This window comes from Paracoccus sp. NFXS7 (assembly GCF_040148865.1).
Taxonomy (GTDB): domain Bacteria; phylum Pseudomonadota; class Alphaproteobacteria; order Rhodobacterales; family Rhodobacteraceae; genus Paracoccus; species Paracoccus marcusii.
The window spans coordinates 1-55,002 of record NZ_JAKEKV010000002.1 but is presented as its reverse complement, the minus strand read 5'-3'; the positions used below and the strand labels follow the sequence as shown (position 1 = coordinate 55,002).

Sequence of the window (55,002 nt, the reverse complement as noted above, 5' to 3'; positions counted from 1 at the left end):
GAAACGCGGCGCCTTCAACCAGACCCACGGGGCCGTGCTGGCTGGCGCCACCGCCCGCGCCGTGGTCGAGCGTGCGGGCATCGACCCCGCGCTGATCGAGGACAGCATCTGGGGTTGCGGCTATCCCGAGGCCGCGACGGGCGGCAACATCGCCCGTCAGGCGGTGATCCGCGCGGGCCTGCCCGACAGCGTCGCGGGCGCCACGGTCAACCGCTTCTGCGCGTCGGGCCTGCAGGCGCTGGCGCAGGGCGCGCAGATGGTCGCCCATGAGGGTGCGCGCGCCGTGCTGGTCGGCGGGGTCGAGAGCATCTCGATGGTCCAGCCGCCCGTGCGCCATTCGCGCGAGGCGTGGATTGAGGCGAACCGCCCCGACCTCTACATGACCATGATCGAGACCGCCGACATCGTGGCGGCCCGCTATGGCGTCAGCCGCGAGGCGCAGGACGCCTATGCCGTCGAATCGCAGGGCCGCACGGCTGCCGCGCAGGCCGCCGGGATCTTCGACGACGAGATCATCCCGATGACGGTCACCATGTCCGTCACCGACAAGGCGACCGGCGAGACCGCCGACCGCGAGGTCACCATCGCCGCCGATGAGGGCAACCGCCCCGGCACCACGCTGGATGCGCTGGCCAAGCTGGAACCGGTGCGCGGCGCGGGTCAGTTCATCACCGCGGGCAACGCGTCCCAGCTGTCCGACGGGGCCGCGGCGCTGCTGGTGATGGAGGCCGACCTGGCCGCATCGCTGAACCTGGAACCGCTTGGTGCCTTCCGCGGCTTTGCCGTCGCGGGCTGCGCCCCCGACGAGATGGGCATCGGCCCGGTCTTTGCCGTGCCGCGCCTGCTGGAGCGCCACGGGCTGACGGTGGACGACATCGACCTGTGGGAGCTGAACGAGGCCTTCGCCAGCCAGTGCCTGTACAGCCGCGACACGCTTGGCATCGATCCGGCGAAATACAACGTGAACGGCGGGGCCATTTCCATCGGCCATCCCTTCGGCATGACCGGCGCGCGCACCGCGGGCCATCTGCTGCGCGAAGGCCGCCGCCGGGGCGCCAAATGGGGCGTCGTCACCATGTGCGTGGGCGGTGGCCAGGGCGCCGCCGGACTTCTGGAGATCTTCTGATGGACATGAGCTTCACCCCCGAGGAAACCGCCTTCCGCGACGACATCCGCGCCTTTCTGAAGGCCGAACTGGACCCCGCGCTGGCCCGCAAGGTGCGGCTCCATCACGACCTGACTAAGGCCGAGATGGAGGGCTGGCACGCCAAGCTGCAATCACGCGGCTGGCTGGCCGGGAACTGGCCCAAGGAGTTCGGCGGCGCGGGCTGGACCGCGATCCAGCGCCACATCTTCGAGGAGGAATCGGCCCGCGCGCACGCGCCGCGCATCGTGCCCTTCGGCATCGCCATGCTGGGGCCGGTCCTGCAGAAGTTTGGGTCCAAGGAACAGCAGGACTATTGGCTGCCCCGCATCCTGAACGGCGACGATTGGTGGTGCCAGGGCTATTCCGAACCCGGCGCCGGGTCGGACCTGGCCAGCCTGCGCTGCGAGGCCGTGCGCGACGGCGACCACTATGTCGTCAACGGGCAGAAGACCTGGACCACGCTTGGCCAGCACGCCAACATGATCTTCTGCCTGGTGCGCACCAATGCGACGGGCAAGAAGCAGGAGGGCATCAGCTTCCTGCTGATCGACATGGAGACGCCGGGCGTCACCGTGCGCCCCATCGTCCTGCTGGACGGCACGGCCGAGGTGAATGAGGTCTGGTTCGACAATGTCCGCGTGCCCGCCGCCAATCTGGTCGGCGAGGAGAACCAGGGCTGGACATATGCAAAATACCTGCTGACGCATGAGCGCACGAACATCGCGGGCGTGGGCTTTGCCACCGCCGCTCTGGACAATCTGAAACGTGTGGCCAAGGCACAGCGCCATCGCGGCCAGCCGCTGTCCGACGATCCGCTGTTCGCCGCCGAGATGGCGGGGGTCGAGATCGAGCTGATGGCCATGTCCACCACCAACCTGCGCATGCTGTCGGCGGCGGCCCAGGGCCAGGCGCCCGGCATCGAGAGCAGCATGCTCAAGATCAAGGGCACCCAGATCCGGCAGCGGCTGGATGCGCTGACGCGCCGCGCCTATGGCGGGCAGGCAATGGCCCTGACGCTGGAGGGCAACGAAGGCCCCGAGGGCGCCGACGAGGCCCTGGCCGCCAGCGCCACCTGGCTGAACAACCGCAAGCTGTCGATCTATGGCGGCTCGAACGAGGTCCAGCGCAGCATCATTTCCGGCGCGCTGGCGAAAGGATAAGCCCATGGACTTTCAGCTTTCCGACGACCACCGCATGCTGCAGGACAGCCTGCGCGGCATCCTGGCCCGCCATTCCGGCGAGGCGCTGATGCCCGCGCTGCTGGAGGCCGGCGTCCCCCAGGCCCTGCTGACCGAGGCCGAGGGCGGTTTCGACGGATCGGGCGCCGCCGTGGCGCTGATCTTTGAGGCCCTGGGCCGGGCGGGCGCGTCCCTGCCGCTGATCGGCACGATGATCGGGACGGCGGCCCTGGCGCAGGCGGGCCAGCCTGCCGATGACGGGGCCACGATCGCGTTTGCCGATGCCGAGCCCGGCACGCGTTACGACCGCGGCGTGGCGATCAGCGTCGATGGCGACCGCCTGACCGGGCGCAAGACCATGGTGGCGGGGGCCGACGGGGCGGCGGCGATCGTCGTCACCACCGCCGATGCGCTGTGGCGGGTCGCGCCCGACGCGGCAGGCCTGACGGTGCGCCCCTATCCGCTAATGGACGATCAGCGCGGCGCGGACGTGATCTTTGACGCCACCCCCGCCACGCGGCTTGGGGCCTTGGCCGATTTCGACGCGGTGCTGGCGCGGGGCGTCCTGGCCCATGCGGCCTATGCCTTGGGCACGCTGAGCGCGGCGGTCGATCTGACGCTGGACTATCTGCGCACCCGCAAGCAGTTCGGCCAGCCGCTGATCGCGTTCCAAGCCTTGGCGCATCGCGCCGCCGACCTGTCGGTCGAGGTCGAACAGGCGCGTTCCGCCGTCACGAATTTCGCGGGCCATCTGGACGCTGCGGCGCCGCTGCGCGACCGGCATCTGCAGGCCTGCAAGGTCACCCTGGGCCGGGTCGCGCGGCTGGTGGCCGAGGAATCGGTGCAGCTGCATGGCGGCATTGGCATGACCGAGGAATATGCGCTTGGCGGCATGATCCGCCGCCTGCTGGCCGCCGACACAGCCATGGGCGACGCGGATTTCCACCTGGAGCGCTTCGCGCGCGGCGAGCCTGCCTTCGCATGACCCTGATCCACGGGGAAACCGGCACCCAGTCCCTGATCGGCTATGTCCTGGACGTGGGCGACAGGGCGGGGGCGGTCTGCTGGCTGGATCTGGACGACCGCCATCTGAACCGTCAGGGCATCCTGCATGGCGGACTGGCCGCGACGCTTCTGGACAGCGCGATGGGGGCCACGGGCAGCCTGACGGTCGATGCCACGGGCCGCCATCCCTTCACCACGCTGTCGCTGACGGTGAACTATCTGGCCCCGGGCCATCCGGGACGCGTGACCGCCACGGGCCGCGTGACGGGCGGCGGGCGCGCCACCCTGTTCATCGAGGGCGCCTTGCGGCATGAGGACGGCACGCTGATCGCCACCGCGACCGGCGTCTTCCGCAAGACAAGGGCCGCCCCATGACCGATCTCACCAATCCGCATTGCGAAATCAGCGACCTGGGCGACCGCCTGGTGGTCGAGAACCGCAACGCCGCCCGCCGCAATGCGCTGACGCCCGATTTCTACAAGGGCCTGCACCGCGCGCTGGAGCTGGCCACCGACAACCCCCGCATCGGCGCCGTGCTGATCATGGGCGAGGGCGACTTCTTCTGCGCGGGCGGCGATCTGACCATGCTGATCAAGGCGCAGGAGATGTCCGAGGAGCAGCGCCGCGCCCGCATCGACTCGCTGAACGACCTGATGCGCGCGGTCGTGGCCTGCCCCCGCCCGGTCATCGCCGTGGTCGAGGGGGGCGCTGCCGGCGCGGGCCTGTCGCTGGCCCTGGCCTGCGACATGATCGTGTCGGCCCGCGATGCGCGTTACACGGCGGCCTATGTGAATGCCGGGCTTGTGCCCGATGGCGGGCTGACCGCGGCGCTGACCGCCTGCCTGCCGCCGCAGATGGCCGCGTCCATGGCCCTGACCGGCCAACCCGTGGGCGCCGAACGCCTGCACGCCCTGGGCGTCATCCATGAACTGACCGAGCCGGGAGAGGCCATCATGGCTGCCATGGCCCTGGCCGACCGCCTGGCCGCAGGTCCGGCCGAGGCGCAGGCCGCGATCAAGCATCTGCTGACCGGCGCCCGCGCCACCCTGCTGGAGGCGCAGCTGACCGCCGAACGCGACGCGATGGCCACGGCCCTTGCCTCGCGCGAGGCCGCCGAGGGCATCACCGCCTTTCTGGCCAAGCGCCCACCCGATTTCCGCCGCCTTCGCGAGGATTCATGACCCGTATCCACCAGCTGTTCGACGCCGCCCGCGCGGCCCATCCTGACCGCCCGGCCCTGACCGACGGAACGGGACGCACCCTGACCTATGCCGCGCTGGACGATCTGGTCCGGCGGACGCAGGCGGATCTGGCGGCGATGGGCCTGCGCCCCGGCGACCGGCTGCTGGTGGTGGCCGAGAACGCGGCCCCCGTGCCGGTCCTGCTGCTGGCCGCCAGCCGCATGGACGCGGTGCTGGTGCCTGTGAACGCGCGCATGACCGCGCCGGAGCTGGCCAAGATAGCGGCCCATACCGAACCGCGCCTGACCCTGTTCCTGTCCGATGTCAGCGAGCCTGCGCGGCTGCACGCGGGCGATGCGCGCGCCGTCACACTGGCCGGGGCGGCGCTGCATGTCGCGGGACCCTTCGACGCCGTGCCGGAGCAGGTCGAGCCGCAGGACGCGATGACGGCGGTGATCCTCTACACCACCGGCACGACGGGCACGCCCAAGGGGGTGATGCTGACCCACGGGAACCTGATCTTTGGCGGGGAAAGCTCGGCCCGGCTGCGGGGGATGCAGGCGGATGACGTCATCTGGGGCGTTCTGCCGCTGACGCATGTGTTCGGGCTGACCTCGATGCTGGCGGCGGGGCTGGCCACGGGCGCGCATATCCGGCTGGAGCCGCGCTTTTCCGCCGCGCAAACGCTGGCCGCGCTGCAATCGGACGTTACCGTCCTGCCCGCCGTGCCGCAGATGCACGCGGCCATCATGGCCGAGGCGCGGGCCCAGGGGTTGGAGCGTCTGGCCCGGCCCCTGCGCTATGTTAGCAGCGGCGCGGCGCCCCTGGACCCCGACTGGAAGCGGCGGGCCGAGGCGTTCTATGGCATCGCGCTGCAGAACGGCTATGGCATGACCGAGACGACGGCGGGGGTGACCGTCACGAACAACGCCATCGGCGACCCGGACCCGTCGGCGGGCCACCCGCTGCCAGGGGTCCAGATCGCGCTGGACGAGACCATCGGCCGCGAACCCGGCACGGGAGAGGTGCTGACGCGGGGTCCGCACATCATGCGCGGCTATTTCCGCAATGCGGAGGGGACGGCGCAGGTGCTGCGGGACGGCTGGATGCGCACCGGCGATCTGGGCCGGATCGACGCGCAGGGGCGGCTGCACATCGTGGGCCGTTGCAAGGAGCTGATCATCCGCGGCGGCTTCAACGTCTATCCCCCCGAGGTCGAGGCCGCTCTGAACGATCATCCGGCCGTCCTGCAGACCGCCGTGATCGGCCGCGCGCGCGAGGGGGGCGACGAGGATATCCTGGCCTTCTGTCAGCTGATTTCGCCGGATGCGGTGACGGCCGATGCGCTGGCGGCCCATGCGGCGGCGCGGCTGTCGGCCTACAAGCGGCCCACGCGGATCATCCTGACGGGCGCGCTGCCCGCGGCGGCGACGGGCAAGGTGCTCAAGCACCGCCTTGTCGCGCATTTCGCGGACCTGTTGGGTCTTTAGTCGTCCAGCACCAGGCGGTGCATCGGCGGATAGAACTGGCGGGCAAACGACACAGGCAGCGAATCCAGCGTGTTGACCCGCTCGATCGTCATCACCGGCGTGCCCGAATCGATGGTCAGGTTCACCGCACAGGATCCGCTGGCCCCTTCGGCCAGGATCGAAAAGCGACTTTGCGTGACGGGCAGGCTGCGGGCCAGCCATTCCTGCGGCGGTTCATGTGCGAACAGGTGGAAATCGGGCAGGGCCAGCGCGCGGGGGTTCAGCCAGATCGCCTCGCAGCAATGCGGGCGGTCGTCGGCCAGATAGCGCGACTTGACCAGCAGCATCATGTCGTCGGCATCGACCTGCAGCGCCTGCATCGCAGCGGGGCTGGGATTGCAGGGCAGGCATTCGGTCATCTGATAGGCATAGCGCGCGCCAAGCGATTCGATCTCGTCGCGCAGGACCGGCAGCGACAGGGTCGTGCGGCGGGACGTGGTGGCGGTCACGCGGGTGCCCACCTTGCGGCGGCGCTGGATGATGCCGCTGTCCGCCAGCTCACGCAGCGCACGGTTCACCGTGGCGCGCGCGCAGCCCATCTCGATCGACAGCATCTGTTCGGTGGGGATCAGGCTGCCCGGCGGCCATTCGCCTGATCTGATCCGGCCCAGCACATCCGCGCGGATCGCCTGCCATGTGTTGAGTCGCCGCCGTTCGGCGTCGACGCCGGAAGAGCGGATCGTAACGGACGAACCTTGGGACAACTTGGCCATTTTGAAGAACTCGTGACATATACCTGTCCCGATTTGATAAATGATACGCACAAGAATGGAAGCTGTCCAATTCGCCATGCGACATCCCGGCTTGCCGCGGGCCGGGGAAAAACCCCGGGCGGACGGGCGCGCGACGCTTTCCTTTCGCAGGATGTCTGATAAATGCAGATCGTGCAAGCATGATGGCGGATTTTCGATGCGCTCGACCACCCATCCCTCGGTGACACCCGGACCCGCGACGCTGACATCCTGGGGCGTGCTGATGGCGATCAGCCTTTGCCACATGATCAACGACGTGATGCAGTCGATGCTGGCGGCCATCTATCCGCTGCTGCAGGTCGAATTCGACCTGTCCTATGCCCAGATCGGCGTGATGACGCTGGCCTTCCAGGTCACCGCGTCGCTGCTGCAGCCGCTGATCGGGATGGCCACCGACCGCCACCCGCAGCCGCGGTCGCTGCCTTTCGGCATGGTCTCGACGCTGTGCGGCGTGCTGATGCTGGGCATGGCCGAGGGCTATGCCTGGCTTTTGTCGGGGGCGATGCTGATCGGCATCGGATCGGCCGTGTTCCATCCCGAAAGCTCGCGCGTGGCGCGGATCGCGTCGGGGGGGCGGTTCGGCACCGCGCAGTCGCTGTTCCAGCTGGGCGGCAATGGCGGGCAGGCGCTGGGGCCGCTACTGGCCGCGTTCATCGTGGTGCCGCTGGGCCGTCCGGCCGTGGCCTGGTTCGCGGTCGCCGCCGCCCTGGGCGCCGCGATCCTGTGGCAGGTCGGCACCTGGGCCGAGGATCGGCGCCGCGCCAGCACCGCCACCCCCGACCGTACCCTGCGCCTGCCGCGCGCGACGGTGATCCGCGCCATCGCGGTGCTGGCGGTGCTGGTCTTCACCAAGAACATCTATAGCGCCTCGATGAGCAGCTATTTCACCTTCTTCACGATCGACAAGTTCGGCCTGTCGACCCAAGGCGCGCAGATCATGCTGTTCCTGTTCCTGGCGGGCATGGCGGCGGGCGTCATGCTGGGCGGGGTGATCGGCGACAGGGTCGGGCCGCTGACGGTGATCTGGGTTTCGATCCTGGGCGCGCTGCCGCTGACGCTGGCGCTGCCGCATGTGGGGCTGGTGCCGACGGGCGTGCTGGCGGTGCTGATCGGGCTGGTGCTGGCATCGGCCTTTCCGGCCATCGTGGTCTTTGCGCAGGAGCTGGTGCCGGGCCGCACCGGCATGATCGCGGGGCTGTTCTTCGGCTTCTCGTTCGGCATGGGCGGGATATCGGCCGCGGCACTGGGGGTGCTGGCGGATGCGCAGGGGATCCGGTCGGTCTTCCTGCTGTGTTCGGTCCTGCCGGTGCTGGGGCTGCTGACGATCCTGCTGCCGCGCCGCAGCCTGGGCTGAGATGGGCCACCCGGTCGTCATCCATGTCGGCCCCGACGGCCCCATCGATGCGGCGCTGGCGCGGATGTTTCAGGCCAACGGCCATCGCGCGGTCTGCCACGACGGCGGGCGCCTGGCTGCGGACATCGTCTATGCGATGGGGCAGGGGACGCAGCCCTTGCGCGGCTGGCCCAACGCGCGGCTGATCGCCGGTCTGTACCGCGACCGGCCCCATTGGCGCCCGGCATTGCAGGCCTGGCGCTGCATCGCCTTTCTGCGCGACCGTCTGCCCGACGCGCTGTTCCTGCTGACCATCCCGCCCCGCCATCGCTGGCCCGAAGGGATGCAGGCGCATCTGGACGCGACGCGCGCCCTGTTCGCGGACGACACGCGGCTGATCATGCTGGACCTGACCGACACCACCCCCGCGGATCTGGCTGCACGGCTGCGGCCGATGCTGGTGCTGGACCGGGGGCTGCCCGACCACTGGCCCGACCCGGGCCCCGTTAAGGACCCGCCGCCGACGCCCAAGGCACCGCCGGGCTGGGCGCAGGATGTCGCGCGCTTCTGTCTTGCGGGCCTGCACCCCGGTGCGGCAGGCGGCGCGCAGGGGCTGTCGGGATTCGCCTGCCGTTGGGACGGCACCCTGTCGGGCAGCGGCGCGGTGACCGACGCGGCGGGTGCGCCGCGGCAGTTCACCCTTCTGACGCCCCCCGGCCACCGCCCCCTGGCCCTGGCGCGCGAGGGGCGTCCCTTCAAGCTGATCCGGGCCGAGGGGGTGATCAACGACATCCTGGCGCTGGACCGCCGCGATCCGGTCTGGATCGACATGGAGGACAGCCGCTGGTTCGGCAGCCCCCAGGGCGCGCCCCTGGATCGTCCGGTCCTGTGCCACAACCGGCGGGCGGGGGCGGTTAACGCGGTCCTGTGGCCCCTGCCGGACCAGCACGCGATCGGCCTGCCAGGGTTCGATCCCGCCGCGCCCGACGACGACATCTCCTGGGACGACAAGCAGGACCGGCTGGTGTGGCGCGGCATGATTTCGGGGTCGGAAATGCGCGAGGGGGTCAAGCCCGGTCCCGCCAGCCATGTCTGGCTGCAGCGTCTGGCCCAGGCCGCCACCCCCGCGGATCGCGAGGCCGCATGGCAGGGCTTGTGCCGCACGAACCGAATGGCCTTTGTCCGCCGGTTCCACGATCATCCCGATTTCGATGTGGGCATCGTCATGGCGCACGGTTTCCGCCAGCACGCCGACGACCCGCTGATCGCGCCCTATTGCCGCCCGCGCATGGGGTCGCGCGACTTTCGGGCCTATCGCTATCAGCTGTGCCTGTCGGGGTATGACCACGGGTCGAACTTCATCTCGGGGCTGGACCAGAACGGCGTGCTGCTGGCCGAGGATGACGGCTGGCAGGTGTTCTATTCGGGGCGCTTCCGGCCTTGGGAGCATTTCATCCCCGTCGCGCGCCACCTGACCGACCTGGAGGACAAGCTGGCCTGGGCCCGCGCCCATCCCGACGCCTGCCGCGCCATGTCGCGTGCCGCGCGCGCCGAGGCCGCGCATCTGCGCGACCCCGCCGCACGGGCGGACCTGATGCGTCTGATCCTCGACGGGCTGGCTGCGGCGCGCTAGAACACCGCCATGAGCACGATCCGCATCGAACCCCTGACCGCCGCCGCCTTCGCCCCCTTCGGCGAGGTGCTGACCCCGCGCGCGACGCCCGACCGCATGATCAATGCGGGCCGCTGCGAACGCCACCATGCCCTGGCCACCGTCGAACGCGGCGGCGGAGAGGCGATCATTTCCCTTTTTCGCAGCCAGGCTGTCAGCCTGCCCTATGACTGCACGCTGCTGGAACGCCACCCGCTTGGGTCGCAGGCGTTCATGCCGCTTGGCGACCGGCCGTGGCTGTCGGTGGTCGCGCCCGATGACGACGGCCGACCCGGCGCCCTGCGGGCGTTCCTGATCCCGGCGCATACCGGCGTGAACCTGCATGCGGGAACCTGGCACGGCGTGCTGACGCCCTTGGACCAGCCGGCCGATTTCCTGGTCGTGGACCGCGAGGGGCCCGGCACGAACCTTGAGGAGGTGACCATCCCCGCGGTGCGGATCACCGCATGACCCCCGATTACAGCGTCGAGACCCTGGCCATGGCCGGGGGCGCGCGTCGCGTGGCGGGCGTGGACGAGGCCGGGCGCGGGCCGCTGGCCGGCCCCGTCACCGCGGCGGCCGTGGTGCTGGACCCGCAGAACATCCCTGACGGCCTGAACGACAGCAAAAAGCTGACCGCCGCGCGGCGCGACGCGCTGGCCGCCTGGATCATGGCGCATTGCGACTGGTCCGTGGCCCATGTCGATCCGGTCGAGATCGACGCCCTGAACATCCTGCGCGCCAGCCATGTCGCGATGTGCCGCGCCCTGGCCGGGCTGCGCCAGCCGCCCTGCCACGTGCTGATCGACGGCAACATGCTGCCCCGCGATCTGACCCTGCCTGCGCAGGCGGTGGTCAAGGGCGATGCGCGCTGCCTGTCGATCGCCGCGGCCTCGATCGTGGCCAAGGTGTTGCGCGACCGCATCATGGTGGATTTGGCGCAACAGCACCCCGGATATGGCTGGGACGTGAATGCCGGATACCCCACGCCAGGCCACAAACGCGCCCTGCTAGATCTGGGGATAACCCCACATCATAGGCGGTCGTTCCGGCCAGTCCACAACATCTTGTGTAAAGCCCCTTTGGTAAGTGACTGATTCGAAAAAGAAATTGACGGCGATTCGCATCTGAATCATCTTTGGGGACATACCAGACCGGCAAAAGCCGGCATTTCCCGAAGGCAGAGCATGACGAAAACCAAGGACCAGCGCGCGGATTCCGCGCGGCCATTACCGCTGAACCAGATTCTGGGCGGGGATTGCATCGAGATCATGAACAGCCTGCCCGCGGGCAGCGTGGACCTGATCTTTGCCGATCCGCCCTATAACTTGCAGCTGAAGGGCGACCTGCATCGCCCCGACAACAGCCTGGTCGATGCGGTGGACGATCACTGGGACCAGTTTTCCAGCTTTGCCACCTATGACGCCTTCACCCGCGACTGGCTGGCCGCCGCCCGCCGCCTGCTGAAGCCGAACGGCGCGATCTGGGTGATCGGCAGCTATCACAACATCTTTCGCGTCGGCGCCGAACTGCAGAACCAGCAGTTCTGGATCATGAACGACGTGATCTGGCGCAAGTCGAACCCGATGCCGAACTTTCGCGGCAAGCGCCTGACCAACGCGCATGAGACGCTGATCTGGGCGGCAAAGTCGGAAAGCTCGAAATACACGTTCAACTACGAGGCGCTGAAGTCGCTGAACGAGGGCGTCCAGATGCGCAGCGACTGGGTGCTGCCGATCTGCAACGGCGGCGAGCGGCTGAAGGACGCGGCCGGCGACAAGGCCCACCCGACGCAAAAGCCGGAATCGCTGCTGCACCGGGTGATCCTGGGCACGACCAACCCCGGCGACGTGGTGCTGGACCCGTTCTTCGGCACCGGCACCACCGGTGCGGTCGCCAAGATGCTGGGCCGCGACTATATCGGGATCGAGCGCGAGGAGGCCTATCGCGAGGTCGCGGGCCGCCGCCTGTCGCGCGTCCGCCGGCTGGATGCCGACGCCATCGCCACCACCCGCGCCAAGCGCGCCGAGGTGCGCATCCCCTTCGGGCAGGTCATCGAACGCGGCATGCTGCGCCCCGGAGAGGAGTTGTTCTCGATCGGCAACCGCCACAAGGCCAAGGTCCGTGCCGATGGGTCACTGATCGGCAACGACGTCAAGGGATCGATCCATCAGGTCGGCGCCGCGCTGGAAGGCGCGCCCAGCTGCAACGGCTGGACCTATTGGCATTTCCGGCGCGAGGGCAAGATGATCCCGCTGGACATTCTGCGCCAGCAGATCCGTGCCGAGATGGAGGGCGACGCCCCCCGGCCCAACTGAGCTTCACCCTTCGCCCGTTCCCCCCGCGCCATGCGCGCGGCCGGAACCACCTTGCCCCGCCATGTCCGCATGGCGGGGAATTTTCATCCGTCAGCCGTTCATCGACCGCATGAAGGCCGCGATGCTTTCGGCGTCGTCCTGGTCGGACCCGGCACGGTCGCGCCGTTCGGCCAGCCATTCCAGCAGCGATGCGGCCTCGCGGTCGGAAAACCGCATCTCCCAGTCGCTGAACAGGCGCTGTTGCAGCGGGCCCTGGTCCAGCACCGTGAAGTTCAGGTGGCGGTCATCCTCGCGCAGCACGTCGATCAGCCGGAACAGGCGAAAGCGCGGCCCCTCGACCCATTGGAAGAACAGCCCGTCCTCGTGGTGCAGGCATCCGGTCAACCCCGCCGCCCGGTTGCGGTCGCGCGCATGATGCAGGATGCGTTCCAGGTCGTCGCGTTGCATGCCGGGACGGGCCACGCTGCGGTACAGAAGATAGCCCAGACTGTCGCCCGCGGCGAAGTGATAGGGCTGCGCATCGCTGTGCATCAGCATCGAATCGTCGTTCATTCCGGTCGGTCCCTGTTACGCCCTGGGACATTTTTCCATTTTGTGCACACAATGCAAGGTTGCGCCCGGAACAAGCTGCGCAGCCTTTTAGCGATATTTGCCGGCCCCTGCGGCATGCGCGCTACAGCGCGTTGCGGGGCAGGGGCAGGGTGCCGCGGTTATAGTCGGTCCAGTCGGTGATCTCTGGATAGAACTGGCGCCGCCAGGCGCGCACGCGGGGGTTCATGCGCCGCCGCCACAGCGGCGGGACCATCGCCAGCAGCGTCATCGCCGGATAGCCCATCGGCAGCTGCGGCGCCTCGTCCGCGCCATAGGTCTGCAGCAGCGGAAAGCGGCGGTCGGGCTTTGTGTGATGGTCGGAATGGCGCTGCAGGTTGATCAGCAGCCAGTTGGTCGCGGTGTGGCTGGCGTTCCAGCTGTGGCGCGGGCGGACGGGTTCATAGCGGCCGTCCCCCAGATGCTTGCGCGACAGCCCGTAATGTTCGACGTAATTCGTCAGCTCCAGCTGCCAGACGGCGATCAGCGCCTGGAACAGGAACAGCCCCAGCCCGGTCCAGCCGCCCACGGCCATGGCCAGCCCCAGCATCGCCCCCTGCAGCACGCCGTAACGCCAGAAGGGGTTGCGGCGGTCCCACGGGCTGCGGCCCGCGCGGGCCAGGAACCGCGTCTCGGCCCGCCACGCGCTGCGGGGGCCGTCGATCAGGACGCGGGCGAAGAAGCGGTGGAAGCCTTCGTTGTAGCGGGCCGAGACGGCGTCGCGCGGGGTCGACACCCAGCTGTGATGCACCAGCAGGTGTTCGGTGCGGAAATGCGAATAAAGGACCGACGCCAGCAGCAGGTCCCCCAGCCAGCGTTCGGCCGGCGTCTTCTGGTGCAGCAGTTCATGCGCATAGACGATGCCGACGCTGCCCGACATGACGCCGATGGCAAAGAACAGCCCAAGCGATTCCCACCCCGACAGGTGGTCCGTGCGCCCCGGAACCCACAGGCAGGCCAGGATCGTGGCCGCCTGCAGCGGAAACCAGATCAGCGTCACGGCGCGGTGCCAGAACAGCTGGTCGGTGGCGGTGTCCGGGTCGGGATTGGCCTCGTTCAGGCCCAGCACGCGGTCCAGAACCGTGGTCAGATACCAGGCATAGACCGGCACGATCAGCCACCACATCCCGCCCCCCCAGGCCGCCAGCGCGACCAGGGGGATCAGGGCGACGGACAGCCAGAAGGGCGCCGCGGCGGGCAGGGGGGCATGGCTCATGCCGCGATGCTACCTCTGAAGATGCGGCTGCGCCATATCCCAGGCCTTGCGCATCAGCCCCGGCAGGGCGTCGCGGTCGATCTGCCGCAGGGGGACCAGTTCCCCGCGCGTGGGATTGCCGGTCAGATCGCCTAGCAGCACGGTCAGATCCAGCGTGAAATGCGTGAAGACATGGCGCACGGCGCCCAGGTCGCGCCAGTCGGCGGGGCCAGGCGGGGGCATGTCGCGCCCGTCCCATTGAGCCGACGGAAAGGCCAGCGTGCCGCCCAGCAGCCCCTTGGGCGGGCGGTGTTCCAGCACAAGCGCATCGCCCTGGCGCGCCAGCCAGACCACGCCCTGACGCGTGGGCTTGGCGGCCTTGGGGGTCTTGCGGGGCAGTTCGGCCGCGATCCCCTGGACGCGGGCGTCGCACTGGGCCTGGACGGGGCAGATGACGCAGGCGGGGCTGCGGGGCGTGCAGATGGTCGCGCCCAGGTCCATCATCGCCTGCGCGTAATCGCCCGGGCGGGACTGCGGTGTCAGCCCGTCGGCCAGTGCCACCAGTTCCGGTTTCGCGCGGGGCAGGGGTGTCTGGACTGCGAACAGCCGCGACACCACGCGTTCGACATTGCCGTCCACCACGGTTTCCACCCGGTCGAACGCGATCGAGGCGATCGCGGCCGATGTATAGGCCCCGATCCCCGGCAGCGCGGACAACCCGTCGCGCGTGTCGGGAAAGCCGCCCCGCGCCGCCACCGCACGGGCGCAGGCCAGCAGGTTCCGGGCGCGGGCGTAGTATCCCAACCCCGCCCATTCGGCCATCACCTGCGCGTCATCGGCCGCCGCAAGGTCCTTGACCGTCGGCCACAGCGCGGTGAACCGCAGGAAATACGCCTTGACCGCCGCGACGGTGGTCTGCTGCAGCATCACCTCGGACAGCCAGACGCGATAGGGGTCGGCAGGGCCGCCGCCGGGGGGCACCCGCCAGGGCAGGCTGCGGGCATGGCGGTCGTACCAGTCCAGCAGGTCGGGGGCGATCACCTTGCTTTCACGCAATTATGTGGGCCTTTGCAAAAGGGCGCGCTTTCATCCGGGGGGATGGCTGGCTAAGAATGGCCGGGTGATAGCAGCAAAGGCGCCCATGGCCCACCCGTCCGACGCCTCAAAGACCAGGATCCGTCGTCGCAGCCGCGGCTTTCAGGCGGCGGCCACCCTGCTGGCCGACCGCGTCCAGAAGGCGGCCGAGGGGCGGGGATTCGCGGTCACCCGCCTGCTGACCAACTGGGCCGAGATCGCGGGCCCGCAGCTGGCCCCCGTCACCCGTCCGGTCCGCATCAGCCACGCCCGCACGGGCTTTGGCGCCACACTGACGCTGCTGACCACCGGCCCCATGGCGCCCATGGTCGAGATGCAGCTGCCCCGGCTGCGCGACCGCGTCAACGCCTGCTACGGCTATAACGCCGTCAGCCGCATCACCCTGACGCAGACCGCCGCCACCGGCTTTGCCGAAGGACAGGCGGCCTTTTCCCATGCGCCCCGCCCGGACCGCGCGCCCGATCCCGCGATCGTGGCGCAGGCCCGGGGGGTGGGGCAGCAGTTTTCCGATCCGACCCTTGCCCAGGCCATGGCGCAACTGGCGATGAACGTCGCCAGCCGCCGGACCTGACATGACATGCACGACCTGAAAGGACTTTCCATGTTTCTGCGATTTGCCGCAACCGCCGTCGCGATGACCCTGGCCGCCCCCGCCTTTGCGCAGGACGCCGCCGCGACCCCCGAAACCCTGCCCGACATCGCCCAGGGCGCCGAGGACGCGCCTCTGACGATCGTCGAATACGCCAGCTTCACCTGCGGGCATTGCGCGAATTTCCACGCCAACGTCTATCCGCAGCTCAAGGCGGAATACATCGACACCGGCAAGGTCCGCTTCGTTCAGCGCGACGTCTATTTCGACCAGCCGGGCCTGTGGGCCGGAATCCTGGCGCGCTGCGGTGGCGACGACAAGTTCTTCCCCGTGTCCGGGATGCTGTTCGACGAACAGGAACAGTGGCTGGCCGGCGGTTCGGGCGACGAGATCGCGACGAACCTGCGCCGCATCGGCCTGAAGGCCGGGATGACCGAGGAACAGATGACCGCCTGCTGGGAGGACACCGCCAAGGTCGAACAGCTGATCGCCACGTTCCAGACGAACGCCACCGCCGACGAGGTCGAGGCCACCCCGACCTTCATCATCGGCGGAGAGAAGGTGTCGAACCAGCCCTGGGACAGCATGAAGGAAATCATCGACACCAAGCTGGCCGAGGCCGCCCCGGCCCAGTGACGCATCGCCCCGCAGGGCCCCGCGCGGGCCCTGCACGCACGCGATTGATTTTCGTCCGGCATGGTCGCAGGATCGGCGGGCGCGGAATTGACGCGCAGCACGGGGACAGTGTGTCATGATTCAGGAATTCAAGACTTTCATCGCCCGCGGCAACGTCATCGACCTTGCCGTGGGCATCATCATCGGCGCGGCCTTCACGGGCATCGTCAATTCGCTGGTCGTCGACCTGATCAACCCGATCCTGGGATTGATGACCGGCGGGATCGATTTCACCGACAAGTACGTCGTCCTGTCCGGCAACGTGGCCGACGGGGCCAGCCTGGCCGCCGCCCGCGATTCCGGGGCGGCGATCTTTGCGTATGGCGCCTTCGCGATGGCGGTGCTGAACTTCCTGATCGTGGCCTGGGCGGTGTTCCTGCTGGTCAAGGGCGTGAACCGCCTGCAGCGCGCCGCGATGCGCAAGGAGGAGGCCAAGGAGACCCCCCCGGCCGGCCCCACCCAGGAAGAGCTGCTGGCGCAGATCCGCGACCTGCTGGCCGACCGCGCCAGCCCCGCCTGACGCCTAAAGCCCCAGCACCGATGCCGGGGTGACGGCGTCCAGGCCCAGGGCCTCGCCCACCGGGGGCGAGGTCAGCTGGCCCTCGTGGACCGACAGCCCGGCGCGCAGATGCGCGTCATCGGTCAGCGCGCGGCGCCAGCCCTTGTCGGCCAAGGCCAGCAGATGCGGCATGGTCACGTTGCCAAGCGCCTGCGTGCTGGTGCGGGCCACCGCGCCCGGCATGTTCGCCACGCAGTAATGCACGATCCCATCGACGTCATAGATGGGGTCCTGGTGCGTGGTGGCGCGCGACGTCTCGAAGCAACCACCCTGATCGATCGCCACGTCGACCAGAACCGCGCCCTGCGGCATGGTCGACAACTGGTCGCGGCTGATCAGCTTGGGCGCGGCGGCGCCGGGGATCAGAACCGCGCCGATCACCATGTCGGCCGTGCGGATCGCCTCGGCCGTGGCCGCGGCGCTGGCGAACTGGGTGGTCAGGCGGCCCATGAAGATGTCGTCCAGATAGGACAGGCGCGGCACCGACCGGTCCATGACCGTCACGTTGGCCCCCATGCCGACCGCCACGCGCGCCGCCGCGGTGCCCACCACGCCGCCGCCGATCACCACGACATTCGCAGGCCGCACGCCGGGCACGCCGCCCATCAGCATGCCGCGGCCGCCATTGGCCTTTTGCAGCGCCCATGCGCCGACCTGCGGGGCCAGGCGACCGGCGACTTCGGACATCGGGGCCAGCAGGGGCAGGCCGCCGCGTGCGTCGGTCACCGTCTCATAGGCGATGGCGGTCACGCCGCTGTCCAGCAGGTCGCGGGTCTGGTCCGGGTCGGGCGCCAGGTGCAGATAGGTGAACAGGATCTGGCCGCGGGCCAGCATCTTGCGTTCGGCGGCCTGCGGCTCCTTGACCTTGATGATCAGTTCGGCATCGGCGAACACCGTCGCCGCGTCGGGGGCGATCGTGGCGCCGGCATCGACGTAATCCTGGTCCGCGAACCCCGCGCCCAGGCCCGCGCCGGACTGGACCAGCACGTCATGGCCGCGCAGCACGGCCTCGGCGGCGGCGGCGGGGGTCAGGCCGACGCGGAATTCCTGCGGCTTGATTTCGGTGGGGCATCCGATCTTCATGGTCTCTCCTCCCAGAGCTGTGGTCCGATGATGCCCCGTCCGGCCCGCAAGGTGCTGCGAACATTCCCCCGATAGGCGGGTGATCGGCGAAGAAACCGCTGGCATCGGGAACTGTCTTCGAAGATTCTGCCGGCATGGCCGATCTTGACGCAATAGACCGACGAATCCTGTCCCTGCTTCAGACCGAGGGACGCATCAGCAATGCCGAGCTGGCGCTGCGGGTGCATCTGTCCCCGTCGGCCTGCCACAGGCGCGTTCAGCGGCTGGAGGAGGCCGGTGTCATCTCGGGCTATGTCGCGCTTCTGGATGCGCGCGCCCTGCGCCGCCAGACGACGGTCTTCGTCGAGATCACCCTGTCGGGGCAGGCGGACGAGGTCCTGGACGCCTTCGAACGCGGCGTGCGCACCATCCCGGACGTGCTGGAATGCCACCTGATGGCAGGCACGGCCGACTATCTGCTGAAGATCGTGGTCGAGGATACCGACGATTTCGCCCGCATCCACCGTCAGCACCTGTCGCGCCTGCCGGGGGTTGCCCAGATGCATTCCAGCTTTGCCCTGCGCACGGTGTTCCGGACGACCGCGATTCCCGTCTGATCGGCGGTCAGGGAACCCTGCGGGCCCGGATGCGCGTTATGCCGCCAGACAGACAACAGGAGACGCACGATGCTGAAGACTCCGTTCAAGGCCCTGCTGGTCGGCGGCCAGATCGCCGCGGCCAGCCTGATGGCCACGACCGCGATCGCACAGACCACCGTGATCGAGACCCCCGAATCGACCGTCATCGTCCCCGATGACGCGCTGGAGGAATCGCCGTCCGGGGGCTTCGTCTCGGAAAGCGATTATCCGCGGCTGGAAAGCCTGGAGAATTATGAGGCCATCGCCGACACCCTGTCCGACCAGGGCTATTCCGACATCTACATCCAGCGCGAGGGACCCATCCTGACGGTGACCGCACAGCGCGCCGGCGTGCCGACCGAACTGGTCTACAGCACCGCCAACGGGCGGCTGGTTTCAGTGAACGGGGTAGAGACGCGTGCCGACCCCGAGACATCCTCGGCAGGCGATGATTCCGGCGCGGCGCCCGTCGGCACGGCAGGCGCCGTGGACGGCGGCGCGACCGATGGCGGATCGACCGAAGATGGCGCCACGGATGACGGTGCCGGTGATGACGGCATGGAGGGCGGGGCCGGTGATGACGGTGCCGCGGATGGCGGTTCGGACGATGGCGCCGACGGTGGCGCATCCGACGGCGGCGCGTCTGATGGCGGCACGTCTGATGGCGGCACTGACGGTGGATCCGACGGCGGTGATTCGGATGGCGGTTCGGACGGTGGTTCCGACGGCGGATCGGATAGCGGTTCCGACGGCGGTTCGGACAGCAACGGCTGATCGCGTCCCGGATTGACGCAGCGCGAAAGAAAACCCCCGCGGCATGGCGCCGCGGGGGTTTTCAAATGACACAAGATCGCGTCGTCTTACAGCGCGCCTTCGCGCTGTGCCTTTTTACGGGCCAGCTTGCGGGCGCGGCGAACGGCCTCGGCCTTTTCACGGGCTTTCTTGACCGACGGCTTCTCGAAATGCTGCTTGAGCTTCATTTCGCGGAAGACACCTTCGCGCTGAAGTTTCTTCTTCAGAGCACGGAGCGCCTGTTCGACGTTGTTGTCGCGAACATTGACCTGCATGTGGTTGTCACCACCTTCCTAGGTTAGAGTTGATAGATTGCAGGAAGCGTCCCCCTAACAGGGGCGGGCGCAAATGTCCAGACGAGGTATGCATGACCAACACCGACCGAGACGCGCTGCTGGATGCCGCATTGGTCCATGTCCCCTTCGAGGGGATGAACGAGCGGGCGCTGGCCGCCGGTGCGCGCGACATCGGCATGGATGCGGCCCTGATCCGGGTGCATTTCCCGCAGGGCGGCGCCGGATTGGCCGCCGCCTATCACCGCCGTGCCGACCGGGCGCTGCGCGAGGCCTTGGCCGCCACCCCGCTGGAGGGGCGGTTCCGCGACCGCGTGGCCCAGGCCCTGTGGCAGCGGCTGGAGCTGTCGGACCCCGAACTGGTCCGTGCCGGGGCCGCGACGCTGGCGTTGCCGCAGAATGCGGCCCTGGCCGCGCGGCTGGTCTGGGAGACGGCGGACGTGATCTGGACTGCACTGGGCGATCGGTCGCAGGACGTGAACTGGTATTCGAAACGCGCGACGCTGACGGCCGTGATCTCGGCCACGGTGCTGTTCTGGCTGGGCGACGAGTCCGAGGGCCGCGCCGACACCCGCGCCTTCATCGACCGCCGCATCGACGGCGTGATGTCGGTCGAGACCGTCAAGGCGCGCCTGCGCAGCCTGCCCGGCGCCTCCAGGCTGGCCGATGCCGCCCTGGGCTGGATCCGTGCGCCCCGCGACCGGGCGCTGCCCGGCAAGACCCGATAAGGACGACCCCATGTTCCCCGACCAGATGACCGCCATCGAGATCGCAGGCCCCGGCGCCGCCGATCAGCTGCGCGCCACGACCCGGCCCGTGCCGGTGCCCTGCCATGACCAGATCCTGATCAGGATCGCCTATGCCGGCGTGAACCGTCCTGACGTGCTGCAGCGATCGGGCAGCTATGCCCCGCCGCCGGGCGCGTCCGACCTGCCCGGGCTGGAGGCCTCGGGAGAGATCGTGGGCCTTGGCGCGGGTGTCACGCGCTGGCGGAAGGGCGAACAGGTCTGCGCGCTGCTGCCCGGCGGCGGATATGCGGAATACGCGGTGTGCCACGCCGATCACGCGCTGCGCATTCCCAAGGGACTGTCGCTGCGCGACGGGGCGTGCCTGCCCGAAACCGCCTTCACCGTCTGGTCGAACGTCGTCCAGCGCGGGGGACTGACCGGGGGCGACCGCTTTCTGGTCCATGGCGGAACCTCCGGCATCGGCATGATGGCCATCCAGATCGCCCACGCCCTGGGCGCGCGCGTCTTTGCCACCGCGGGCAGCGACGACAAATGCGCGGCCATCACCGCGCTTGGCGCCACCGCCATCAATTATCGCAGCCAGGATTTCACCAAGGTGCTGGCCGAGGCGGGTGGTGCGGACCTGATCCTGGACATGGTCGGGGGCAGCTACATCCCCCGCAACATCAAGACGCTGGCCCAGGACGGGCGGCTGGTGATGATCGCCTTTCTGGAAGGCCCCAAGGTCGAGTTGAACTTTGCCCAGATCATGGTGAACCGCCTGACCATCACCGGGTCCACCCTGCGCCCGCAATCCGACGTCGCAAAGGCCGAGATCGCCGACCAGATCCGCAAGCGGCTGTGGCCGATGATCGCCGCCGGGTCGGTCGCCGTCACCATCGACAGCGAGTTCGCGCTGGCCAACGCGGCCGATGCCCATCGCCGGATGGAAAGCAGCGACCATATCGGCAAGATCGTCCTGAAGGTCGCGGGCTAGCGCACGGCCTCGATCAGCAGGCGGGGCGCGTCGCAGTCGCGGCGCGCGTCGGGCGCACAGGTCCGGGGTTCCAGGTCGCGGGTCAGGCAGATCCGCACCTCGGTCAGGGCGCCGTCGCGGCAGGCGATGGTGACGCCGTCGGCATCCAGGTCGGGATTGGCCTCCAGGAAGGCCTCCTCGATCACCGCGGGCGGGGCCGCGACGTCGCGGGCCAGATCATCCAGCACCGGCGGGATGACGATGCCCTCTGCCGCCTGCCGGGTCGCGTCGTAATAGCCCGCGGCAGACAGCCCGCTGCAGCGGCCGTGCTTTTTCCACTGGTACCACGCCAACCCGCCGGACCCCATCACGTCGGCCATCGCGGCGCTTTCGCGGCGCGACGGATCGCGTTCGGGCGTCGTGCAGTCCTGCGGCCAGCCGCGTTCGTATTGCGGCCACAGTCCGTGGACCGAAAAGTCGCGTGCCGTGCCGTCGCGGCATTCGGGGGCGTCGCGGTCGTCGCCCGTCGTGCTGCACCAGGTCGGCTGCCAGGACAGCGCCAGCACGTAATAATCGAACCGCCCCGCAACGTCGCGGGCGGCAAGGGGCAGGGGGGGCAGCAGGACCGCGAGGGTCAGGAACAGGATGCGCATCCTGCGACAATAGCGACGCCCGCGCCGGCATGCACCGGCAAACGTGCGAATCCTCTTTTCCCCGGCCTCCGGAATCGGTATACGACCTGCCAATTCCCCCCGAAAACGAGGAATGGCGCAAGCCGAAGCCGTTTTTCCGGCCCTCGCCCCCATGTTCGGGACCAAGAGACACGCGAAGGAGACTGACATGAGCAAGCCGCTGATGGCCAAGGCCACCGCCGTCTGGCTGGTCGACAACACGACGCTCAGCTTCAAGCAGATCGGCGATTTCTGCGGTCTGCACGAGCTTGAGGTCCAGGGCATCGCCGATGGCGACGTGGCCGCGGGCGTCAAGGGCTATGACCCCGTCGCCTCGAACCAGCTGGACCCCGAAGAGATCAAGCGCGCCGAGGCGAGCCCGATCTATCGCATGCGCCTGAAGCACAACCCCGCCGCCGACGGCGAGGAAAAGCGCCGCGGGCCGCGCTATACGCCGCTGTCCAAGCGGCAGGACCGTCCCGCGGCGATCCTGTGGCTGGTCAAGTTCCACCCGGAGCTGGCCGATGCGCAGATCGCCAAGCTGGTCGGCACGACCAAGCCCACGATCGCGTCGATCCGCGAGCGGACGCACTGGAACAGCCAGAACATCCAGCCGATCGACCCGGTCGCCCTAGGCCTGTGCCGGCAGACCGAACTGGACGCCGCCGTCCAGAAGGCCGCCAAGAAGAAGGCCGCCGAAGGTGGCGTGATGACCGACGACGAGCGTCGCAAGCTGGTCAGCACCGAGACATCGCTGTCCATGTCCGAGGAGCCGCGCCTGCCCAGCGCGATCGCCGGGCTGGAGAACTTCAGCCTGTCGCGCGACGAGGACAAGCCCGAGCGGGAGCTGGACAAGGACACGTTCTTCAACCTGCCCGACACGGATGACGAGGATGACGACGAGGACGATCACGGCAAGTCGCGCCGCTGATTGGCACCGCAGATGATGAAAAAGGCCGGGCAATCGCCCGGCCTTTTATCTTGGGATGGACGCCCGGCTGCCCGCCCGCCCGCAACAACGATCGCATGGAAAAAGGCCGCGCCAGGTTTCCCCGACGCGGCCCTTTCTGCAAACGCCTGAGTGTCAGGCGCGGCCGCGCACCGCACGTGCGATGGCGATCAGGATACATGCACCCACGAAGCCTGCCAGCAGATAGGCAAAGCTGAAGCTTGCGCCGGCCGCATAGAGGCCCAGAAGCGAGCCGAAGATGAAGTTGAACAGCACCGCGCCCACGATGCCCAGGATGATGTTCATCAGGAGGCCCATGTTGGACTTCATGAATTTTTCAGCAAGCCAACCGGCAATGCCCCCGACGATGATAGCTGCAAGCCAGCCCATGCCATTCTCCTTGATTGTCCCGGCCGACCCTGACGGTCGGCGCCTTCTGTGAGCGCAACGTGGCCTCTGGCCCCCGGTTCCAAGACGGCGTCGAAAATGTCAGACCGAGAGGCAGATATACTTCATCTCCAGATAGTCCTCCAATCCGTGATGGCTGCCCTCGCGGCCCAGGCCGGACTGCTTGACGCCACCGAAGGGTGCCACCTCGGTCGAGATGATGCCGGTGTTCACGCCGACAATACCGTATTCCAGCGACTCCTGGACGCGGGTGACGCGGCCGATGTCGCGGGCATAGAAATAGGCGGCCAGACCGAAGATGGTGTCGTTGGCGGCGGCAACCGCCTGATCCTCGGTGTCGAAGCGGAACAGCGGCGCCAGCGGGCCGAAGGTCTCCTCGGTCGCGACCTTCATGTCGCGGGTGACGCCGGTGACGATGGTCGGCTCGAAGAACAGGCCGTCCTTGCGCTTGCCGCCGGTCAGGACCTGGCCTCCGCCCTGGGTGATGTCGCGGATATGCTCCTCGACCTTGTCGATGGCCTTCTGATTGATCAGCGGGCCGGTGGTGGTCCCCTCGGTCAACCCGTCGCCCACGCGCAGCTTCTCGACCGCGGCCTTCAGCTTGTCGGCAAAGGCGTCATAGACCCCGGCCTGGACATAGATGCGGTTGGCACAGACGCAGGTCTGGCCGTTGTTCCGGAACTTGGACGCCATGGCACCCTCGACCGCGGCGTCCAGATCGGCATCGTCGAAAACGATGAAGGGTGCGTTGCCGCCCAGCTCCATGCTGCATTTCATCACCTGGTCGGCGGCCTGGCGCAGCAGCACGCGACCCACCTCGGTCGAACCGGTGAATGTCAGCTTACGGACCAGGTGGTTCTCGCAGAACTCCTTGCCGATGTCGCTGGCGCGCGACGACGGGACGACCGACAGGATGCCCTTGGGCAGGCCCGCCCGTTCGCCCAGCACTGCCATGGCCAGCGCCGACAGGGGCGTCTCGGCTGCGGGCCGCGCGACGAAGCCGCAGCCGACGGCCAGCGCGGGCCCGGCCTTGCGCGCGATCATCGCGTTCGGAAAGTTCCAGGGCGTGATCGAGCCGACGACCCCGATGGGCTGGCGGATGACGCTGATGCGCTTGTCGGCCTGGTGGCCGGGGATGGTCTCGCCATAGACGCGCTTGGCCTCCTCTCCGAACCATTCGATGAAGCTGGCGCCATAGGCGATCTCGCCCTTGGCCTCGGCCAGGGGCTTGCCCTGTTCGGCGGTCAGGATGGTGCCCAGGTCGTCCTGGTTGGCCATCATCAGGTCGAACCACTTGCGCATGACCTGGGCGCGGTCCTTGGCCGTGCGCGCGGCCCAGTCCTTCATCGCCGCCGCGGCGGCGTCGATGGCGCGGGCGGTCTCGGCCCGGCCCAGATCGGCCACATGGGCGATGACGTCGCCGCGGGCGGGGTTGGTGACTTCGAACGTGGCGCCGTCATCGGCGTCGACCCATTCGCCGCCCACGAACGCACGGGTTTCCAACAGCGAGGGGTCGCGAAGAAGGCTTTTCAGATCGGTCGGCTTGGTCATGGCGTCCTCGGGGTGCATTTCGGTTGCGGCATGTGAACATGTCCGGCGCGGCAAAGTCAAAGCCGCCGCGGGGCCGGTCGGTGCCGACGATGACGGAAACGTGAAGCGGGCGTCGCAACCGGGGGCGGGGTTTGGCGTTCGGCCTGCAATCGCTAAGCTGTCCCTCTTGGCGATCTCTCGGGGGCGGTGCGCTGGTCGCGCCGCCCTTTTCCTATCCGAACCGCTGTTGCCAGCTAGGTTGCGGGTCACCCGGCCGCGCCGAGGCGCTGTGCACGCCATGCGCCACGGCACGCGCCAGCACGCAGGCCGCCGCATGGCCCAGGACGAACGCATCGCTGGCGGGGTCCGCCAGGGGTCGTGCGCCCGTGGACACTGCAAAGACCAGATCGCCGTCCAGCGGCGTGTGGCTGGGCACCAGGGCGCGGGCCAGGCCGTCATGCGCGGCGGTCGCCATGCGCTGCAGCCCGGCCTTGTCCAGCGCGGCATCGGTCGCGACGATGGCGATCGTCGTGGCCTCGCCAAGGCGCTTGGCCGGGGCGGGTTCATGGGCGGCGGGAAAGCGCGCGGGCAGGCCCAGGCCCCCGAATTCGGCCTCCAGCTCCCACGGGGCTGCCCAAAAGTGGCGGCTGTCGCCCACGGTCGCCTGCCCAAGCGCGTTCACCACGACCAGCGCGCCGACGGTGGCCCCACCCTGCAGCACCGCGGATGCCGACCCGACCCCGCCCTTCAGCGTGCCGGTCAGCGCGCCGGTGCCCGCGCCCACCGATCCCATCGCGCAATCCACCCCCGCCGCGGTCCAGGCCGCGGCGCCAAGGGCGGGATAGGGATTGGCGTCCCATCCCTTGTCGCCTCCGTTCAACAGGTCGAACACGATCGCGCCCGGCACGATCGGCACCCGCGCGGGGCCCACGGCAAAGCCGCGCCCCGCCCGGTGCAGCGCCGCCATCACCCCGTCGCAGGCCGCAAGGCCGAAGGCCGACCCGCCGGCCAGCACCAGCGCATCGACCCCGCCCACCAGCTTGTCGGGCGCCAGCAGGTCGGTTTCCCGCGTCCCGGGCGCGCCGCCCATCACGTGGACACTGGCCGCAAAGGGCGCATCGGCGGTCAGCACGGTGACACCGGACCGCAGGGCGTCGTCCTGGGCGTGGCCCACGCGCAGCCCGGCCACGTCGGTGATCCGGTTGCGCGGGCCCCGGATCATGCCCGCGCCCTGAGCGCCGCGTCGCGCGTCTGGGTCAGGGTCGCGCCGGGGGTCAGCGCCTCGGGGTCCAGCCGCAATTCGATCACGGACAGGCGGCCCGACAGGCGGGCGCGTTCAAAGGCGGGGGCGAAATCTTCGTCTCGCTCGACCAGCTCGCCATGGCCGCCATAGGCGCGGACCAGGTCGGGCAGGTCGGGATTGAACAGGTCGGTGCCCGACACGCGCCCCGGATAGTGGCGCTCCTGATGCATTCGGATCGTGCCATAGCGGCCGTTGTTGGCCACGATGACGATGGGCGTCGCGCCGTACTGGGCAGCGGTCGACAGCTCGTTCACGGTCATCTGCAGGCAGCCGTCCCCCGCCAGGCAGACCACGGTCCGGTCGGGATGGGTCAGGCTGGCGGCGATGGCCGCGGGCAGGCCGTATCCCATCGACCCCGACGTGGGCGCCAGCTGCGTGCCATGGCAGCGCCAGCGGTAATAGCGGTGCAGGAAGCTGGCATAATTCCCCGCGCCGTTGGTGACGATCGCGTTGGCCGGCAGGTTCTGCGCCAGCCAGCCCACCACCTGTTCCAGCCGCAGCGCGCCGGGCGTGGGGCGCGGGGTCTGCCAGTCGTCATAGGACGCGCGCAGCCGGGCCCGCCAATCGGACCAGCGCGTCGTGGGGGCGGGCAGGTCGGCCAGCGCGGCCACCACGCGGCGTGGATCGGCGACCAGGCCCGGATCGGCCCGCCACAGCGTGCCCAGCTGGTCGGGGTCGGGATGGACCATGATCACGCGGGCATGGGGACGCACCGGGTCCATCGCGCTGTAGCCCCCGGTCAGCGTGTCCCCCAAGCGCGAGCCAAGCGACAGGATCACGTCCGCCTCGCGCAGCGCCGCGGCCAGCGCGGGGTTCATGCCGACGCCCAGGTCGCCCACGTAATGGGGCAGGCGGTTGTCCATGCGGTCCTGGCGGCGGAAGGGCACGGCAACCGGCAGATCCCAGGCCGCGGCAAGGCGGGCCAAGTCCTCGGCCGCGTCCTGCGACCACTGGCTGCCGCCGGCGACGACCAGCGGACGCCGTGCCGTCGCCAGGGCGTCGGCCACGGCCTGCACCGATTGCGGCGCAACGTGGGACAGCGGGGCCGGGGCGGGGGCCAGGTCGGGAATGTCGGCATGGCCGGACAGCATGTCCTCTGGCAGGGCCAGGACCACGGGACCGGGTCGGCCCGACATCGCCACGTGAAAGGCGCGGGCCACGTATTCGGCGATGCGGTCGGTCGCGTCGATCTGGGCCACCCATTTCGCCAAAGGCGCGAACATGGCGCGGTAATCGACCTCCTGGAAGGCCTCGCGGTCTTGGTCGCCGCGCGCGATCTGGCCCACGAACAGGATCATGGGGGTGCTGTCCTGGCGGGCGACATGCACGCCGGCGCTGGCGTTCGTGGCCCCCGGTCCGCGGGTGACGAAGGCCACGCCGGGCCTGCCGGTCAGCTTGCCGGTGGCCTCGGCCATCATGGCCGCGCCGCCTTCGTGGCGGCAGACGATGTTGCGGATGCCGCTGTCGACTAGCCCGTCCAGCGCCGCCAGGAAGCTTTCGCCCGGAACCGAGAACACCCGCGTGACGCCGTTGGCGCGCAGCGCCTGCACCAAGATCTGACCGCCATGCCGCATCGGCTACCCTTCCGTGAATTCGATCTGGCGCACGCGGACATGGCGCAACGCCTCGACCATGAATGCCGTCATCAGGCCAAAGTGCAACAGCCCGTTGGCCGCCGCCAGCCCGCCCAGGATGCGCCAGTCCTGGGGCATCAGCACATCGCCATAGCCAAGCGTGGTGAAGGTGACCAAGGTGAAGTACATCGCCTCCTCGAAGGTGGCGAAGACGCCCATCTGGTGGAACGCCACTGCCCACAGCCAGACCGACGCCGTGACCATCGCCAGCACCGCCAGGCTGGTCGCGACGATCACCAAAGCCAGCTTGGGCCGATGGGGCGCACGGGCCAGCCAGCGGGCGTTGCGGGAGAATGCCGTCTCCAGCGCCCAGATGGCCAAGGCGGCCATCAGCACGCTGATCACCATCAGCACCGATCCGAACGCGATCTGACCCAGCATGTCCCCCCCTGCGACAGACCTAGCGCAGGGCACGGCCATCGCGCAACGCATGCCTTTACAGATGCACCCGCCGCGCCTATCTGACCTGCCATGGCCAAGGATGACGACAGCAAGAACTACAAGGTGATCGCCGAGAACCGGCGGGCCCGGTACGACTATGCCATCGAGAGCGATCTCGAGGTGGGGATCATGCTGACCGGATCCGAGGTCAAGTCCCTGCGCGTGGGCCAGTCGAACATCGCCGAAAGCTATGCCTCGGTCGAGGGCGGAGAGCTGTGGCTGATCAACGGCTATATCGCGGCCCTGTCGCGGGCCGGCGTCTTCGGCCACGAGGAGCGGCGCCGCCGCAAGCTGCTGGTGAAATCGCGCGAGCTGGCCCGCCTGTGGCAGGCCACAGCGCGCGAGGGTATGACGCTGGTTCCGCTGGTGATGTATTTCAACCACCGCGGCATCGTGAAGCTGAAGATCGCCGTCGCCAAGGGCAAGAAGAACCACGACAAGCGCGAAACCAGCGCCGCCCGCGACTGGAATCGTCAAAAGGCGCGCCTGCTGAAGCAGGGATAGGCCATTGCAGCCCTGGCCCCCGGCCTGTAGATCGGGGCGGCACAAGCCAAGGGGGACGGCGATGGACGATCCGAAGACACTGGTCTCGACCGACTGGCTGGCGGCGCATCTGTCCGATCCCGACCTGCGCATCATCGACGCCAGCTGGCACATGCCCGCCACGGGCCGCGACGCGCGGGCCGAATACGAGGCGGGCCACATCCCCGCCGCGCGCTTCTTCGACATCGACGCGATCAGCGACAAGCGCTCCGCCCTGCCGCACATGGCCCCCCCGCCCGAGATGTTCATCAGCCGCCTGCGCGCGATGGGCGTGGGCGACGGGCATCAGGTGGTCATCTATGACAATTCCGACGTGCGCAGCGCCTTTCGCGTCTGGTGGACCTTCCGCCTGATGGGCAAGACCGACGTGGCCGTGCTGGACGGCGGCCTGCCGCAATGGCGCGCCGAGGGCCGCCCGCTGGAGGACATGCCCCCCGTCATGCGCGACCGCCACATCACCGTCCAGCGCCAGGCGGGCCTGGTGCGCGACGTGACCCAGGTGGCCGCGGCCAGCAAGCTGGGCGATCCGCAGATCGTCGATGCGCGCAGCCCCGAACGCTTTCGCGGCGATCAGCCCGAACCCCGCGCGGGCCTGCGCGCGGGCCATATCCCGGGCTCGCGCAACCTGCCCTTCGGTCGCCTGTTCAACGCCGACGGCACGATGATCGCGCCCGACGCGATCCGCGCGGCCTTTGCCGAGGCGGGCATCGACCTGTCCAAGCCGGTCATCACCACCTGCGGCAGCGGCGTGACGGCAGCGGTGCTGTCCTTCGCGCTGGAGCGGGCGGGCCATCGCGACCATTCGCTTTACGACGGCAGCTGGACCGAATGGGGCAGCTTCGCCGACCTGAACATCGCAACCGGAGACGCCTGATGCTGACCGACCTGAAAGCCCAAAGCCCCGACAAGATCCTGATGCTGATCGAGGAGTTCAAGGCCGACACGCGACAGGGCAAGATCGACCTGGGCGTGGGCGTCTACAAGGACCCGCAGGGCGTCACCCCGGTCATGCGTGCGGTCAAGGCCGCCGAACAGCGCATCTGGGAGACGCAGACCACCAAGGCCTATACCGGGCTGGCGGGCGAGGCCGACTATCGCAACGCGCTGGCCACGATGGTGCTGGGCGATCTGCCCGCCGACCGTCTGGCCTCGGTCGCCTCCGTGGGCGGCACGGGTGCCATCCGTCAGGCGCTGGAGCTGGCGCGGCTGGCCAATCCGGGCGTGCGGGTCTTCGTGTCGAACCCGACCTGGCCGAACCACCTGTCGATCATGGCGTTCATGGGCCTGCCCTATACCGAATACCGGTACTTCGACGCGGAAACCCGCGGTGTCGATTTCGAGGGCATGAAGGCCGACATCGCGCAGGCGGGCAAGAGCGACGTCGTCCTGCTGCACGGCTGCTGCCACAATCCGACCGGCGCGAACCTGACCCTGGAGCAATGGTCCGAGGTCGTGGCGATCCTGCAGAAATCGGGCGCGATCCCGCTGATCGACCTGGCCTATCAGGGCTTTGGCGACGGGCTGGACGCGGATGCCGAGGCCACGCGCCTGGTCGCCCGCAGCCTGCCCGAGGTGCTGATCGCGGCGTCGTGTTCCAAGAACTTCGGCATCTATCGGGAACGCACCGGCATCCTGATCGCGCTGGCCGACACCACCAAGGGCCGCGATCTGGCACAGGGGTCGATGGCCTTCCTGAACCGCCAGAACTTCTCGTTTCCCCCCGATCATGGTGCGCGCATCGTCAGCACCATCCTGATGGACGACGCGCTGCGCGCCGATTGGGCGGCGGAACTGGAGGAGGTGCGCAACACGATGCTGGGCCTGCGCGACCAGCTGGCGGCAGAACTGCGCGATCTGTCGGGCAGCGACCGGTTCGACTTCATCCGCCACCATCGCGGCATGTTCTCGCGCCTTGGTGCGACGCCCGAACAGGTGCAGCGCCTGAAGACCGATGCGGCCATCTACATGGTGGGCGATTCGCGCCTGAACATCGCGGGCCTGAACCGCGACACGGTGCCGGTCCTGGCCCGCGCCATCATCGACGCCGGCATCTGATCCGGGCGGGCTGGCGCGTCAGCGACGCGCCAGTGCCTGCTCGATGTAGTCGCGCAGTTCCTCGACCTCGTTGCGGCTGTCGCGCAGGCCGTCCATCGCATCGCGCAATTCGGCCTGCGTGCCCGCCAGGCGGGTGGTCAGCGCCGCCTCGCGTTCGGCCAGGGCGGCCACGGCCTCGTCGCGCTCCTCCTCGACCTCGTGCAGCTGCTGGGCCATGCGGTCCAGCTCGGACATGTCGGCACGGGCAGGGCGGGCGACGCGATGGACCAGCCAGCTGGCGATCCAGCCCAGCACGAAGGCCCCGAACAGAATCAGGGCGGTCACGGCTATGAATTCGGATCTGTTCATTCGTCTGTCGCTTCGTCTTGCGCGCCTGCCTGCTCTGCGACGCTGTCGGGACGCGGGCCGGGGCGGGGGGTGTCGTCATCGGGCGTCAGCACGGGCACCCTAAGGTTTTCCTCGCGTTCGTCCAGCGTCTGGAACTGTTCCGCGACCCCCACGGTCATGGGCACCATCCCGGACGCGGCACGGCTGTGGGGCAGTTGCGGGCCCTGCATCTGCGCCGCCCGGTCGGGCAGCTGCGGCCCCTGCATCGGCGGCAGGCGCGGGCCTTGGGTCAGATCCTGGGCGGGGTCCGGGTCGACCTCGGCGCCGGTGACGCCGGCGATGGTGACCGGGGCGGGGATGGTGTCGGCATCCAGGGGGTGCGGCGACAGCAGGCGGAACTCGATCCGGCGGTTGATCTCGCGGCCTTCCTCGGTCTGGTTGGTGGCGACGGGGCGGCTTTCGCCATAGCCGCGGGCCGACATGTTCGCCACGCTGATCCCGGCATCGGCCATCGCCGAGACGATGGCCTGCGCGCGCGACCGCGACAGTTCGGCGTTGAACGCCTCCGAACCCTGAGAGTCGGTATGGCCGCCGGCCTCGATCTGAAAATCGCCGCAATCGGCCATGGCGCGGACGAACCGTTCCATCGTCGGCCCCGGATCGCCGGCGATCGACGAGCGGCTGGGTTCAAAGCCGATTTCGCTCTCGGACATGATGATGTTCAGGCGCGCGACGCATTCCTCTCCGTCGGGCAGGCCCAGGGCCTCGTCCATGCGGCGGTCATAGCTGATCGCCAGGCGATAGCGCGCGCCCGGGCCAAGCCGTTCCGACAGCAGCGCCGCGGCCCGGTCGCTGGCACGTGGATCGCCCGACACGCCCGTCAACTCGATCATGTCGGGGGTCACGCGAACCTGGCCCGCGTGCAGCGCGCCCATCGCCTCCAGCCCCGCGATCACGCGGACGGTCCAGCCGCCGGGAACCGACGGATCGGTCCGCAGACCGCTTTGCGCCACGTCAAAGCGTGACCGGGCAAAGCTGTCCACGGCCTGCTGCATCTGCGCATCCGCGATGCGTCCGCGCATCGACAGGCTGCCCGAGGGCGGCAACGTGGCCTGGAATTCGATGGGCGCGGCCTGGGCGGCCGCCTGTTCATGCTGGGCCTGCAGCCGATAGGTCGGGGGCAACGCCTGTTCCAGGCGGCCGGCGACCTGGTCGAACTGCTGGCGCGTCACCGATGCAGGCACCACCAGCGCCACGTCCGCATCCGACAGCGTCACCTGGCCCTGGCCCAGCTGCCCCACGGCGGCGATGGCGGCGGCGGCGGCCTCGGCCCAATCGTCGGACGGGGCACCCAGGCCCAGGGTGCAGGTCGGCACCCTCTGCATGCCGGCATCGCGGGCCGCCTGCACGATCCGGTCGCGGCCCGCATCGTCGCTGGCCGCGCAGGCGTCGAAGCGGCCGCCGTCATCATCCATCACGAACCGCAGCGTGAAGGGCGCGATCACCGGACGCGGCGCGGTGATCTGCAGGTCCAGCGCGACCTGCGGCGGCGCGGCCCGGCGCAGCGCCTGTTCCAGCCGGCCCTGATCCTCGCGGTCGGCGGCCAACGCCGCCACCTGCACCTGTCCCGGCGCGATCGAGATCTTGGCCTGCGCGGTCATCTGGGCGGCCTGCAGCCCGAAGCGCAGCGCCTCGGTCCAGCCGTCGGGGACGGGGTGGTCTGCGGCCTCCAGCAGGTCGGTCACCTGCTGGCCCGCCGGGCGCAGTCCGCGCAGGATCGCGTCGCGGTCGGTGGCGGCGGGAACCAGCCCGATCAGCGACAGCCCCTGTTCGCCCTTCAGCAGCTCGACCTTGAAATCGGGGGGCGTCATCGCCTCGACCGAGGCGACGGTCATCTCGTCCAGGATGCGCGTGGCGTCGACGGCGGTGCCGGCCTGGGTCACCGCACGGAACCGCTCGACCTCGGACGGGGCAGTGCCGGTCAGGCGGACGCGCAGCCCGTCGGTCGCCACCTGCGCCCAGTCATGGCCCGCGGCCTGCAGGGCCTGCGTCACATCGCGCGCGGCGCGATCCTCGACGAAGGTCGCTGCGGCCTCGGCCCCCATCCAGGACAATCCGCCCGCGCCGGCCAACACGATGATGGTGGCCAGGGATGTCGAAAGGCGGCGGCGTCGGGCCATCGGAAAAACCTTGTGCTGTTGCAAGCGTGCAACGTCTAGCGACGGGGGGGCGGTGGCGCAATCATGCCAGCCCCGCAATGGCAAGAAACAGCGCAAGAATCAGCCCAGCATCGCGGTTCGACCGGAACAAACGCAGGCAGACAGCGCCCTGATCCGGCTGGAAATTCCGCAGCTGCCACGTCAGGTGCAGCCCCAGGGCCAGCACTCCGGCCCAACCCATCAACAGATTGCGACCCGTCAGTGCGACGGCCACCGCCAGGACCGCCACCGTCACCAGCGCAAAACCCGCCAGAATCGCGGGGCTGCGGTCACCGAACAGCCGGGCGGTGGATTTCACCCCGATCAGCGCGTCGTCATCGGCATCCTGATGGGCATAGATGGTGTCATAGAAGATCGTCCAGGCGATCGCGCCCAGCCAGGCCACCACCGGCGCCGGATCGACCCGGCCCATATGCGCGGCATAGGCCAGCATGACGCCCCAGTTGAAGGCAAAGCCCAGGAACAACTGCGGCCACCAGGTGAAACGCTTGGCAAAGGGATAGATCGCCACCAGCGCCAGCGACGCGACCCCCATCCACACCGCCGCCCGTCCCAGCGTCAGCAGGATCACCAGTCCGACCAACCCCTGCGCCCCCAGCCACAGATAGGCGCCGCGCAGGCTGACCTGCCCCGAGGGCAGGGGCCGCGACCGGGTCCGCGCCACCTGCGCATCGATGTCGCGGTCGGTGATGTCGTTCCAGGTGCAGCCCGCGCCGCGCATGACGAAGGCGCCGATGGCGCAGGCCAGCGCGATCCACACATCGAAAAACCGCGGCCCGTCCGCCATCATCGCAAGCCCGATCCCCCACCAGCAGGGCAGCAGCAGCAGCCATGTCCCGATGGGCCGGTCCGCCCGGCTGAGCCGCAGCCAGGGCCGCGTGCGCACCGGCGCAAAGCGGTCCACCCAGTTGTCCGGGGGCGCGTCAAAGACGGCGTCTGGCCTTTCTGTCCGGCTTTGCATAGCGTCGCGCCCATCATGGCTAAGATCAGACTGTTCATAGATCACCCGTTGGTTGCAGGACAACCCGTTCCCGTGGACGGCGCGCAGGCGCATTACCTGTCGGGCGTCATGCGCCTGCGGCAGGGCGACGCGGTGTCGGTCTTCAACGGGCGCGACGGCGAATGGCAGGCGACCCTGCTGGATGCCGGCAAGCGCGGCGGCAGCCTGTCGGTGGTCGCGCAGACCGCGATCCAGCAGGATCCGCCAGACCTGTGGCTGATCTTCGCGCCCATCAAGAAGGCCCGCACCGACTTCATCGTCGAGAAGGCGGCCGAGATGGGCGCGGCGCGCATCATGCCCGTGCAGACCGACCACACCAATTCCGACCGCATCCGCCAGGACCGCCTGCAGGCGCACGCGATCGAGGCCGCGGAACAATGCGGCGGCACCTTCGTGCCCCCGGTGGCCGACCTGGCCCCGCTGTCGCGCGTGCTGGACGGGTGGGACCCGGCGCGGCGCATCCTGTGGGCGGACGAATCCCGCGCCGGGCCAGCCGCGACGCTGGCGGGGCTGCCGCAGGGCCCCTGGGCCATCCTGATCGGCCCCGAGGGCGGGTTTTCCGCCACCGAACGCGCGCGGCTGGCGCGCCTGCCCTTCGTCACGCCGGTCAGCCTGGGGCCGCGAATCCTGCGCGCCGACACGGCGGCGGTGGCCGCGCTGGCGCTGTGGCAATCGGCCTTGGGCGACTGGCGTTAACCAACAGGCAGACGAAGGGGTTCGATTTGCGCCCCTTCGTGACCTTTTTGCGACAGAATCAGGCCCACCTGTTGCGAAAAGCGCATAGCGGGGTTGCCGGTTTTGCGGCTACCGTTCGCGGGCTGCCGAAACTATCTCCTGTCTATCCGAAATGTGCCCGCTGACCGGGCAAAGTGAAAACAGGTGAACTGATGTCGACGATCGAAACGAACCGCAGCGTGGCTGTCGGAGGCGTGGGCAACGTCGTGGCGCAAATCACGTCGCTGATCGCGTCCTGGCGGGAAACCCGCATGACGCGTCGCGAACTGGGCCGCCTGTCGGACCGCGAGCTGGACGATATCGGTCTGTGCCGCGGCGACATCGAGCGGGTTGCGCGCGGCTTCTAAGGCTTGCTGCCACCATTGACGAACGAACCCCCGAAAGCGGAATGCTCGCGGGGGTTTTTTCATGTCCTGATGGTGGCGCAGGGTCAGCCCCGGATCATCACCAGCGTGGTCCAGTCGCCCATGTCGTCGCGCCGGTCGGGGGCAAAGCCCACGGCCTGATACGCGGCGGTGACCTCATCCGCCTGGGTGGTCAGGATGCCCGACATCACGATGCGGCCGTCCTTGGCGACATGGCGCGCCATGTCGGGCGCCAGATCGATGAGCGGCTGCTTGAGGATGTTGGCCAGCACCAGGTCATAGGGCGCCGCACGTTCCAGCATCGGGTGGTCGAACCCCGCCGCCTCGACGCATTCCACGCGACCGTCTAGGCCGTTGGCGATCACGTTGGCGGCGGCGGTGTCGACGGCAACCGGGTCGATGTCGCTGGCCAGGACCGTGACGTGCCACAGCCGTGCCGCGGCCATCGCCAAGACCGCCGTGCCGCAGCCGATATCGGCGATGCGCGTCGCCTTGAACCCGTCGGTGGCCAGGCGGTCCAGCGCCTCGAGGCAGCCCTTGGTAGTGTTGTGGTGCCCGGTGCCGAAGGCCATCGCGGCCTCGATCCACAGCGCCTCGACACCTTCGGGGATCTGGTCGACATCGTGGCTGCCATGCACGAAGAACCGGCCCGCGCGGACGGGGGTCAGTTCGCGTTTGACATGGGCGACCCAATCGACATCGGGCAGTTCGGACACCGCAAAGGGCTGCGCGCCATAGGCGGCGGCCAGGATCGCCAGCGCGATCTCGTCGGGGGCTTCGGTGAAATAGGCGCCCACCTCCCACCGTTCGCTGCCGTCCTCGATCTCGAAGACGCCGGTGCCGACGGGCTCGGGGGTCAGGTCCTCGCAGGCAAGCGCCAGGTCTTCGGCGGCTTCGCGGCCGGGCAGGTGGGTCAGCGCGGTATAGGTGGCCATCAGATCGGATCCGGGTTGGGAATGCTGGCCTGTACGCCGGTGCCCTTCAGGCCGCAATAACCGTCGGGGTTCTTTTCCAGATATTGCTGATGCGCTTCGTGCGCGAGCCAGAAGGGGCCGGCGGGGACGATCTGCGTGGTGATCTTGTCCATGCCCTGCACGGCCAGACGGTTGTCATAGTCGATCTTGGACGCCTCGGCCGCCGATTCCTGCAGGTCGGTGAAGGTCATGATCAGGCTGCGATACTGGTTGCCCACGTCGTTGCCCTGGCGGTCGCCCTGCGTGGGGTCGTGGTTTTCCCAGAACAGCTGCAGCAGGTGATCATAGCTGATCAGCGAGCTGTCATAGATCACGCGCACGACCTCGGCATGGCCGGTGTCGCCGCGCTTGACCTGGTCATAGGTGGGGTTCTGGACGTCGCCGCCGGCAAAGCCGACCTCGGTCAGCCAGACGCCGTTCTGCTTCCAGAACAGCCGCTCCACCCCCCAATAGCAGCCCATGCCGAAAATCGCCTGGTCATAGCCGGCGGGCGGGGTGGCCCCCAGGGGGCGGTGAAAGATGGCGTGATCGGTCATCGGGGCCTCGTTGATGGATGATGGGGCAAACGCCTGCAGGCGCGCCGGGGTTCAACCGCGCGGGTGCGCGGCGCGATAGACGGCCATCAGCCGTGCGTCGTCCACCCCGGTATAGACCTGGGTGGTCGACAGGCTGGCATGGCCCAAAAGTTCCTGGATGGTGCGCAGATCGCCACCCGCGGACAGAAGATGCGTGGCAAAGCTGTGGCGCAGGGCATGGGGCGTCGCGCTGGCCGGCAGGCCGATGGCCGCGCGGGCCTGGCGCATCGCGCCCTCGACCGCGCTGGCGGTCAGGCGGCCGCCGCGGATGCCGCGAAACAGCGGCGCGTCGGTGCGGTGTCCCCAGGGGCACAGGCGCAGATAGGCTGCGATCGCGTCGCGGGCCACCGGCAGGACCGGCACCTGCCGTTCGCGCCCGCCCTTGCCGCGGATGATCAGCCCTTCCGGAAAGGGCCAGTCCGCCCCCTCCAGCGCCAGCGCCTCGGAGATGCGCAGCCCCGACCCCCACAGCAGGGTCAGCACCGCCAGGTCGCGCGCGCCCACCCAGGGGGTCGCGTGATCGGCCACGCGGTCCAGCGTGTCCTGGGCCTGCAGGGGGGTCAGCGGGCGCGGCAGGCTGCGGCTGTATTTCGGGCTGCGGGTCGACAGGGCGGCGGACAGGTCCAGCCCCTCGCGGTCCGAGATCCAGCGCAGGAACGACCGCACCCCGGACATGCGTCGCGCCAGCGACCGCGCGCCCAGACCCCGGCCGCGTTCGGACGCCGCGAATGCGCGCATGTCGGCCTGGCGCAGGCGGGCCAGGGCCGCGGGGGGGACGGGTTCGCCCCAATGGGCCGCGATGAACTGCAGGAACGCGACCAGATCGGCGCGGTATGCGGTCACCGTATGGTCGGACCGGTCGCGGGCCGCGGCCTCGGTCTCCAGCCAGCGGTTCAGGGCGTCGGCCGTGGCCGGGGCCATCATCCGGGCAACCGCGCCAGCAGGGCCATGCGGAACACCTGGCCGAAGAACCGCAGCAGGTCGGTGCCATGCGCGGGCATGAACCGCGTCGGATCGCTGCTGCCCATCAGCAGCACCGTGCGCGGCCGCGCCGGACCCAGGTCCAGGGGCAGCAACGCCTCGGACGCGATGGTGCGGCCATGCAGGGGGCGGGTCACCACCAGGGCCGCGCGCAACACGATGTCGTCGCCACGCGGCGCCCGCCGCCCGGCAGTCAGGATGCGGTCGATGGTGCCGTGCGGGACCGCCACCGCATCGCGCGGCAGGTCCAGGGCGGGATCGTCCTCGACCACCAGGCGCAGCGTCTCGATGCGCAGCAGGGGGGCGATGTCGGTCTGCAGGGCGGCGATGAAGTCGGCCAGGTCGGCCGTCTCCAGGAGGCCCAGGACGGCACGGTGGATCACCGCCATGCCGGACTGGTTGTCATAGGCGGCGGCGATCACGCTTTCATGCGTGGATTCCAGACGATCCAGCCGGGTCTCCAGCGCCTGCATCGCGCGGCCGCGGATGTCGATGACGTTGTCGCCGACCTCGGCCTCGCGTGCGGCGACCAGGGCCCGCATCAGGTCCCGGTCGGCCAGGATCGCGCCCGGATCGGCCAGCAGCCGGTCGCGGGTTTCAGGGTCCAGCGCGTCGGTCATGCGGGTCTCTCCGGGGGGCGCGGATCAGAGGATCTTCTGGCCGGTCTGGGCCCAGTCCGCGTTGAACTGTGCCAGACCCTTGTCGGTCAGGATGTGGTTCGCCATCGACTTGATGACCGAGGGCGGCGCGGTGATCACGTCGGCGCCGATCTTGGCCGCGTCCACGATGTGGTTCACCGTGCGGATCGATGCCGCCAGGATCTCGGTCTCGTAGCCGTAGTTGTCATAGATCTCGCGGATGTCGGCGATCAGGTCCATGCCGTCCAGGTGGATGTCGTCCAGGCGCCCGATGAACGGGCTGATGAAGGTCGCGCCCGCCTTGGCGGCCAGGATCGCCTGCGCCGGGCTGAAGCACAGCGTGACGTTCAGCTTGTGGCCCTCGTCCGACAGCACGCGGCAGGCCTTGAGGCCGTCCCAGGTCAGCGGCACCTTGATGCAGACATTCGGCGCGATCTTGGCCAGGTGGCGGCCTTCGGCGATCATGTCGTCGGCCTTCTCGGCCACGACCTCGGCGCTGACGGGACCCTCGACCATGGCGCAGATCTCGGCCGTGACCTCGGCGATGGCGCGGCCCGACTTCAGGATCAGCGACGGGTTGGTGGTGACGCCATCAACCATGCCCAGGTCGTTCAGCTCCTTGATCGCGGCGATATCGGCGGTGTCGACAAAGAATTTCATGGCGCGTCTCCTCAGGGTGCGTTTGTCTGGGTGATACTGCAGATGGGGGCGGGCGGGAAGGGGCACAACCCATGCGGGGGCTTGCAACCGACGCGCGGCCCCGTCTTTATCGCGCCATCATGACCCCGCCCGAATTCTTTCCCCCCCGCGCCCGCATCGCGGTGCTGACCGCCGAGACGGTCGGCGTGCTGGACTATCTGGCGCCCGACGAGGGCGTGCGCCAGGGACAGTTGGTGCTGGTGCCCCTGGGGCCGCGCCGGGTGCTGGGTCTGGTCTGGGGGCCGGGCAAGGGCGATTTCGACCTGGCCAAGCTGCGCGCCGTCGCCCGCGTGCTGGACGCACAGCCCTTCGACGCGCGGTTCCTGGATTTCCTGACACGGGCGGCGGAATACACGCTGACGCCACTGCCGCTGATGCTGCGCATGGCCACGCGCGCGCCCGACATCGACCAGCCGCCCGCCGCGCGGCGGATCATCGTGCCCGGATCGGGCCAGCCCGGTCGCGCGACCGAGGCGCGGACCCGCGTGCTGCAGGTCATGGCCGACCACGGCGGGGCCAGTTTTGCCGCATCGGAACTGGCACAGCTGGCGGGCGTCGGCACGTCGGTAGTCAAGGGCCTGGTCGCCAGCGGTGCCCTGGCCGAGATCGAGGCACCGCGCGATCTGCCCTATCCCGCGCTGGACCCCACGCGGCCCGGCAAGCCGCTGGCCCCCGACCAGCAGGCGGCCTCCGACACGCTGCGTGGCGCGATCCGGGCGGGCGGTTACGGCACCACGCTGCTGCGCGGGGTCACCGGGTCGGGCAAGACCGAGGTCTATCTGGAGGCCGTGGCCGAATGCCTGGCGCAGGGGCGGCAGGCGCTGGTCCTGTTGCCGGAAATCGCGTTGTCGGCCGAATTTCTGGACCGGGTCGAGGCGCGGTTCGGCGCGCGGCCCGGCGAATGGCACAGCGGCATCACCCGCACCGAACGCCGCCGGCTGTGGCACATGGCCGGGCGCGGTCAGGTCGGGCTGGTCGTGGGCGCGCGTTCGGCGCTGTTCCTGCCCTTTGCCGATCTGGGCCTGATCGTCGTCGATGAGGAGCATGACGGCAGCTACAAGCAGGAGGATGTCGTCTATTACAGCGCCCGCGACATGGCGGTGCTGCGCGCCTCCATCAACCGCGCGCAGGTGGTGCTGGCATCCGCCACGCCGTCTCTGGAAAGCTGGGTGAACGCCGCGACCGGGAAGTACGCGCGCCTGGACCTGCGGTCCCGCTATGGCGAGGCCGAGCTGCCGCAGATGGCCGCAATCGACCTGCGCGCCGAGGCGATGGAGCAGGGGCGCTGGATCTCTCCGACGCTGGCGCAGGCGGTGACAGACCGGCTGGCCAAGGGTGAACAATCCCTGATCTTCCTGAACCGGCGCGGGTTTGCGCCGGTCACCGTCTGCCGCGCCTGCGGCGAGCAGATCGGCTGTCATCAATGCGATGCGCGGATGGTGGAACACCGTTTCCAGAACCGCCTGGTCTGCCACCAATGCGGAGAGACGCGGCCCATCCCCACCGCCTGTCCCAGCTGCGGGGTCGAGGGCAAGCTGGCCCCCATCGGCCCCGGCGTCGAACGCATCGCCGAGGAGGTCGCGGCACGGTTCCCCGATGCCAAGGCCACCGTGCTGTCGTCGGACCTGTTCCATTCCGCCCGCGCGCTGAAGGAGACCATCGCCCAGATCTCGGAAGGCGACACGGACATCATCATCGGCACGCAGATCGTGGCCAAGGGACACAACTTTCCGCGCCTGACGCTCGTGGGCGTGGTCGATGCCGATCTGGGCCTGCAGGGGGCCGACCTGCGCGCGGCGGAACGCAGCTTTCAGCTGATGCGCCAGGTGGCGGGCCGTGCCGGGCGGCAGTCGGGGGCCGCACCGGGGGTGGCACTGCTGCAGACGCATCAGCCCGATCACGCGGTGATCCGCGCCATCCTGTCGGGCCAGGACGAGACGTTCTGGGATGCCGAGGCCGCGGGCCGTCAGGCGGCCGGCATGCCACCCTTCGGCAGGCTGGCGGGGATCATCCTGTCCCATCCGGACCTGGGCACGGTCGCCGATTTCGCGCGCCATCTGGCCGGTCTGGCCACCCCCCTGGCCGAGGTCGGGGCCGAACTGTGGGGGCCGGCGCCTGCGCCCATCGCTCGGGTGCGGGGACGCCACCGCATGCGCATGCTGATCCGCGCGCCGCGTCAGGCGCCGCTGCAGGCGGCGATCGCCGATTGGCTGTCGGGGGTCAAGCTCCCCACGAACATGCGCCTGTCCGTGGACATCGACCCGCAAAGCTTTCTGTGATCAGTTCTTCAGGACGATGCAGCGCCCGCCAAGCGACTTGAACCGGTTGCAGAACCGCGTGGCCTCGTCGCGCGACGAATAGCCGACCTGCGCGGTGAAGACGGCGCGCGGCATGCTGTTCAGCCGCTTGCGGACATAGCCCACCCGCGCCCCGTCGGTCAGGATCGGCCGCAAGGTGCGGTTCAGCCGTGCGACCTGCTGGGCCGCGCCCGCCTGGCTGGGATGGCTGGCCACGACCACGCCCCAGGGCATCGCCGGGGGCTGGGTGTTGAACTCGCGTAGCGACCGGTCGCCGGCCATCCGTTCGCAGGCCGGGCGAAAGGCCTGGTCGTCGGCCAGGGCCAGCTTGACCTCCTGCTGGGGCGGGGGGTTGTCGCGCCAGCGATGCGCGCTGAACCCGGTGATCGATTCGACATAGTCGACCGTCTCATAGGGCAGGGTCGTGGCCTGCGCGATGAACCGCGCAGCGCGGTTCTCTCCGCCGTTATAGGCGACGGCGGCCAGGCCGATATTGCCGAACCGGTCGCGCAGCTGGCCCAGATACCACGCGGCCTTGGAAATGGCCTGGGCCGGGTTGAACGGATCGTCCAGCCAATACAGATCGGCCGTGCCCGGCATGAACTGCGCGATGCCAAGCGCGCCCGCCGGGCTGACGGCAGAAGGTTCGAACCGGCTCTCCTTCCACAGCAGGCGCGCCAGGAAGGCCGGGTCCAGCCCGTGATCGGCAGCATTGCGTTCGATCAGCTTGCAGACATCCGCGGCATAGCTGTCGCGCGCGATGCAGTCGCGCCCGTCATCGCTGCAGCGCAGGTTTTCGGACGTGCGGGGCGGGGGCAGGCCGTGGGCGGCGTCGATGGCGGGGCGCGCGGACAGGGGCGCGGCCACGCAGAACAGCGCCACGACGGCGGCACCAAGATGTCTGGAAAGGGTCATCATCGCGACGGGCCGTTCATCCGCCCGCGCCCGGTGCGCGGGCGGACGATCACTTGGACTTCTTCGACTTGGATTTCTTGGCAGGCTTGGCTTCGGCCGACTTGGCCTTCGCGGGCTTGTCCTTGGCGGGCTTGGCGCTTTTGCGCGCGGCCTTGGCCTCGGGGCTCTCGGCCTGACGTTCGGCCTTGCGGGCGGCGCGGCGCGCGGTCTTGGCGGCCTCCTTCTCGGCGGCCTTGGCGGCTTTGGCCTCGGCCTTCTGGGCCTGCTTGGCAGCGTGGCGCTCCGCCTTGCGGGCGGCCTTGGCTTCTTCCTTCTCGACGGCCTTGGCGGCATCTTTCTGGGCCTTGCGGGCCGCCTGCTTGGCGGATTTCTGCGCCTTGTCGTCGCCTGCAGTCGCGGTGGTCGCGGGCTCTGCCACGGCGTCGGCCGGGGCGGGCGCGGCCTTTGCACCGCGCTTGGGAATGCGGTGCGGTTCCGTCCGCAGGTCCGTCTTGCGCGTCTCGGCGGACTTGCGGTCGGCGGGGGTGCGCGGCACGGTCGCCTGCTTGCGCTTGGCGGTCGCGGGTTTGGCACTGGCAGGTTTGGCTGCCGCCTTGGCCGCCGCCGGCACGGCGGAAGGGGTGCCGGGCGCGGCAAGGCGGCGCTTGCGGCGTTCCATGTCAACCCGGCGCAGGGCCGCGCGCAGCATCTCGGCCGGAGCCGGGTCGCCCTCGGCGGTCGTCGCCTCGGCGCGGGCGGCGCGCAGCGCATCGATCAGCGTCAGCAACGCCGCATCGTCCAGCGCCCCAAGCGCGGGATGGCGGCTCTGTTCGGCCAGCGTCAGTTGATCGGGGTTGAGCAGTTCCTGTTCGCGCTTGGCATAATTCGGCATTCGCGGGACCCTTGGCGGACGGATGATGTGTTCGGCAGGACTGTGCGCAGGAATCGGCGCATTTGCAATTGGAAAGGGCCCCGGTCGCAACCGGAGCCCCCTGATCTTTTCGCAGGCGTGGCCGCCCCGTTACCGCGAGGGCACGGCGCTTTCGACCGGCGAGATGAAGCCCGCATCCGTGGCGAACGGATCGCTGACCAGCGACGGCTGGACCGAGGTCGCGGCCGGAACCGCCGTCATTGCGGCATAGGGATCGGTGAACCCCGTCGGCACGGCAGATTCGACCGGTGCGGATGCGACCATCGCGGTCTGCATCGGCGCGGATGCGACCTGCGCGGTCGCGGCCGGGTCGGCCGTCGGCTGCACCGCGGCGGCGGGCACGACATAGCCTTCGGGCGTTTCCTGCATCGGGCCTTCCATCGCGACGCTTTCGGCCTGCGAACGGACGATCACCTCGGTTCCTGTAGGAATCTGTTCGAACAGGTCGATGACGTCCTGGTTGAACATCCGGATGCAGCCCGCCGACGTGGCCTTGCCGATGGACGAGGGGTCCAGCGTGCCGTGGATGCGGTAATAGGTGTCGACGCTGCCCTGGTACAGGTACAGCGCGCGCGACCCCAGGGGGTTCTGCATGCCGCCGGGCAGGCCGCCCGCGAACTGGCCGTAAAGCTGGGGTTCGGTCCGCAGCATGTTGTCGGTCGGGCGCCAGCTGGGCCAGGCCGCCTTGCGCGCGATCGTGGCGCGACCTTCGAAGGTCAGACCTGCGCGCCCCACCGCCACGCCGTACCGCATCGCCTGGCCGCCGGGCTGCACGTGATAGAGGACGCGCGCATAGGGGTCGACGACGATGGTGCCGGGGGCCTCGGTGCCGTTATAGGACACCAGCTGGCGGGTGTTGCGGTCGTTCAGATAGGCAGCGCGGACGGCCGCGATGGGAATCGGCTCTCCGTCCGGGCCGCGGTCGGTGCGGGCCTTGTAGATCTCGGGGATCTCGACCGGCTGCTGGGCGGTGGGGGTCGTGGTCTCTTGCGAGGGACCGCAGGCCGCCAGCCCCAGGGCCAGCGCCGCGAAAAGGGAAGCGAGGCGCATCGTTGCTTGTTCCTTGTTCATCGTCGGTCGCGCCGGCAGAGGCGGTTCCGAGGCAGCATCTGTTCTGTTGCGCCGCAAGGCGGGCGCGATTCGCATGTTCTTCCATGAGGCCGCCCGCCGATCCGCGTCAACCCCGAGCCACCCTCGACGGGGTCCGTGCCGCATCTGCGCCCGATCTCTGTGGCGCTACGGCGTCAGGTGGATCACCTTTATGCGCCTAATGAACAACTTGGCGTGTCTTCGGGTTTCATGTGCAGGCGAAAACTTTGCGGCGATCGGGCGGGCGCCGGCGTTGCGGGTTCGCGGGTGCCCGCCTAGGCTGACCGCGATACCCGCCGCTGGAAAGGCCGATCCGTGACCCCTTCGACAGACCCCACCACCGTCCCCGCCCGGACCGGCGCGCTGGCGCCGCTGGGCTATCGCGACTTTCGCCTGCTGTGGAGCGCGACGCTGGTGTCGAATTTCGGCGGCCTGGTGCAGGCCGTGGGCGCGGCCTGGCTGATGACCCAGCTGACCGACAGCGCCACGCTTATCGCGCTGGTGCAGGCCTCGAACACGCTGCCGATCATGCTGCTGGCGATCGGGGCGGGGGCGCTGGCCGACATCTTTGACCGCAAGACGCTGCTGATGGGCGCGCTCATCTTCATGGCGGTGGTGTCGCTGGCCTTGGCCGCGGTGGCCTGGACGGGGGGGCTGACGCCTTGGCTGCTGCTGGGCTTCACCTTCCTGCTGGGGGCGGGGCAGGCGGTTTATAACCCGCCCTGGCAGGCCAGCATGGGCGATCTGGTCGACCGGAAGGACCTGCCCGCGGCGGTCAGCCTGAATTCCGTGGGCTTCAACCTGATGCGCAGCGTGGGGCCCGCGGCGGGCGGCCTGATCGTTGCCACACTGGGCGCGTCGGCTGCCTTTGCGGTCAACGCCATCAGCTATCTGCCGCTGCTGGGGGCGATGTCGCAATGGAAGCCCAAGCTGGCGCCGCGCGTCACCACGCCCGAGCCGTTCATGGCCGCGATGGGGGCGGGTCTTCGCTATGTCGCGCTGTCGCCGAACCTGCTGCGGGTGATGTCGCGCGGCGCGCTGTTCGGCTTTGCCGCCATCGCCGTGCTGGCGCTGCTGCCGCTGGTCGCCAAAAGCCACCCCGAGGGGGGGTCGCTGCTGTTTGGCGGCCTGCTGGGATGCTATGGCGTCGGCGCGATCGGCGGGGCGCTGCTGAACCCCCGCATCCGCGCCCGGCTGAACAACGAGAACGTCGTGCGCATGGCCTTTGCGGGCTTTGCGGTCTCGGCCCTGGTCCTGGGCCAGACCCAGTCGGTCTGGCTGCACGCGGCGGCGATGCTGCCTGCAGGGGCGTCCTGGGTGCTGGCGCTGTCGCTGTTCAACGTGACGGTGCAACTGTCCACGCCGCGCTGGGTCGTGGCGCGCGCGCTGGCGCTTTACCAGATGGCGACCTTCGGCGGCATGGCGGCGGGCGCCTGGATCTGGGGCATGGTGGCGGGCACGCAGGGCCTGGATGCGGCGCTGACGGCCGCCGGGGGCGTGCTGCTGCTGGGGGCCGCGATCGGGTTCTGGCTGCGGGCGCCCGAATTCGGTGCGGTCGATCTGGACCCGGTGAACCGCTTCCGCGAGCCCGCGCTGATGCTGGACCTGCGGGGGCGGTCGGGGCCGATCATGGTGATGGTCGATTACCGCATCGACCAAGCGGATGTGCCGGAATTCCTGCGCCTGATGCAGCGGCGGCGCAACATCCGCAGGCGGGACGGGGCGCGCAACTGGTCGCTGCTGCGCGACCTGGAGCATCCCGACCAGTGGAGCGAAAGCTATCACATCGCGACCTGGGACGAATATGTCCGCCACAACCTGCGCCGCACCAAGTCGGATGCCGAGGTCGCGGTGGCCCTGCGCGCGCTGCACAAGGGCGACACCGACCCGCTGGTCCACCGCATGATCGAGCGTCACACTGTCGGTCCCCAGGACGACGTTCCCCTGGTAGGCAAGATCGAGATCCCCTGACGGGTCGTTTCCCTCTCGCCCGCACGCGCGGGTTGTGCCAGATCTGGTGCAACCCGTGGCACGAAAGGGCCGGCCGATGATCAGACTTGTCCTGTTCCTGGCGCTGATGCTGCCCGCCGCGGTGCAGGCCGGGCCTTGGCCGCGCGAGGCCGGGCGGACCTTCCTGTCGCTGTCGGGGGAACGCAATCGCGCGGACAGCAGCTATGCCTCGGCCTATGCCGAATACGGGCTGACGCCGCGCACCACGCTGGGGATGGAACTGGGCCGCGCCGACCAGGCGGAGACCAGCGCCATCCTGTGGCTGCAGCGCGCGCTGGACGACGGTCAGGGGCCGAACCGCTTTGCGATGCAATCGGGCGCGGGGGTGATCCGGCGGGACGACCTTACCCTGCCGGTGGTCCAGGGCGCGCTGTCCTGGGGCCGCGGTTTCGACCGGGGCTGGATCACCGCGCAGGTGCTGGCCAAGATGACCGGCAGCGCGCCGGACCCGCGCGCGCCCATGCGCCCGTCCTTTGCCGCCAGCTTCCTGACCGCCGAACGGGTGATCAAGACCGACGTGACCCTGGGCCTGCGTCCGCGCGACGGGCTGATGGTCATCAACAGCCTGTGGCTGGAGCACCCCCAGGACGAGGAATATTCCGCCCGTCTGATGTCGTCGCTGGTCTTCGACGTGCCTGGCCCGGTCAAGGTGGAACTGGGCATGGTCAATCCCCTGTCCGGCCCGTCCGAACAGGCCGTCCGGCTGGGCACCTGGCTGGAGTTCTGAAACCTACAGCCGGTCGCGCCAGCGGTTCACCAGCGGATAGCGGCGGTCCAGCCAGAAGGCGCGGGTCGAGATGCGCGGCCCCGGTGCGGCCTGATACCGCTTCCATTCGCTGACATAGAGCAGCTTTTCCACATGCCGCACCGTGTCCGCATCGAACCCCCGCGCCACCAGATCGGCCAGCGACAGATCCTGTTCCACCAGCCCATCCAGGATCGCGTCCAGAACCTCATAGGGCGGCAAGCTGTCGTCGTCGCGCTGGTCGGGGCGCAGCTCGGCCGACGGCGGCTTGGTGATGATCCGCTGGGGGATCACCTCTCCGGGCGCGCCCATCATCCAGTCGCGATGGTTGGCATTCCGCCAGCGGCAGGTTTCGAACACCCGCGTCTTGTAGAGGTCCTTGATCGGGTTATAGCCGCCCGCCATGTCGCCATAGATGGTGGCATAGCCCACCGCGACCTCGGACTTGTTGCCGGTGGTCAGCAGCATCTCGTTGAACTTGTTGGACAGCGCCATCAGCATCACGCCGCGCAGGCGGGACTGGATGTTCTCCTCGGTGATGTCGGGGCTCGTGCCCTCCATCAGATGCGCCAGCGCATCCCCCACCGCGTCGCGCGCCCCGTCGATGCGCACGGTGTCCAGCCGCGCGCCAAGCCGCGTCGCGCAATCGGCCGCATCCTCCAGGCTGGCTTGGGAGGTGTATTCCGACGGCAGCATCACGCAGCGCACGTTTTCCGGCCCGATCGCATCGCAGGCGATGGTGGCGACCAGCGCGCTGTCGATGCCCCCCGACATGCCCAGCAGCACCTTGCGGAATCCCGACTTGCGCAGATAGTCGCGCAGGCCCAGCATCATCGCGTGGTAATCCTGCTCCCACGCGTCGGGCTGGGGCGCCATCAGGCCCGGTTCGGCCTGCCAGCCATCGGGGCCGTGGGTAAAGTCGACATGCACCACCGCCTCCTGGAAGGCGGGCAGCTGCACGACCTTGTGGCCGCCGGGGTTCAGAACGAAGCTGGCCCCGTCATAAAGCTGGTCGTCCTGGCCGCCGACCATGTTCACATAGACCAAGGGCAGGCCCGTCTCGACCACGCGGCCGACCATGTGGCCCATGCGCAGGTCCAGCTTGTCGCGGTGATAGGGGCTGCCGTTCGGCACGACCAGGATCTCGGCCCCGGTCTCGGCCAGGGTCTCGGCCACGTCCGGGTACCAGCTGTCCTCGCAGATCGGGCTGCCGATGCGGGCCGCGCCCACCGGATAGGGGCCACTGATCGGCCCGCTGTCGAACAGGCGCAATTCGTCGAAGAGCTGCTTGTAGGGCAGGTGATGCTTCAGCACGCGCGCCACCAGCGCCCCGTCCCGGAACACCCACCATGCGTTGTAAAGACGACTGCCGTCGCGCCACGGCCCGCCGATGCCGATGGCGGGGCCGCCCGTCAGCGACGTGCCAAGGGCCATGATCGCATCCTCGGCCTGGGCGGTGAAGGCGGGCTTCAGCACCAGGTCCTGGGTCTGGTATCCGGTGATGAACATCTCTGGCAGGGCCAGCATGTCGGCGCCTGCATCGCGCGCCTGTTCCCAGGCATCGCGCGCGCGGGCGGCATTGCCGTCCAGGTCGCCCACGGTGGCGTTCAGCTGCCCGATGGTCAGGCGGAAACGGTCGGTCATCACGGGCACCCCGGTTGTGTGGCACCTTGGATAGAGGATCGCCCGGCCAAGGAAAAGTCGGCCTTTGCGCATGGGTGCCTTCCGGGGTAAACCTGCGGCAAAACACCGTAAGGGGCGACAGGCGATGAAAGCGGCAATCGGAACGGCCTTGGCATTGGCGATCTGGGCAGGCCCTGCGGCCGCCCAGGTCATCACCAAGCAGTACGACGATGGCGGCGTCTACGAAGGCACCTTCCGCAACGGGCTGCAGCACGGCCAGGGCAGCTATGTCCTGCCCAACGGCTATCGCTACGAGGGGGACTGGGTCGAGGGCCAGATCATGGGCCAGGGCCGCGCCGCGTTTCCCAACGGGTCCGTCTATGAGGGCCAGTTCGCGGGCGGCAAGCCGCATGGCCAGGGCAAGATCACCTATGCCGACGGCGGCACCTACGAAGGCGCCTGGGCCGAGGGAGAGATCACCGGGCAGGGCGTCGCCCGCTATGCCAACGGGTCCGTCTACGAAGGCCAGTTCGTCAGCGGCCTGCATCAAGGGCGCGGCGTGCTGACTCAGGCCAACGGCTATCGCTACGAGGGCGACTGGAACGCCGGCGTCAAGGAGGGGCAGGGCAAGATCACCTATCCCGACGGCGCCACCTATGAGGGCGCGATGCTGGCCGGCCAGCGCGCGGGACAGGGCAAGCTGGTGATGTCGGACGGGCTGACCTACGAAGGGGTCTGGGCGGCGGGTCAGATGTCCGGGTCGGGGGTTCTGGTCCAGCCGACGGGCGACCGGTACGAGGGCCAGATGCAGGGCGGGCGTCGGCAGGGCAAGGGTGTCGCGACCTATGCCAACGGCGACGTCTATGACGGCGATTTCGCCGATGACCGCCGCCACGGCCAGGGCACGTTCACCGGTGCGGACGGCTACGTCTATGTCGGCGAATGGTCCGAAGGCCGCATGGAGGGCCGTGGCCAGATCACCTATCCCGACGGGTCGGTCTATCTGGGCCAGATGCGCGCCGACCGGCCCGACGGCACCGGCAAGATCACCTATGCCGACGGCTCGACCTACGAGGGCCAGTGGTCCGAGGGCGTGATCGAGGGCGAGGGCAAGGCCAGCTATGCCAACGGCATGGTCTATGAGGGGGGCTTTCGCAACGCGCGCAACGACGGGCAGGGGCGCATGTCCTATCCCGACGGCTATGTCTATTCCGGTGCCTGGAAGGACGGCCAGCGCCACGGCGAGGGGCAGGCCACCTATCCCGACGGCACGGTCTATACCGGCAGCTTCGTGGACGGGCTGCGCGAGGGCCAGGGCCGCCTGACCACGCCCGACGGGTTCATCTACGAAGGCGGCTGGAAGGCGGGAGAGATCGACGGCACCGGCGTCGCGACCTATGGCAACGGCGACCGGTACGAGGGCACCTTTGCCGCGGGCAAGCGCCAGGGTCAGGGCGTCATGCGCTATGCCACCGGCCAGATCGCGTCGGGCGAGTGGCAGGACAACCGCCTGATCGAGGCCGACCAGGGATCGACCGACATGGCCCCCACCGAAGACGCGCCCGACCTGCCGGCCGAGGCCCCGTGACCGCGTTCCGCCGCGCCACCGCGGCCGACCTGCCCGCGATCCTTGCCCTGCTGGCCGACGATCAGTTGGGCGCAGGGCGAGAGGACCCGGTGGATGCCGCGCGGTATCGTGCGGCCTTCGACCTGATCGACGCCGATCCGGCGCAGATGCTGGCCGTGGCGCAGGACGGGGACCGGGTGGTCGGCACCCTGCAACTGACCTTCATCCCGGGGCTGACGCGCAGCGGCGCGCTGCGTGGCCAGATCGAGGCGGTGCGCGTCGCCCGCAGCCATCGCGGCGCGGGCCTGGGCCGGGCGATGATGGACTGGGCCATCGCGGAATGCCGGGCACGGGGCTGCGTGCTGGTGCAGCTGACGACGGACCGGTCGCGCAAGGATGCGCACCGGTTCTATGACGGGCTGGGGTTCGTCCCGTCGCATGTCGGATACAAGCTGGCGCTGGACTAGCGGGCGTCGTCGTTCGAAAACAGGCCGGTCAGCGCGCGGCTGACCAGGTTTCCGACCTTGGGCCGGGGCTGCGACAGGAACGGCAGCGGGCGGCAGACCTCCATCGCGGCGATGCCCACGCGGGCGGTCAGTGCGCCGTTCACCAAACCTTCGCCGAAACGGCGCGACAGCTTGGCCAGGATGCCGCCCCCCGCCATCGTGTGGATCAGGTCGTCCCCGGCCGCCACCGCGCCGGTGGCGATCAGATGCGTCATCACCGTCCGCGCGAGGCGCCAGCCGCCGACGGCACCGGCGCGCCCGCCATAAATCTCGGCCATGCGGCGGATCATGCGCAGGTTCGCGGCCAGGGCGGCCGCCACGTCGGCCAGGGCGAGCGGGACCAGCGCGGTCGTCGCGGCGACCGTCCGGGCGGCGGCCTCGATCTCGCGGCGCGCCTGCTGGTCCAGCCCGGCCAGCAGCTCCGTCTCGGCCAGGGTCAGCAGGGCCTGCGCGTCAAAGGTCTCGGCCCGGCGGTCGGCCAGGCGCTGACGCTGCCACTCCATCTCGGGGCGCTTGGCATAGAGGGCGACCAGGCCGTCGGCAACCGCCTTGGCCTGATCCAGGCTTTCGGCGGCCAGGGCGGCGCCGGCCTGCCGCTGCAGCGCGTCGATCCTGGCCATCCGCCGCCAGGCTCGCCATTCCCGCAGCGCCATCCCCAGGGCCGCGATGGTGAAGACCGCGAATAGCGTGACGGCGATCCAACCCAGCAGCGGATAGCGGGTCATCAGCCCGTCAATGAAATCCAGCGCCATCACGCCCAGAAGGAAGGTGAACAGCGCCGCCCCGGCATTGATGAACAACCGCGTCAGACGCGATGGCGGGCGCCCGACCAGCCGGGCCACCATCTGCATGGTGCGCGGCTGGGGCAGCGGGGCGTCGCTGATGTCGATGGCAGGGGCATCGGCGGGGCTTGGGGCGTCGTCCGCGCGGGTTTCCGTGCGGGGCGGCCGCGGCCGGGTGCCGGTATCGTCGTCCAGGGGCATCAGGACCGGACCGCGCGGGCGTTTGGGGGCGTCTGTCACAGGCGGTCTCCGATCAGGAATTCGGCGGCGCGGTCCAGCCGGATGTGGGGCGGCCCGTCGCCCGGACGCGTGGTCAGGGGGGCGGGGGCAAAGTTCATGATCGCGTAATCGGCATCCAGCCACGCCTGCGCGCCCTGCCGCGCGGGATGCAGCAGCACCGCGGGGTCGGTGGGCAGTTCACCCGGAAAGAACGCGGCCTGCCGCCCGTCCAGCAGGCGTCCGCGCACGGCGGGCAGGTCGCCGTCGGGCTGGGCGATCATGTCCTCGGTCGTGGCGCGCAGGGCGGCGATGGCCATCGCCTCGGTCCGGGCGCCCTGGAAATCGGCGCGGTCGCGGGCCTCGCGCAGCATGGCGGACAGGATCGCGGTCAGGCGGTTGTGCTGGGTGTGATGCAGGTGGTCGGCCTTGGTCGCGGCGAACAGGATGCGTTCGACCCGCCGCGTGCCCAGAAGCTGGCCCAGCCAGCCTGCGCGGCCGGGGCGGAAGGCCGACAGGATGTCGGCCATGGCGCGGCGCATGTCCTCGACCGCCTGGGGGCCCTGATGGATCGCGCCCAGGATGTCGACCAGCACCACCTGGCGGTCGATGCGGGCAAAGTGGTCGCGAAAGAAGGGCCGGATCACCCGCGACTTGTAGGCATCGAACCGGCGGCGGAATTCTCGGCCAAGCCGCGTGGCCTGCAGGTCGGGCGGCAGGGGCGCAAAGGTCAGGGCGGGCGATCCAGCCAGCTCTCCGGGGATCAGGAACCGGCCGGGCGTGCAGTCCGACCAGCCCGCGTCGCGCGCCGCGTTCAGATGCGCGGTATAGATGTCGGCCAGCTGCTGGGCCTGCGGTTCGGTGAAGCCGTCATCGCGGGGCAGCGCCTGCAGCGCGGTCAGGAACCGGTCGGCGCCGGGGCGGCCCGCGATGCGGTCCAGCACCTCGGTCGACCATTGCGCAAAGTCGCGTTCCATCAGGCGCAGGTCCAGCAGCCATTCGCCGGGATAATCGACGATGTCCACATGCAGGTTGCGCGCGCCGCGCAGCCCCCCGAACATGCCGCCGCCCTGCAGGCGCAGCGACAGGCGCAGCTGGCTGACGTGACGCGTGCCGTCGGGCCAGTGCGGATCGGGGCCGGTCAGCGCGGCCAGGTGGCGTTCGAAGTCGAAGCGGGGGATGGTGTCGTCGGGCTGGGGCTGCAACCACACCGCCTTGAGCCGCCCGTCGGCGGCAGCGCGCAGCGACGACATGCGCCCGCGTTCCAGAAGGTTCGCCACCAGCGAGGTGATGAACACCGTCTTGCCGGCCCGCGACAGGCCCGTCACGCCGATGCGGATCACCGGATCGGACAGGCCCAGCCCCTCCATCACGTCGCTGCGGATACCCATGTCTGCCCCTGTTCGTTTCGCGACACCCAACGCCGCGGGTGCAAGATAGGTCCGCGGAGGCGCGATGTGTAGCGGCGCGATTGTGCCCGGTGCCCCGGCGGCGCTAGAAGGCGGGCATGACGGATGCCCTGCCCATCGACGACGCCCTGCCTGCGCTGTGCGCGGCGATCCGCAGCCACGGCCGCGCGGTGCTGGTGGCCCCGCCCGGCGCGGGCAAGACGACGCGGGTGCCGCTGGCGCTGATGGATCAGGTTGCGGGCCGCATCCTGATGCTGGAGCCGCGCCGCCTGGCCGCGCGCGCTGCGGCCGAGCGCCTGGCGCAGTCCCTGGGCGAGGCCGTGGGTGGGCAGGTCGGATACCGGATGCGCGGGGAATCGGTTCGGGGCAGCCGCATCGAAGTGGTGACCGAGGGCATCCTGACGCGGATGATCCAGACCGATCCCGCGCTGGAGGGCGTGGGCTGCGTGATCTTCGACGAGTTCCACGAGCGCAGCCTGAACGCCGATCTGGGGCTGGCTCTGGTCTGGGAGGCGCGGGGCGCCCTGCGAGAGGATCTGGCGGTGCTGGTGATGTCGGCCACGCTGGATGCGGGGCCGGTGGCGGCGATGCTGGACGACGCACCCGTGGTGACGTCCGAGGGGCGGGCCTTTCCGGTCGAGACGCGCTGGCTGGACCGGCCCCTGCCCGCCGGCGGGCGGTTGGCGGATGATGCCGCGCGTCTGATCGCAAGGGCCGAGGACGAGACGCGCGAGACGGGCGGCACGATCCTGGCCTTTCTGCCCGGAGAGGGAGAGATCCGCCGCGTGACGGCGGCCCTGTCGGGGACGGGCTGCGAGGTGCTGCCCCTGTATGGCGCGCTGCCGGCCGCGGCGCAGCGCGCGGCGCTGGCCCCGCCGGGGGCGGTGCGGCGGATCGTGCTGGCAACGGCCATTGCCGAGACCTCGCTGACGATCCCCGGCGTGCGGGTCGTGGTGGATGCGGGGCGCGCGCGGCGTGCCCGGTTCGATCCGGGCAGCGGCATGTCGCGGCTGGTGACCGAGCGGGTCAGCCGCGCCGAGGCCGAGCAGCGGCGCGGCCGGGCGGGGCGGGTGGCACCGGGCATCTGCTATCGCATGTGGGCGCGGGCCGAGGAGGGGGCGCTGCCGGCTTTCGCGCCACCCGAGATCGCCGTGGCCGACCTGACCGGGCTGGCGCTGGAACTTGCCGTCTGGGGGGCGGGGGCCGCTGATCTGGCGTTCCTGACGCCGCCGCCGGACGCCGCGCTGACCGAGGCGCGTGGGCTGCTGGCCGATCTGGGCGCGCTGGATGCGGAGGGGCGGATCACGGCGCATGGCCGGGTGCTGGCACGGCTGCCGCTGCATCCGCGTCTGGCTCATATGCTGGCGCTGGCGGGGCCGGCTGCCGCCGAACTGGCGGCGCTGCTGTCGGACCGCGACCCGCTGCGCGGGGCGGGGGCCGATCTGGAGCATCGGCTGCGCGCAATCCGCGATCCGGGCGCGCGTGCGGCATTCGAGGTGAACCGGCAGGGCATCGAGAGGATCAGGGCCGAGGCCAAGCGGTTGCGGCGGCTGGTTGCGTCCCGCGACGGCGGCGGGGGGGACGATGTCCCCCCCGCCGTCG

General features: G+C 69.5%; 56 protein-coding genes (1 of these 56 only partly in view). 30 read left to right on the top strand and 26 right to left on the bottom strand.

Going from position 1 to position 55,002, the window contains the following annotated elements; all coding sequences use genetic code 11:
• The 6 genes in view from LZ686_RS04940 to LZ686_RS04915 are tightly spaced (at most 4 nt apart) and all read left to right on the top strand, a layout consistent with a single transcriptional unit that may run on beyond the window.
• Positions 1-1,126, top strand: the 3' portion of a protein-coding gene (locus tag LZ686_RS04940; RefSeq protein ID WP_349547150.1) for an acetyl-CoA C-acyltransferase. 50 nt of this gene lie to the left of the window's left edge; the window shows 1,126 of its 1,176 coding nt (coding positions 51-1,176); its start codon lies off the left edge, out of view; the stop codon is at positions 1,124-1,126.
• Positions 1,126-2,307 (top strand): acyl-CoA dehydrogenase family protein, encoded by a 1,182-nt coding sequence (locus LZ686_RS04935; RefSeq protein ID WP_349547149.1) that lies wholly within the window; start codon positions 1,126-1,128, stop codon positions 2,305-2,307. The genes LZ686_RS04940 and LZ686_RS04935 overlap by 1 nt, the downstream gene beginning before the upstream one ends.
• A gap of 4 nt (positions 2,308-2,311) precedes the next feature.
• Positions 2,312-3,310, top strand: coding sequence for an acyl-CoA dehydrogenase family protein (locus LZ686_RS04930; protein WP_349547148.1), 999 nt, complete (start codon positions 2,312-2,314; stop codon positions 3,308-3,310).
• Entirely contained in the window at positions 3,307-3,705 is a 399-nt protein-coding gene (locus LZ686_RS04925; RefSeq protein ID WP_273744227.1) for a PaaI family thioesterase, read from the top strand. The genes LZ686_RS04930 and LZ686_RS04925 overlap by 4 nt, the downstream gene beginning before the upstream one ends.
• Positions 3,702-4,511 carry an oxepin-CoA hydrolase, alternative type gene (locus tag LZ686_RS04920; RefSeq protein ID WP_349547147.1) on the top strand — a complete coding sequence of 270 codons (810 nt, stop codon included), beginning with the start codon at positions 3,702-3,704 and terminating at the stop codon, positions 4,509-4,511. Before LZ686_RS04925 ends, LZ686_RS04920 begins: the two co-directional genes overlap by 4 nt.
• Positions 4,508-6,001 (top strand): class I adenylate-forming enzyme family protein, encoded by a 1,494-nt coding sequence (locus LZ686_RS04915; protein ID WP_252928006.1) that lies wholly within the window; start codon positions 4,508-4,510, stop codon positions 5,999-6,001. The genes LZ686_RS04920 and LZ686_RS04915 overlap by 4 nt, the downstream gene beginning before the upstream one ends.
• Here LZ686_RS04915 and LZ686_RS04910 read toward each other — a convergent pair.
• Positions 5,998-6,753 (bottom strand): GntR family transcriptional regulator, encoded by a 756-nt coding sequence (locus LZ686_RS04910; RefSeq protein WP_349547146.1) that lies wholly within the window; start codon positions 6,751-6,753, stop codon positions 5,998-6,000. The two genes, LZ686_RS04915 and LZ686_RS04910, sit on opposite strands and share 4 nt — an antisense overlap.
• A gap of 196 nt (positions 6,754-6,949) precedes the next feature.
• Between LZ686_RS04910 and LZ686_RS04905 the strand changes: the two genes are divergently transcribed.
• The 5 genes from LZ686_RS04905 (at position 6,950) to LZ686_RS04885 (ending at position 12,094) form a co-directional block, all read left to right on the top strand.
• On the top strand, positions 6,950-8,146 hold the full coding sequence (locus LZ686_RS04905; RefSeq protein WP_304614001.1) for an MFS transporter: 1,197 nt from the start codon (positions 6,950-6,952) through the stop codon (positions 8,144-8,146).
• A gap of 1 nt (position 8,147) precedes the next feature.
• The gene (locus LZ686_RS04900; RefSeq protein WP_349547145.1) at positions 8,148-9,758 is read left to right on the top strand and encodes a glycosyl transferase family 90; all 1,611 of its coding nucleotides are present in this window, start codon (positions 8,148-8,150) and stop codon (positions 9,756-9,758) included.
• 9 nt (positions 9,759-9,767) lie between these two features.
• Positions 9,768-10,247: an ureidoglycolate lyase gene (locus tag LZ686_RS04895; protein WP_349547144.1), complete on the top strand. Its 480-nt coding sequence runs from the start codon at positions 9,768-9,770 to the stop codon at positions 10,245-10,247.
• On the top strand, positions 10,244-10,873 hold the full coding sequence (gene rnhB, locus LZ686_RS04890; protein WP_045980957.1) for a ribonuclease HII: 630 nt from the start codon (positions 10,244-10,246) through the stop codon (positions 10,871-10,873). The genes LZ686_RS04895 and rnhB overlap by 4 nt, the downstream gene beginning before the upstream one ends.
• A 90-nt stretch (positions 10,874-10,963) precedes the next feature.
• On the top strand, positions 10,964-12,094 hold the full coding sequence (locus tag LZ686_RS04885) for a site-specific DNA-methyltransferase (RefSeq protein WP_045980956.1): 1,131 nt from the start codon (positions 10,964-10,966) through the stop codon (positions 12,092-12,094).
• A 90-nt stretch (positions 12,095-12,184) separates the two neighbouring features.
• Here LZ686_RS04885 and LZ686_RS04880 read toward each other — a convergent pair whose 3' ends face one another.
• From LZ686_RS04880 to LZ686_RS04870, 3 genes are all read right to left on the bottom strand, one after another.
• On the bottom strand, positions 12,185-12,646 hold the full coding sequence (locus LZ686_RS04880; RefSeq protein ID WP_052714550.1) for a BLUF domain-containing protein: 462 nt from the start codon (positions 12,644-12,646) through the stop codon (positions 12,185-12,187).
• A gap of 121 nt (positions 12,647-12,767) precedes the next feature.
• Complete coding sequence (locus LZ686_RS04875) at positions 12,768-13,898, bottom strand: alkane 1-monooxygenase (RefSeq protein ID WP_349547143.1); 1,131 nt, start codon at positions 13,896-13,898, stop codon at positions 12,768-12,770.
• A gap of 9 nt (positions 13,899-13,907) precedes the next feature.
• A complete protein-coding gene (locus tag LZ686_RS04870) occupies positions 13,908-14,933 on the bottom strand; it encodes an A/G-specific adenine glycosylase (protein ID WP_349547142.1) in 1,026 nt (341 codons plus the stop codon).
• A gap of 85 nt (positions 14,934-15,018) precedes the next feature.
• On the opposite strand from LZ686_RS04870, the gene LZ686_RS04865 reads away from it, so the two are divergent.
• The 3 genes from LZ686_RS04865 to mscL all read left to right on the top strand — a co-directional run bounded on the left by LZ686_RS04865 (position 15,019) and on the right by mscL (position 16,756).
• On the top strand, positions 15,019-15,543 hold the full coding sequence (locus LZ686_RS04865; RefSeq protein WP_349547141.1) for a DUF721 domain-containing protein: 525 nt from the start codon (positions 15,019-15,021) through the stop codon (positions 15,541-15,543).
• Positions 15,544-15,573: 30 nt separating this feature from the next.
• Positions 15,574-16,197 (top strand): DsbA family protein, encoded by a 624-nt coding sequence (locus LZ686_RS04860; protein ID WP_052714547.1) that lies wholly within the window; start codon positions 15,574-15,576, stop codon positions 16,195-16,197.
• Positions 16,198-16,312: 115 nt separating this feature from the next.
• Complete coding sequence (gene mscL / locus LZ686_RS04855) at positions 16,313-16,756, top strand: large conductance mechanosensitive channel protein MscL (protein ID WP_045980951.1); 444 nt, start codon at positions 16,313-16,315, stop codon at positions 16,754-16,756.
• A 3-nt stretch (positions 16,757-16,759) separates the two neighbouring features.
• Here the strand turns inward: mscL and ald are convergent, their stop codons facing one another.
• Entirely contained in the window at positions 16,760-17,878 is a 1,119-nt protein-coding gene (gene ald / locus LZ686_RS04850; protein WP_139597783.1) for an alanine dehydrogenase, read from the bottom strand.
• A gap of 134 nt (positions 17,879-18,012) precedes the next feature.
• Here ald and LZ686_RS04845 point away from each other — a divergent pair, with 134 nt between their 5' ends.
• Complete coding sequence (locus LZ686_RS04845; RefSeq protein ID WP_046000877.1) at positions 18,013-18,474, top strand: Lrp/AsnC family transcriptional regulator; 462 nt, start codon at positions 18,013-18,015, stop codon at positions 18,472-18,474.
• Positions 18,475-18,543: 69 nt separating this feature from the next.
• The gene (locus LZ686_RS04840; protein WP_349547140.1) at positions 18,544-19,269 is read left to right on the top strand and encodes a hypothetical protein; all 726 of its coding nucleotides are present in this window, start codon (positions 18,544-18,546) and stop codon (positions 19,267-19,269) included.
• An 86-nt stretch (positions 19,270-19,355) separates the two neighbouring features.
• Here LZ686_RS04840 and rpsU read toward each other — a convergent pair whose 3' ends face one another.
• Positions 19,356-19,562 carry a 30S ribosomal protein S21 gene (gene rpsU / locus LZ686_RS04835; RefSeq protein ID WP_081994671.1) on the bottom strand — a complete coding sequence of 69 codons (207 nt, stop codon included), beginning with the start codon at positions 19,560-19,562 and terminating at the stop codon, positions 19,356-19,358.
• A gap of 92 nt (positions 19,563-19,654) precedes the next feature.
• Here rpsU and LZ686_RS04830 point away from each other — a divergent pair, with 92 nt between their 5' ends.
• Positions 19,655-20,308, top strand: a complete 654-nt coding sequence (locus LZ686_RS04830; protein ID WP_046000747.1) for a COQ9 family protein — start codon at positions 19,655-19,657, stop codon at positions 20,306-20,308.
• A gap of 10 nt (positions 20,309-20,318) precedes the next feature.
• Positions 20,319-21,305, top strand: a complete 987-nt coding sequence (locus tag LZ686_RS04825; RefSeq protein WP_349547139.1) for an NAD(P)H-quinone oxidoreductase — start codon at positions 20,319-20,321, stop codon at positions 21,303-21,305.
• On the opposite strand, the gene LZ686_RS04820 is transcribed toward LZ686_RS04825, so the two are convergent.
• Complete coding sequence (locus LZ686_RS04820) at positions 21,302-21,937, bottom strand: ribonuclease T2 family protein (RefSeq protein WP_127897742.1); 636 nt, start codon at positions 21,935-21,937, stop codon at positions 21,302-21,304. The genes LZ686_RS04825 and LZ686_RS04820 overlap by 4 nt on opposite strands.
• A 187-nt stretch (positions 21,938-22,124) precedes the next feature.
• On the opposite strand from LZ686_RS04820, the gene LZ686_RS04815 reads away from it, so the two are divergent.
• Positions 22,125-22,886 carry a DUF1013 domain-containing protein gene (locus LZ686_RS04815; protein ID WP_148911228.1) on the top strand — a complete coding sequence of 254 codons (762 nt, stop codon included), beginning with the start codon at positions 22,125-22,127 and terminating at the stop codon, positions 22,884-22,886.
• A 153-nt stretch (positions 22,887-23,039) separates the two neighbouring features.
• On the opposite strand, the gene LZ686_RS04810 is transcribed toward LZ686_RS04815, so the two are convergent.
• The 5 genes from LZ686_RS04810 to LZ686_RS04790 all read right to left on the bottom strand — a co-directional run bounded on the left by LZ686_RS04810 (position 23,040) and on the right by LZ686_RS04790 (position 28,160).
• Entirely contained in the window at positions 23,040-23,294 is a 255-nt protein-coding gene (locus LZ686_RS04810) for a GlsB/YeaQ/YmgE family stress response membrane protein (RefSeq protein WP_198143153.1), read from the bottom strand.
• A gap of 99 nt (positions 23,295-23,393) precedes the next feature.
• Positions 23,394-24,863, bottom strand: a complete 1,470-nt coding sequence (locus tag LZ686_RS04805; protein WP_349547138.1) for an NAD-dependent succinate-semialdehyde dehydrogenase — start codon at positions 24,861-24,863, stop codon at positions 23,394-23,396.
• Positions 24,864-25,074: 211 nt separating this feature from the next.
• The gene (locus LZ686_RS04800) at positions 25,075-26,064 is read right to left on the bottom strand and encodes a P1 family peptidase (protein ID WP_349547137.1); all 990 of its coding nucleotides are present in this window, start codon (positions 26,062-26,064) and stop codon (positions 25,075-25,077) included.
• Positions 26,061-27,719 (bottom strand): thiamine pyrophosphate-binding protein, encoded by a 1,659-nt coding sequence (locus LZ686_RS04795; protein WP_349547136.1) that lies wholly within the window; start codon positions 27,717-27,719, stop codon positions 26,061-26,063. Before LZ686_RS04795 ends, LZ686_RS04800 begins: the two co-directional genes overlap by 4 nt.
• 3 nt (positions 27,720-27,722) lie before the next feature.
• A complete protein-coding gene (locus LZ686_RS04790) occupies positions 27,723-28,160 on the bottom strand; it encodes an ion channel (protein ID WP_046000753.1) in 438 nt (145 codons plus the stop codon).
• A 90-nt stretch (positions 28,161-28,250) separates the two neighbouring features.
• Here LZ686_RS04790 and smpB point away from each other — a divergent pair, with 90 nt between their 5' ends.
• The 3 genes from smpB to LZ686_RS04775 all read left to right on the top strand — a co-directional run bounded on the left by smpB (position 28,251) and on the right by LZ686_RS04775 (position 30,818).
• The gene (gene smpB, locus LZ686_RS04785; protein ID WP_045980939.1) at positions 28,251-28,724 is read left to right on the top strand and encodes an SsrA-binding protein SmpB; all 474 of its coding nucleotides are present in this window, start codon (positions 28,251-28,253) and stop codon (positions 28,722-28,724) included.
• A 61-nt stretch (positions 28,725-28,785) separates the two neighbouring features.
• Complete coding sequence (sseA, locus tag LZ686_RS04780; RefSeq protein ID WP_349547135.1) at positions 28,786-29,637, top strand: 3-mercaptopyruvate sulfurtransferase; 852 nt, start codon at positions 28,786-28,788, stop codon at positions 29,635-29,637.
• Positions 29,637-30,818 (top strand): amino acid aminotransferase, encoded by a 1,182-nt coding sequence (locus tag LZ686_RS04775; RefSeq protein ID WP_349547134.1) that lies wholly within the window; start codon positions 29,637-29,639, stop codon positions 30,816-30,818. Before sseA ends, LZ686_RS04775 begins: the two co-directional genes overlap by 1 nt.
• Positions 30,819-30,836: 18 nt before the next feature.
• On the opposite strand, the gene LZ686_RS04770 is transcribed toward LZ686_RS04775, so the two are convergent.
• The 3 genes from LZ686_RS04770 to ubiA all read right to left on the bottom strand — a co-directional run bounded on the left by LZ686_RS04770 (position 30,837) and on the right by ubiA (position 34,325).
• On the bottom strand, positions 30,837-31,166 hold the full coding sequence (locus LZ686_RS04770) for a hypothetical protein (RefSeq protein ID WP_349547133.1): 330 nt from the start codon (positions 31,164-31,166) through the stop codon (positions 30,837-30,839).
• Positions 31,163-33,325, bottom strand: a complete 2,163-nt coding sequence (locus LZ686_RS04765) for an OmpA family protein (protein WP_349547132.1) — start codon at positions 33,323-33,325, stop codon at positions 31,163-31,165. The genes LZ686_RS04770 and LZ686_RS04765 overlap by 4 nt, the downstream gene beginning before the upstream one ends.
• A gap of 61 nt (positions 33,326-33,386) precedes the next feature.
• Positions 33,387-34,325 (bottom strand): 4-hydroxybenzoate octaprenyltransferase, encoded by a 939-nt coding sequence (gene ubiA / locus LZ686_RS04760; RefSeq protein WP_273744250.1) that lies wholly within the window; start codon positions 34,323-34,325, stop codon positions 33,387-33,389.
• 15 nt (positions 34,326-34,340) lie between these two features.
• Here ubiA and LZ686_RS04755 point away from each other — a divergent pair, with 15 nt between their 5' ends.
• Positions 34,341-35,060, top strand: a complete 720-nt coding sequence (locus LZ686_RS04755; protein WP_127897750.1) for a 16S rRNA (uracil(1498)-N(3))-methyltransferase — start codon at positions 34,341-34,343, stop codon at positions 35,058-35,060.
• A gap of 191 nt (positions 35,061-35,251) precedes the next feature.
• Complete coding sequence (locus tag LZ686_RS04750; protein WP_042250734.1) at positions 35,252-35,446, top strand: DUF1127 domain-containing protein; 195 nt, start codon at positions 35,252-35,254, stop codon at positions 35,444-35,446.
• An 83-nt stretch (positions 35,447-35,529) separates the two neighbouring features.
• Here the strand turns inward: LZ686_RS04750 and LZ686_RS04745 are convergent, their stop codons facing one another.
• Genes LZ686_RS04745 through fsa form a run of 5 tightly spaced genes read right to left on the bottom strand, consistent with a single transcriptional unit; the run spans position 35,530 to position 39,292 of the window.
• A complete protein-coding gene (locus LZ686_RS04745) occupies positions 35,530-36,399 on the bottom strand; it encodes a 50S ribosomal protein L11 methyltransferase (protein ID WP_046000758.1) in 870 nt (289 codons plus the stop codon).
• Positions 36,399-36,974 (bottom strand): peptide-methionine (S)-S-oxide reductase MsrA, encoded by a 576-nt coding sequence (gene msrA / locus LZ686_RS04740; RefSeq protein WP_349547131.1) that lies wholly within the window; start codon positions 36,972-36,974, stop codon positions 36,399-36,401. Before msrA ends, LZ686_RS04745 begins: the two co-directional genes overlap by 1 nt.
• A 51-nt stretch (positions 36,975-37,025) precedes the next feature.
• On the bottom strand, positions 37,026-37,937 hold the full coding sequence (locus LZ686_RS04735; RefSeq protein ID WP_349547130.1) for a tyrosine recombinase XerC: 912 nt from the start codon (positions 37,935-37,937) through the stop codon (positions 37,026-37,028).
• A complete protein-coding gene (locus LZ686_RS04730) occupies positions 37,934-38,614 on the bottom strand; it encodes a DUF484 family protein (protein ID WP_045980932.1) in 681 nt (226 codons plus the stop codon). The genes LZ686_RS04735 and LZ686_RS04730 overlap by 4 nt, the downstream gene beginning before the upstream one ends.
• 24 nt (positions 38,615-38,638) lie before the next feature.
• Positions 38,639-39,292, bottom strand: coding sequence for a fructose-6-phosphate aldolase (fsa, locus tag LZ686_RS04725; RefSeq protein ID WP_046000760.1), 654 nt, complete (start codon positions 39,290-39,292; stop codon positions 38,639-38,641).
• 119 nt (positions 39,293-39,411) lie between these two features.
• Here fsa and LZ686_RS04720 point away from each other — a divergent pair, with 119 nt between their 5' ends.
• Positions 39,412-41,610 (top strand): primosomal protein N', encoded by a 2,199-nt coding sequence (locus LZ686_RS04720; RefSeq protein ID WP_349547346.1) that lies wholly within the window; start codon positions 39,412-39,414, stop codon positions 41,608-41,610.
• Here the strand turns inward: LZ686_RS04720 and LZ686_RS04715 are convergent, their stop codons facing one another.
• From LZ686_RS04715 to LZ686_RS04705, 3 genes are all read right to left on the bottom strand, one after another.
• Positions 41,611-42,546: a lytic transglycosylase domain-containing protein gene (locus LZ686_RS04715; RefSeq protein WP_349547129.1), complete on the bottom strand. Its 936-nt coding sequence runs from the start codon at positions 42,544-42,546 to the stop codon at positions 41,611-41,613.
• Between the two features lie 46 nt (positions 42,547-42,592).
• Entirely contained in the window at positions 42,593-43,414 is an 822-nt protein-coding gene (locus LZ686_RS04710) for a hypothetical protein (protein ID WP_349547128.1), read from the bottom strand.
• Positions 43,415-43,543: 129 nt separating this feature from the next.
• Positions 43,544-44,503, bottom strand: coding sequence for a L,D-transpeptidase (locus LZ686_RS04705; RefSeq protein WP_349547127.1), 960 nt, complete (start codon positions 44,501-44,503; stop codon positions 43,544-43,546).
• A 354-nt stretch (positions 44,504-44,857) separates the two neighbouring features.
• On the opposite strand from LZ686_RS04705, the gene LZ686_RS04700 reads away from it, so the two are divergent.
• Positions 44,858-46,513 (top strand): MFS transporter, encoded by a 1,656-nt coding sequence (locus tag LZ686_RS04700; protein WP_045980930.1) that lies wholly within the window; start codon positions 44,858-44,860, stop codon positions 46,511-46,513.
• Positions 46,514-46,589: 76 nt separating this feature from the next.
• Positions 46,590-47,279: a hypothetical protein gene (locus LZ686_RS04695; protein ID WP_349547126.1), complete on the top strand. Its 690-nt coding sequence runs from the start codon at positions 46,590-46,592 to the stop codon at positions 47,277-47,279.
• 3 nt (positions 47,280-47,282) lie between these two features.
• On the opposite strand, the gene LZ686_RS04690 is transcribed toward LZ686_RS04695, so the two are convergent.
• A complete protein-coding gene (locus LZ686_RS04690; RefSeq protein ID WP_349547125.1) occupies positions 47,283-48,941 on the bottom strand; it encodes an NAD+ synthase in 1,659 nt (552 codons plus the stop codon).
• 124 nt (positions 48,942-49,065) lie between these two features.
• On the opposite strand from LZ686_RS04690, the gene LZ686_RS04685 reads away from it, so the two are divergent.
• Positions 49,066-50,508 carry an MORN repeat-containing protein gene (locus tag LZ686_RS04685; protein WP_347917832.1) on the top strand — a complete coding sequence of 481 codons (1,443 nt, stop codon included), beginning with the start codon at positions 49,066-49,068 and terminating at the stop codon, positions 50,506-50,508.
• Complete coding sequence (locus LZ686_RS04680) at positions 50,505-50,954, top strand: GNAT family N-acetyltransferase (RefSeq protein WP_349547124.1); 450 nt, start codon at positions 50,505-50,507, stop codon at positions 50,952-50,954. The genes LZ686_RS04685 and LZ686_RS04680 overlap by 4 nt, the downstream gene beginning before the upstream one ends.
• On the opposite strand, the gene LZ686_RS04675 is transcribed toward LZ686_RS04680, so the two are convergent.
• Positions 50,951-52,015: a YcjF family protein gene (locus tag LZ686_RS04675; protein WP_084693825.1), complete on the bottom strand. Its 1,065-nt coding sequence runs from the start codon at positions 52,013-52,015 to the stop codon at positions 50,951-50,953. The genes LZ686_RS04680 and LZ686_RS04675 overlap by 4 nt on opposite strands.
• Positions 52,012-53,382: a YcjX family GTP-binding protein gene (locus LZ686_RS04670; RefSeq protein ID WP_046000766.1), complete on the bottom strand. Its 1,371-nt coding sequence runs from the start codon at positions 53,380-53,382 to the stop codon at positions 52,012-52,014. Before LZ686_RS04670 ends, LZ686_RS04675 begins: the two co-directional genes overlap by 4 nt.
• Before the next feature lie 116 nt (positions 53,383-53,498).
• Between LZ686_RS04670 and hrpB the strand changes: the two genes are divergently transcribed.
• Positions 53,499-55,002: ATP-dependent helicase HrpB (gene hrpB / locus LZ686_RS04665; RefSeq protein ID WP_349547123.1), on the top strand; the 1,504-nt coding region annotated here is incomplete at its 3' end.

Excerpts from the sequence above, each read along its gene's own strand:
- LZ686_RS04935 (WP_349547149.1), top strand. The coding sequence starts at position 1,126 with ATGGACATGAGCTTCACCCCCGAGGAAACCGCCTTCCGCGACGACATC.
- LZ686_RS04930 (WP_349547148.1), top strand. The coding sequence starts at position 2,312 with ATGGACTTTCAGCTTTCCGACGACCACCGCATGCTGCAGGACAGCCTG.
- LZ686_RS04925 (WP_273744227.1), top strand. The coding sequence starts at position 3,307 with ATGACCCTGATCCACGGGGAAACCGGCACCCAGTCCCTGATCGGCTAT.
- LZ686_RS04920 (WP_349547147.1), top strand. The coding sequence starts at position 3,702 with ATGACCGATCTCACCAATCCGCATTGCGAAATCAGCGACCTGGGCGAC.
- LZ686_RS04915 (WP_252928006.1), top strand. The coding sequence starts at position 4,508 with ATGACCCGTATCCACCAGCTGTTCGACGCCGCCCGCGCGGCCCATCCT.
- LZ686_RS04910 (WP_349547146.1), bottom strand. The coding sequence starts at position 6,753 with ATGGCCAAGTTGTCCCAAGGTTCGTCCGTTACGATCCGCTCTTCCGGC.
- LZ686_RS04905 (WP_304614001.1), top strand. The coding sequence starts at position 6,950 with ATGCGCTCGACCACCCATCCCTCGGTGACACCCGGACCCGCGACGCTG.
- LZ686_RS04900 (WP_349547145.1), top strand. The coding sequence starts at position 8,148 with ATGGGCCACCCGGTCGTCATCCATGTCGGCCCCGACGGCCCCATCGAT.
- LZ686_RS04895 (WP_349547144.1), top strand. The coding sequence starts at position 9,768 with ATGAGCACGATCCGCATCGAACCCCTGACCGCCGCCGCCTTCGCCCCC.
- rnhB (WP_045980957.1), top strand. The coding sequence starts at position 10,244 with ATGACCCCCGATTACAGCGTCGAGACCCTGGCCATGGCCGGGGGCGCG.
- LZ686_RS04885 (WP_045980956.1), top strand. The coding sequence starts at position 10,964 with ATGACGAAAACCAAGGACCAGCGCGCGGATTCCGCGCGGCCATTACCG.
- LZ686_RS04880 (WP_052714550.1), bottom strand. The coding sequence starts at position 12,646 with ATGAACGACGATTCGATGCTGATGCACAGCGATGCGCAGCCCTATCAC.
- LZ686_RS04875 (WP_349547143.1), bottom strand. The coding sequence starts at position 13,898 with ATGAGCCATGCCCCCCTGCCCGCCGCGGCGCCCTTCTGGCTGTCCGTC.
- LZ686_RS04865 (WP_349547141.1), top strand. The coding sequence starts at position 15,019 with ATGGCCCACCCGTCCGACGCCTCAAAGACCAGGATCCGTCGTCGCAGC.
- LZ686_RS04860 (WP_052714547.1), top strand. The coding sequence starts at position 15,574 with ATGTTTCTGCGATTTGCCGCAACCGCCGTCGCGATGACCCTGGCCGCC.
- mscL (WP_045980951.1), top strand. The coding sequence starts at position 16,313 with ATGATTCAGGAATTCAAGACTTTCATCGCCCGCGGCAACGTCATCGAC.
- ald (WP_139597783.1), bottom strand. The coding sequence starts at position 17,878 with ATGAAGATCGGATGCCCCACCGAAATCAAGCCGCAGGAATTCCGCGTC.
- LZ686_RS04845 (WP_046000877.1), top strand. The coding sequence starts at position 18,013 with ATGGCCGATCTTGACGCAATAGACCGACGAATCCTGTCCCTGCTTCAG.
- LZ686_RS04840 (WP_349547140.1), top strand. The coding sequence starts at position 18,544 with ATGCTGAAGACTCCGTTCAAGGCCCTGCTGGTCGGCGGCCAGATCGCC.
- rpsU (WP_081994671.1), bottom strand. The coding sequence starts at position 19,562 with ATGCAGGTCAATGTTCGCGACAACAACGTCGAACAGGCGCTCCGTGCT.
- LZ686_RS04830 (WP_046000747.1), top strand. The coding sequence starts at position 19,655 with ATGACCAACACCGACCGAGACGCGCTGCTGGATGCCGCATTGGTCCAT.
- LZ686_RS04825 (WP_349547139.1), top strand. The coding sequence starts at position 20,319 with ATGTTCCCCGACCAGATGACCGCCATCGAGATCGCAGGCCCCGGCGCC.
- LZ686_RS04820 (WP_127897742.1), bottom strand. The coding sequence starts at position 21,937 with ATGCGCATCCTGTTCCTGACCCTCGCGGTCCTGCTGCCCCCCCTGCCC.
- LZ686_RS04815 (WP_148911228.1), top strand. The coding sequence starts at position 22,125 with ATGAGCAAGCCGCTGATGGCCAAGGCCACCGCCGTCTGGCTGGTCGAC.
- LZ686_RS04810 (WP_198143153.1), bottom strand. The coding sequence starts at position 23,294 with ATGGGCTGGCTTGCAGCTATCATCGTCGGGGGCATTGCCGGTTGGCTT.
- LZ686_RS04805 (WP_349547138.1), bottom strand. The coding sequence starts at position 24,863 with ATGACCAAGCCGACCGATCTGAAAAGCCTTCTTCGCGACCCCTCGCTG.
- LZ686_RS04800 (WP_349547137.1), bottom strand. The coding sequence starts at position 26,064 with ATGATCCGGGGCCCGCGCAACCGGATCACCGACGTGGCCGGGCTGCGC.
- LZ686_RS04795 (WP_349547136.1), bottom strand. The coding sequence starts at position 27,719 with ATGCGGCATGGCGGTCAGATCTTGGTGCAGGCGCTGCGCGCCAACGGC.
- LZ686_RS04790 (WP_046000753.1), bottom strand. The coding sequence starts at position 28,160 with ATGCTGGGTCAGATCGCGTTCGGATCGGTGCTGATGGTGATCAGCGTG.
- smpB (WP_045980939.1), top strand. The coding sequence starts at position 28,251 with ATGGCCAAGGATGACGACAGCAAGAACTACAAGGTGATCGCCGAGAAC.
- sseA (WP_349547135.1), top strand. The coding sequence starts at position 28,786 with ATGGACGATCCGAAGACACTGGTCTCGACCGACTGGCTGGCGGCGCAT.
- LZ686_RS04775 (WP_349547134.1), top strand. The coding sequence starts at position 29,637 with ATGCTGACCGACCTGAAAGCCCAAAGCCCCGACAAGATCCTGATGCTG.
- LZ686_RS04770 (WP_349547133.1), bottom strand. The coding sequence starts at position 31,166 with ATGAACAGATCCGAATTCATAGCCGTGACCGCCCTGATTCTGTTCGGG.
- LZ686_RS04765 (WP_349547132.1), bottom strand. The coding sequence starts at position 33,325 with ATGGCCCGACGCCGCCGCCTTTCGACATCCCTGGCCACCATCATCGTG.
- ubiA (WP_273744250.1), bottom strand. The coding sequence starts at position 34,325 with ATGCAAAGCCGGACAGAAAGGCCAGACGCCGTCTTTGACGCGCCCCCG.
- LZ686_RS04755 (WP_127897750.1), top strand. The coding sequence starts at position 34,341 with ATGGCTAAGATCAGACTGTTCATAGATCACCCGTTGGTTGCAGGACAA.
- LZ686_RS04750 (WP_042250734.1), top strand. The coding sequence starts at position 35,252 with ATGTCGACGATCGAAACGAACCGCAGCGTGGCTGTCGGAGGCGTGGGC.
- LZ686_RS04745 (WP_046000758.1), bottom strand. The coding sequence starts at position 36,399 with ATGGCCACCTATACCGCGCTGACCCACCTGCCCGGCCGCGAAGCCGCC.
- msrA (WP_349547131.1), bottom strand. The coding sequence starts at position 36,974 with ATGACCGATCACGCCATCTTTCACCGCCCCCTGGGGGCCACCCCGCCC.
- LZ686_RS04735 (WP_349547130.1), bottom strand. The coding sequence starts at position 37,937 with ATGATGGCCCCGGCCACGGCCGACGCCCTGAACCGCTGGCTGGAGACC.
- LZ686_RS04730 (WP_045980932.1), bottom strand. The coding sequence starts at position 38,614 with ATGACCGACGCGCTGGACCCTGAAACCCGCGACCGGCTGCTGGCCGAT.
- fsa (WP_046000760.1), bottom strand. The coding sequence starts at position 39,292 with ATGAAATTCTTTGTCGACACCGCCGATATCGCCGCGATCAAGGAGCTG.
- LZ686_RS04720 (WP_349547346.1), top strand. The coding sequence starts at position 39,412 with ATGACCCCGCCCGAATTCTTTCCCCCCCGCGCCCGCATCGCGGTGCTG.
- LZ686_RS04715 (WP_349547129.1), bottom strand. The coding sequence starts at position 42,546 with ATGATGACCCTTTCCAGACATCTTGGTGCCGCCGTCGTGGCGCTGTTC.
- LZ686_RS04710 (WP_349547128.1), bottom strand. The coding sequence starts at position 43,414 with ATGCCGAATTATGCCAAGCGCGAACAGGAACTGCTCAACCCCGATCAA.
- LZ686_RS04705 (WP_349547127.1), bottom strand. The coding sequence starts at position 44,503 with ATGCGCCTCGCTTCCCTTTTCGCGGCGCTGGCCCTGGGGCTGGCGGCC.
- LZ686_RS04695 (WP_349547126.1), top strand. The coding sequence starts at position 46,590 with ATGATCAGACTTGTCCTGTTCCTGGCGCTGATGCTGCCCGCCGCGGTG.
- LZ686_RS04690 (WP_349547125.1), bottom strand. The coding sequence starts at position 48,941 with ATGACCGACCGTTTCCGCCTGACCATCGGGCAGCTGAACGCCACCGTG.
- LZ686_RS04685 (WP_347917832.1), top strand. The coding sequence starts at position 49,066 with ATGAAAGCGGCAATCGGAACGGCCTTGGCATTGGCGATCTGGGCAGGC.
- LZ686_RS04670 (WP_046000766.1), bottom strand. The coding sequence starts at position 53,382 with ATGGGTATCCGCAGCGACGTGATGGAGGGGCTGGGCCTGTCCGATCCG.